The following is a 57,164-nucleotide window of genomic DNA, read 5'->3' as shown; positions in this document are numbered from 1 at the left end:
GGAGTTGAATTGAGTAGAGCGTATATTTCAACAGTTGATACAAAAACTGATAGATGGGAGGTTCCGTATCAATCGAGTTATGGTGATAAATTATCTTTTGAATTTTCATATTTGCCAAATAAATGGTTCAAGAAAATACATAAGCAAATAACAATTGAATGCATGAGTCTAGGGAAGCCGAGCGTTGAAACACTGTATCGATATAATTATTCATTGAAACGGTTCTTTGAATTCGTGAAAGAATACAATTTGAAAATTATGGATTATGCCGATTTATCGCACCAAATCACTCAAATGTATATTTATTATTTACAACAGATTCAATTAGCAAACTCTACAAGATCGGTTGCTATGTCTGCACTAAAATGGGTAGTAGAACATGGGCAGTTTTTTGAGTATGATGGTTTTCCGGAGGGACAGATTTTTGATGGAGATGAGTACCAAGCACTTAAGCAAGATGATGTTTTAAGGACAAGGTATATACCCGATAATGTAATGAAACAGATTGAAATAGCTTTAAAAAAGGAGAAAAACATCCTCTTGAAGTCTATTGTGGAGATCGGCATCGATTCGGGAATCAGGCTTTCAGAGGTTTTGGACCTAACCGAGGGGTGTATAACTGAAGATTTTACAGGAAAACCCGTATTGTATGTTTTCTCTCCGAAAAATAAGGCTGACAGATATATCCCCGTATCAAATCGAGTCAAACGGGCAGTTCAACTACTTGAACAATACTCAGAAGTGGCCAGGAAAGAACTTGCAACAAACTACATTTGTCTTTACTGGCAAAAACGGAATATACGGTATGCCAGACTGCTCCAAAAAATATTTCGAGATAAACTTTATCGGTTTGTCAAAAAGCATGATATCAGAGATAACGATGGCGAATTATACCCATTAACCTTTCACGCATTTAGGCATACGCTTGGAACGGACATGCTAAATAAGGGCATGAGCATGTTTGAAATTCAAGAATATTTAGGTCACGAATCATTGCACTCCACAAGCTTATATGCAAAAGTCAAAAATCCAAAAGTTGAAAGCGAATATAAAAAGCTTGGATTTATCGGCATGATAGTCAAGGAAATCAGTGATAAGGAACTTGGTCAAGGAAAGAATCTCGACACGGAAACGCTATTGTCTGCTTCATTGCCTGATGGGGCTTGTCAGAAGCCGATAAATAATGAGGGCAAGATATGCTCTAAATTTAATATGTGCGTGATCTGTCCTAAGTTTATCACGACTCCCGAACACTTACCAATTCATAAAGACCATTTGGATCGTCTCAGAGCCAACAGAGAGGCATATATGGCTCAGGAGTATATCGGGACGACGAATCATCTTGAGACTGTTGAATACGCCTTAGAAACGATTATAGGGCGTTTGGAGGCGATGCAGAGTGGTTGAAAGTATAAAGCTTCAATTGTTTGATTACAACCCCCTAATACCCCAATTAGATTTCCGCTGCGGTAATAGTAAATTCTCAGACAATGTATGGGATTTTAACGGATTTATTAATGTAGAGCATTTGTCTGGCAAGAGGCTTATGATTGATTTTGAATTTGTTGTTGATAAGCCCAAAATGCTAGAAGTAATAAAATGGTTTATGCATCATGAGTTAACCACGGGCAAGTTTTCAACTGCCAAACGAAATTTAGACGGTGTTGTTCGATTTTCTAAATTTATAAAAGAATATGCGCCGGAAGTGGAGTCGTTTTCAGAAATTGATCAGAGTTTATTGGAGACGTATTTTACGTATTTGCCTGAAGCGAAAAGCGAGACAAGTGGTCAGTTAATAAGCTCTGTTTCAATCAAGAAAAGTGCATTGGCGTTAAAAGAAATCTTATTAAAGGGAAATATTAAAGGCTGGGATGTTCCAAAAGATGTTCGATTTGTTCAGGGCATGTACAATGAGCTCATTATTAATAACAAAGCGTTAAAGAAGGATGCCAAGCAAGCAGAGCAAGTAAACATTGATAAAATATCGGACGAACAGTTGATCGATCGGATATTGCGTAAAGCAGTAAGTGATTTAGATATGGACGAAAATATACTTGTTGCAGCTAGCGTAGTAGTTGGATTGCAGCTTGGACTTCGCATTAGCGAAATCATTACGATGTATAATGCCTCCATTGAGCCAATTGGCGGAGAAACAAAATTAGTATACAACACCGGTAAACTGCAAGCCGAACCTACGAGGGTGTATAAACCAGCGAATGCCCTTGTCGTACAAGCCATTACGAAAGTTGAAAAATACACGGATCCGTTAAGAAAAGAATCGGGCTTACCGTATTTATTTCTTAATCGAATACGTAATGTCAAAGGATATCCCGTGGGTATAGTTTCCCATGCAAATTGGTCAAAGAATTTTCTAAGACCCTGGCTTCAAAAACACAATCTCCGATATAAAAATGGAGATATTGCTGATTTTTCATCTCATACATTCCGCCACGCTTGCGCTACGTATGCTTTAAAAGGCGGGGCCTCTCTGGAAACCATACGGGAATTGTTAAATCACAAGTCCATTAGAGGTACACAGCACTATACACACCTGCTTCAAGAGGATGTAAGGAACAAGTTCGCGAAAGTATTCAATGAAGGCGCAGTTCTTGTTGGTAAGCAGGCTCTTCAAATAAAAGAAAAACTTAAAGTAAATAACCCATTCAAAGGAAAGACCATCGAACAAGTTGATAAATTGCGTAAAGCGCATAAGATTCAAATTTTGTCACATGGACTTTGTCTTCACCATCCAATGCGAAATGAACCTTGTGAAGGCGACGGGGTATGTTTAGGATGCCGCAATTTTTTGACTACTCCGGACTTTCTTGAAGTTCATAAAGGCCGGTTGAAAAAAATTCGTAGCGAATTGGCATCTGCACCTGCTGGGGGTCCTTATGAGAACAAGTTAAAGACAATTGAAAAATACCTCGTAGGAATTATTGATGAGTTGGAAACCCAGGTGAATTATTCCGGAATTGATAATCATTCAGATTACAATATCACACCAAGCGAATGGGAGGGAATGGCATGAGTGACCCTTCTAAAGAAAATAAACTCGTTACACTGGAGCGTATCGAACAAGCAATAACAAACCTCCGAAAAGGAAAGAAAAAACTGTCCATATCAGCGATTGCTAAAAAAGCTGGCATTGAGCGAAAGACGATCTATAATCGTCCTGATCTTAAGGAACGCTGTGATCAAGCCATTTTGCTGCAGATGGAAATTGAAAAAGGGGCAGAAGAAATTGCAGCTACTGCAATCGAAACGTCAACCAGACCAAGCGGCAAAAGATTGCTTCAGAATCGGTATGAAAAAGTTAAGCAGGCGCTTCAGAATGAGAAGGAAAAGAACGAGAAACTTCTGGAAATATGCAGAAAACATGTCATAGAGAAAGCACAACTAAAATCTCGTATCGAATATTTAGAAAATAAAATTCAAGAACTAAGGGATAGGCAATTGAAACCATTCAAATAAAGGCTTGTGCTTGACCGCCACCATGTGACGAGCCGCACGCTGGGAGTCGCGCACGGCTAATAGAAATAAATAAAAGTTTCGTATACATGCCATATAAGCAGCAACCCTTACCCGTAGCACCATCGATCTCCCCCTCTAAGGCAGCTTGATAGGCTTAGGAACGCAACACCTTACAATCCGGCGAGCTTTTGCAGCCGTTGGGCAATCTGCATAAAATCCTCATTCGAGATGCCAGGGGCAAATTCTTCCGGCACTTCTTCAAGATCGGGCACTTCTCCTCCTTGGGGAACTCCTCTGACGACTTCCAATCGCTCTCCGTCGGAAGGATGGGATCCTTTCCAGATTTGAGCGATATCTTCATAGTCTGAATCGCTAAACGTATATAACTTTCGATGAATCCCCTGTTCTTCGTATTTGTGGGTCGCATCAAATACCCGATTCTCAAGATTGGGAATAGGGAGCATTTTTTTTAAGTCGACTCCGGTCATGATTTCGAGCGCCTTCGCGTAAGCAAGCACATGAACTCCCCCGCGGACCAGCAAGTAACCCGTCATTTCGCGGGCGACAGGATGATCTGTCATCTCGTACACGCGCATCTTATGGGTGCGGGCGCCGCATTCGAGAAAAAAGTTATGCAGCAGATCAAGTACCAGATTGCCACTGTTAAAGACATAATCACCGTTCCATGCTTTGCCCATCGAATCGCCGGGCAACGAAGTTTGAGCTGATGCAATAAAATGGTAGGTATTGCGTTTGTCAACCCCGTTGCGCAAAGGGGCCTCATCCGGATCTGCCGGAAATGTGGAACCGGACAGGCATAAATTAATGGAATTCATCACCAATTCCACATGGCCAACCTCCTCCGCCGTAATGCTGGCCACAAGTTCATAAAAGGGCTTCAGCTTTTTTTTGCTGCGAAAATTCGAAGATTGGACCAAATAATTATTCAACGTAGACATCTCCCCGAAACGGCCGCCTAATAGTTCCTGCACGGCCGCGGCGGCGTTAGCGTCCGGATGTTTGGGAACAGGCAATGCAATGGGCAATCGATTGATGCGCTTGAACATGGCGGACATCATCCCCTTACCAATTTGATGGTTCTTATTATTTTTATGACAGGGGACGTTTGTCTCATGCCGCGCCGGAGTGCTAAGAGAGCATAACCCAAATCATTTGCTGCGTACGCAGAAAAAATGAGGAATTGTCTGTTTGCAGCAGGACATGATCTGGTTTCACGTCGGTTATCGTACCCCGAACAGGGCCCCGAAACGTTTCAATAACCACCGGCTTTCCTTGAAGCGAGCGCAAGGTGTGATAAAAATACGGGTCAACCAAGGTTACTGTGGATAATGCGGAATTTGCCGTTTCCCTGTACATTCCATTCGGATATGCATACACGATGAAATCTCCTCCTCATTCTCGTTACCATTTAGCCTATGCCGAAGTAAGGAAGGTTGTGTTTCCGCCTGCGTATAGACAAACAACCCGATAAAAATGACCGGAAACCGGGCGGATGCCGTTGTCGCTTCTACACGTCTGCCATAGACTGATGCTGTAAGTTCAAAATTCACCTACCCAAGGAGGAATGGTTTCGAATGCAGTTTACTAAACAGGCAATGCCCATGTTTACGCATGACCACGCCGCTTATGTCAGGCAAATGTACGACTGGCACATGAAAATGGCTCAATATCACGACCAATTGCGTGCCTTTCATCTGGAAAGAGCAAAACAATTTCAAAAGCTGGCCGAAGAAAGAGCGAAAACGTCAGAAATATCCAGCGATACCAGCGCCGCTTAAAGGCGAACCGACATGGAGCGATGTGATGAATTGGCAGCATTCCGAATCAAAATCTGGGACCGTTATGTAACCCTTCGTTCCCAATATGGAACCCGGATGCCCTTGTCTTTCGATCAGTTCTGGTACGACTTTCTGGCCAGACACATGATATCCGACAGCGGAGTCGAGCAAGTGTATGAGGACTTCTGCAACAACTGGGAGAATCAGTGTTTGCGAAATGTTCACGATTCAAGCCACCGGTGGGAAGGAGGCCACTGAAAAAGACACGTTTTTTCTGTGATGCATCGATTTTTAAGTTTGATGTTGCAGGAAAATAAGGAAAAGTCCGTTTAAAGCCGTCTCACAGGCTAAAAACGGACTTTTTGCATCGCAGAAAGAAGGCGAGGGGACTTTTTTCAGTGGCCTCGCAGGAAGCCCGTGGTTTTTCACGAAATGACTGATAATCTCCGGACTGCCAACAGCCCGGAACTGCGAGGCTGCGAGGCATGTTTTTTTTCATATCGGGAAAAATAATACATGGACTAAACGCGAAAGGGGGGGAGCCGATGCGTTGGATCGGTTGGTTTAAAAAGCAAGACAAAAGCAATACGCCAAAAGAAGCCGATACTCAACCTCCCGCAGGCAACTTGTCTCCGCAGCACGTGCAGCAATTGTTTCACGATATTCACGATGCACAGGTGCATGAGTTGGATGCGGGAGGGCGGAAAGTCAAGCTGTTTTACATCCGTTCCTTTGTGGATCAAAAACAGGTCGAAAGCGACATCGTGCTTCCCCTTTTGCATGCCCCGGACGAACAAGCAGGACAAAAGGTGATTTCCGAAGATCGGGTGGACGTAACGACGTTGCAGCAAGCCGAAGAGCTCATCCTGCAGGGAGGAATTCTTGTTTTTGATGAGATCGGGAACGTTTGCGCGGTCAAAAAGCAGGATCAACTCGGCCGCGCTATCGATTCTTCCGAGCAGGAATCGATTGTGTACGGTCCCAAAGACAGCCTGAACGAACGGCTTGACAAAAACTTGACCTTAATCCGTCGCCGGCTGCCCGTAGCAAGCCTAAAGTCAAAGAAATGGACCGCCGGATCGTTAAGCAAAACTTCTGTTGTGCTGCTGTACATGGAAGGTATTGTCAATCCAGAGCTGGTGCGGATCGCAGAGATGAAGACGAAACAGATTGATTTCGATGTTCTTCTCGATTCTTCCCATATCTCCGCTTTAATGGAGGACCATGTCAACAGCGTTTTTCCGCAATTTCAACAGACGGACCGTCCGGACGTGCTGGCCGCGGCGCTGGCCAGCGGCAAAGTGGTCTGGCTGGTGGACAACACGCCGTTTGCGCTTGTAGCGCCCATTACGTTCTTTGATCTGTTTCAGTCCCCGGAGGACTATATTCACCGATGGATGGTGGGCAGCTTCCTGCGGGGGCTTCGTTTTGTCGCGTTCGTGGCTGCACTGTTTTTGACCCCGGCTTACGTGGCGGTGACGGTTCACCATTATCAGATGGTTCCGCTGGAGATGCTGTTTGTCCTGATGCAATCCCGCAGTGAAATTCCGTATCCTCCGTTCTGGGAAGCGTTGCTCATGCTGCTGACGCTGGAGATATTAAAGGAAGCCAGTTTGCGCATGCCGACCAAATCCGGCCAAACGCTCGGCGTCGTGGGCGGTATTGTCATCGGTCAAGCGGCCGTGGAAGCAGGAATCGCAAGCAATGTGATGGTCATTGTGATCGCCATCTCCGCCATCGCCTCGTTTCTCGTTCCCAACTATTTGATGACGAACGCGAGCAAACTGCTCCAATTTGCCCTGCTCATTCTGGCGGCATGGCTTGGGATGTGGGGCATCGGGTTCGGTTTGCTCTGGCTGTGCATCCACCTGCATGGGCTGACTTCGCTCGGGCAGCCGTATTTGTCCCCGCTAAGCCCGTTTTTTGCAAGCGACTGGAAGGATACGGTGTTTCGTGCGCCGCTGTCCGGGATGCGAACAAGACCGGCTTATTTGAAGCCGCTGCAGCGGATGCGCGTTACCGGGAGGAAACCGTGATGGCTTCTCGTGTAGGTTCGGCCGGTTTGTTTTCGATTTCAGCGCCCTTCGGTTTCTTGTCCCTCGCCTTCTGGGCGAACCGGATGCAAACGTTATATTATCTTTTATATTTGCCCAGTGTGCTTGCGGAGCCGGTTATGATCGGCCTCATCCTGCTGGCGGCGGGATGCTCGCACCTCAACATTTTGATGATTGCCCGCTGTTTTGCATGGAAAGAAACGCCCGGCGGTTATCTCGGCATCGTCCGCACGTTGGGATCGGCGGTGTCTTTCCTGTTTTTGCTTGCGGGGCTGTTCGCTGTTTTGATGAAAGGCATCGTGCTGATGATGGGTTATGTCGATATTGTGCACCATATTTTGTTTCCTGCCTTACATGCTACGTTGTTTGGCATCCTGCTATTGTGTGCTTGCGTATACCTGGCTCGATTGGGCATGGAGAAGACCGTTCGTTTTGCGATCGTTGCGTTTGTCGGCACGATATGGGTTACCTTCCTGTACGTGCCGTTTGCGTTTCCGCCGGCTGCCGAATACCGCCATCTGCTCCCTCTTCTTCCGGAGCACATGCCCAAGGGAGATTGGCAAACCTTTCTTACGATATGGGCGGCGTTCTCCGGTCCCGAATATATGCTGGCATTGCCGAAAGAGGCGGTAGACGCGAAGAAATTGAAAACGGCTCTGATTTCCGCCAATGCATTTACCGCATTCGAATACATATTCTTTTTTGTCATTTGCCTGACGTTTTACGGATCTGATTATTTGCAGCGGCAAGACTTGCCGATCGTCGATCTGATCCGGTATATTCAGCTTCCTTTCGCCGAACGGCTGGAAATGATTCTGATTCCAGCCTACGCCATTTCCGTCGTTTACGTCGTCGCCATCCTTCTATTGTATGCGGCGGGAGCAATCCAATGTCTTGCGCGCAGTCGTCTTTCAGCAGGAAGAGCGCCGTTTTGGTTGGCGTTTTTGATGATGCTTCTGCTGACATGGATGGCCGGTCGCTGGATATGGCCGGATGAATGGAAAGCCAAGGAGTGGATCACCTGGCTTTCATGGCTGGATGCCAGCACCTATACCGTTTTGCCTTTTGGCTTCTTCCTCTTGGGATGGATCATGATTCGCAGGAAATGGAGGGATCGACATGCCGGCGGCTCGTCATAAACCGCTTCTTCTATTACTGTCGTTGCTTGTTCTCGGCGGTTGCTCGTTTGTCGATAAAACCAATACCATTGAGGAAATATCGCCGGTTGTATTGCTTTTTCTGGATGAAGGGAACGACGGATCCGTAAAGCTGTCTACCATCATTCCCCCGCTGAAGAAAGAGAAAAAGAGCGTGATTACCACGTCCTCCAATACGTTAATCGAAGGAAGATACTTACGAAACTTGAAGTATTACCGGGAAACGAAAGGGGGGCAGATCCGAATGATTTTTTTCTCCGAAGCCATGGCTAACCGGGGGCTGACGTCTCTGCTCGATACGTTACTGCGTGATCCCGAAATTTCCAGCCGCGTGTTTCTCTCTGTTGTGCGTGGCGATATGATCGGATATTTGAACAGGCAGCTGCAGAGCGGGCAGGAGGAAATCGACTTGTATCTGTACAAAATGTTTGCGCACTACGAAAAGCAAGGGCAATTGACGACAAGCAACGTGCATGAATTCCTGGCCAGGATGTACAACCCTTATGCCGATCCGGTTCTTCCCTATTACGCCGTCGCGAACAATGAACTTCGTTATTCCGGGACGGCGCTGTTCCGCGGGGATAAGATGGTCGGGACGGTTTCGCTGCCCGATGACGTCTTTTTCCAAATGCTGCATGAAAAGAGAGGCGTTCAAAAGACGGTGCCGCTGCCAGCGGCGGATGTCGTGCTCGGCAGTATCAAAACCGAGCGGCAAATTCGTTTCACCGATTCGTTCCGGAGAGTCTATGTTGATGTGATGCTTAAAGGACGAGTGGAAGAAGTCCCCGCCGGACAGAAGACGGACAGCCCCCTGGAATTGCAGGAGTTCGAGCGTTCGCTTGAACGGAGAATCCAGGAGAAGCTGGAGAAAGTTATCGATCGAACGCAGTCGTTATGTGTCGACCCGTTCGGGCTGGGCATGTACACGGTAGGATGGAAGGAACGGTCATTCACCCGTGAGCAGTGGAACAAACGATGGCCGGATATGGACGTAACGATTCATGCTTCGCTGAAGTTGGAGCATACCGGGATGCTCGATTCGCATGCGGACCGGCGATGAAGACGCAGCTCGCGCGCCCTGTGTCACTCGCCAATGATCGCGACTTCATGACATGGAACGTTTGAAGCCGCGTACAAAAGCGCTCACATTCCCCAAACAGCAAGTCCCCTGCGGATTGTGGATTTCGCATGCGCAGCGGCCAGCCTGTACCTGAGTTTTGATCCGGTCAACGGGCGTTGGAGAGATGTCCAGAGCGCGAATGAGTCGGTCTCTTGTCCAATGGAAACCGAAACAAACCGGCACGTCCATGCGCTGATTTTTCTGGAACACAGGTACCTTCAGATCATGTTCCGCAAAAGTTTGCATGCCATTCTTGTTGAAGTACACGGTAGAACATGAAGAGGTTGCGCAAAATACGTACAAATCCTCCGGTTCGAGCGTTTCGAGTGCCGAGGCATGAAGCAAGGACTTCAGAGTAATACGTTTCACCGCAGCGCCATTTAGACCGCAGGAAGGACATACGATCCCGGCATGATCGGAAGGTGCGCAACAATCCATAGAAATTCCCCCCTGCAGGATGTGAAAGGAATATTGCGCTGTTTTGGAAGACGTTCGACGCCTCTGGAATCGCAAGGTGAAGAAGAAGCTTCCAAATCTTGACGTACATAAGCGGACATGGTACGGTCATTTTGACGGAAACAGAAATGCACTTCAAGTGCAGGGATTGTTGCGAATCCAAGGGGACGAGCCAGCCTGGCGGAACAGACTCCGCCATGCCTCTCTCTGCAAGGAAGACTTTTCCGGCAACGTTCGATCATGTACATACGAAAAGGAGCGCTAACGCAATGAAACGCACGCTTATCCGGTTGAACCGCATTCAAAACAAAATTGCACTTGGATTTTTAATCGTTGTGATCTGCTTTGTTATCGCCATCCTGGGGGTGACGAACCAGATGGCCGCCTTCCAGAAGGAAACCGAGTTTATTACGAATCATGATATGGAAGTACACAGCCTGGCTCAATCCATCGAAAAAGATCTTGTCGATATGGAAACGGGCCAGCGCGGTTTTGTGATTACCGGAGAAGCGAAATATTTGGATCCTTACAATAACGGGAAGAAAAACTGGCAGACGCACTATGACGCTCTGTTCGGACTTGTCGCCGATAACCCGGACCAACAGGAAAAACTGAAAGCGATTCGAAAAAATGTCGAGGATTGGATTCAAGTCGCCGGAGAGAAAGTGATTGCCTTGAGAAAGGCGAACGACAGCAGGGGACTTCAGCAGTTTTTCCAGGAAGATCCGGGAAAAACGCATATGGACGCGCTGCGCGATCAGCTCTCCCGTTTTCGATCGGTTGAAAAACAATTAACTTCGGAACGCGTCGCAGCGCTGGAAAAGAAAAACGGTCAACTTCGAAATCAGTTGTATATGTCGCTCGCTTTCGTCATTGTCGTCTCTGTTGTTTCTTCCTATTTCACAGGCTTTATAACGGCGAGAAACGTGCGTAAGGTCGGGAATGCCATCGCAGAAATTGCGTCATCCGGCGGTGATTTGACGAAGCGAATTTCCGTGAAGACGAAGGATGAAACCAAAGATTTGGCGGATCATACCAACTTGTTGCTCTCGAGTCTGCAAAGGATGATTGCAGACATTCAAGCGAGTACGGAGGAACTGAAACAATCTTCGTCTTTGCTGAGGGGTGGGGCAGAAGAAAGCACCAAGGCATCCGACCAAATCGCCCAGTCTGTTCAGCGCGTTGCCCAAGGGGCGGAACATCAGGTGTCCCAGGCTCAAGAAATTACGGCGATTATCCAGGAAACGGTATCGGGACTGGAGCAAGTCGCTTCCAGCGCAACGGGGGTGTCCGATCTTGCGCAACGAACGCAGTCCATCGCCATACAGAGCGCAGATAATATGAGGCAAAATGCGGTTAAAATCGAACGCATTGAATGTACGTTTACAGAAATCCAGACGTCAGCCGCGGATTTGGCGCGTTTCTCCGAACAAATCCGGGATGTCGTAAGCCATATTCAGGAGATTTCAAACCAGACCCATCTTCTTTCCCTGAACGCGGCAATTGAAGCGGCACGCGCCGGCGAACAGGGCCGCGGTTTTGCTGTGGTTGCGGAAGAAATTCGCAAGCTTGCCGACCAGGCCGCGCGTTCCACTGCTGAAATTCATGGAACCATTGAACTCATGTTATCCGGCATCAACCATCTTGTCAATAAGGTGAGCGATAACAGCGCGGATGTACAGAACGGCGTCGGCGCGATGAAGGAGGCCGGGCAATCCTTCCGCACGATTATGACGGAAGTCAGCAATCTTAGCGCTCAAGTCGTGGAGGTTGCTGCGGCAGTAGAGCAAATGTCTGCCGGCAGCAAAGCCGTGGAAACTTCGATCCGGGAAATTACAAGGATTACGGAAGAAACCGCGTCATTCTCCGAAGAGGTGGCGGCCATGACAGAGGAGCAAACGGCGACGAGCGAGGAAATGCTGCAAACCGCATTCCGGTTAAACGAAATGTCCGACTCGCTTCGTGCGTTAGTTGGAAAATTCAACGTATAATTTTCAAAGACAACTGATCCTGCGAATTCGGACAAAGGCCGGCTGTTGCCCAAAATGGGCAGCTCCGGTCTTTTCTATTTGTATGCGGGAGATAGGGGTAGATGGGATCCAAGCGGAACTTTCACGATGCGGATTGCTGCTTGGCGGAATAGGATGATTCGTTTCTGGGCAATTTAAAGGCTGTTTGCATAAATCTGGAAGGGCGGATCCTGCATGTCACCAACATTCTGTACAAGCGTTGAAAACCGGACTACCTCTGCCCCAAGACAACCGAATCGATGTAAAAATTGCATCTGGGGCAACTGGGATGGGTTGAAACAATTTTGTTCGAAACCGGTCTGCATTAAGAAACAACCAATATAAGAGAAAGACGCCATCAATGGACAAAGTGAAATGAGTATCCATGTAGCCATTGCTTTGTGGACCGTATGGGCGGCGTGGAGATGGGGACGGTGGACACAGTTTCCTCAGTGCTATCCTACGCTGTTGTACCTATCTTGTTTTCAATTGCTTTACGAATTTTTTTCGCACGAAAAATTTTATGTGTGGCGTCTGGAACCGGATCAACTGATCAATTATACCGGCGTTGTGATGCTGCACACCTTTTGCATTTATCCTTTGACTGCTTTTCTCTACCTGACTCGTTTTCCGGAAGTCGAATGGAAGGCTGCGGTTCACATTGCAAAATGGGTGCTGATCTATATCGGTGTAGAATGGGTTGGATATCGCCTCGGTTATATTACCTACTCCCACGGCTGGAATTGCTGGTGGTCGCTTTTCTTTGATGTACACATGTTTCTGATGCTTCGCTTTCATCATACAAAGCCGGTTTGGAGCATCCCGATGACGATACTGTCCATCTTCTTTTACTTGATCCTGTTCGGTTATCTGTAAAGAATCCATGCCCCGTGACTGGCATTTTTGCCGAGGACGCATATAATGACGTGATCCAACTTTGAGGAGTGATGAATCATGTCCGTTGCGGCTCAAACAAGTACAAAGAGTGTACCTCCCTTTTCCATATGGGGGGTTCATGCATCTGTCGCCGGAAGACCGGTTGTGTGGGGCAAACTCGTGATGCGTGTTTTGCCGGATCAACAAATTCAAGGCACCATCCAATTTCGCGGAACACCGATTCCGATTGAAGGAAGCTGGAATGAAAGCGCGCAGCAGATCATGTTTCATTCCCCCTACGCCGCCTACTCCGGCCATTTATCCATCTACGACGATGTCCAGATTCAACTTCGGCATCTGGTTCTCACCGGACGCCTCCAGATGCTCCCCCCCTCTTTACAGGCAGGTGAGTATGGAACCTGGGTAGCGACAACAGATATAAGCTTGCCGGAGTATAGCGGCTATGTCCCGCCCCAACCGTCTTCAACTTCGCTGCCGCCGGTTGGCGTATTTGTAACGTCGAATATACTGTATGGAAACTCGCGGTTATAAAGCAGGCACCTATCCGTCATTGTCCCCAAATATGGCCTTGACGGATAAAAAATGATCGTTGCCGGGTTCTGTGCAGGGTATGGAAATGGAATCGCTGGTGCATCGTCTTGTCAACAGAAGAGCAAATGATGGGGATCCAGATAACGGAAAGGGGTGGCATCGGTGGACGAAAATCAGATTCATCATGCAATCGAACAAGCCTATCAATTGATTGTGGAAGCACACCGCAACATGACTGACATTTGGCGCACTCACGTACTGTTTACGCGGCAATGGTGGCTGGGAGTAGGTTTATCGATATGCCCCTGGCTACTTTGGATCGGATTTCGGGACAAGAGAGCTACGGGACAGTTTCTCCTATCCGGGTTTACGATCATTATCGTGTCATCGTGGCTGGACCAGCTTGGGATTGCCATGGGACTCTGGCATTATCACTGGGAAGTCATACCGTTCATGCCGGCCAATTTTCCATGGAATTTTTCACTTCTTCCCGTCACGGTGATGTTCTTACACCAGTATAAGTCTGGCATACATCCGTTGTTCAAAGCTCTCCTATTTGGGGCATTTTCTGCATTTGTGGCCGAGCCGATCTCACAAATGGCCGATTTATACCACCCCGTTCACTGGAAACACATCTATTCGTTTCCTATCTATGTTGGGCTGTACTTGCTGGCTTCAAGCATTGCCAAGAAGGGCATAGATTGCGGCAAGTCTTCTCAGGAAGACGCTAACCCCTGACAATCGCCGATCATCAAATTTTACCATTCATCAATTTCCTGAAGGATTGACATATTACATACGGATGCCATTTCAGGAGGTGATCAACATGACGGTAGCTTCTCAAATGAAAACAGCTGTAGCTTCATTAAAAAGCGCGCAGGCCAGCTTTGAACAATTTGCGTTAAATACACAAAACCAGCAGGCCAAAACCACGTTCACAAATGCAGCGCAACAGACACAAAACATCATTGACCAGGTCACTCCACGGTTACAACAAATTGAACAGGAAGAACCGCAGTACAAAGGGTTCTAAAAAAGGCCATGCCGATCTCTTCTCGGCATGGCTGCCCCTTTTATTCCCTCGTAGATGACTGGATTGGGAGGCTGATTTTCTTGGCATGGATAGCAGGATTATGGCTAGTAAATACGGCACTGCTCAGCATCATTGCGGTTCGGGAGGTGCGCCGCCCCGCTAAGGCGTTGACTTGGATATCAGTCGGACTTGTATTACCGATTATCGGATTCGTGTGTTACCTGTTCGTCACGAATCCTGTGCAAATCCGGCGGGACAAACTCGTTTCTTCACACAATAACCCGATAGCGTTGCCTCCAGCATGCGGTCACTCCGCTTCAGTTATCGCCCGGGCTTTGCAGCCTTTGTCTGTGAGCGGCCTTCGAACCGGTTCCGTCCAAATCCTTACGAACGGGATGGAAACTTACGGAAACCTCCTTCAGTCGATTCAATCCGCACAAAAGACTATCGATCTTGAATATTACATATACCGGAATGACCATATTGGTAAACGTATCGCAGATGTGCTGATGGACCGGGCTTTATCCGGTGTGAACATTCGTTTTATAAGGGATGGCTGGGGAAGCTGGTCGTTTCCCAAACATGCGGTTCGCCGGATGATGGAGGCAGGCATCGAATGCAGGACTAGCTTTCCCTTGCGATTCCCCTGGGTACTATCCAACTTGACATACCGGGATCATTGCAAGATCGTCATCGTCGACGGAAAGGAAGCTTTTATGGGAGGAATCAACGTTGGGGACGAGTATACAGGAATGAAGCCGGATGTCGGTTTTTGGCGCGACACTCATATGCGGTTAAGCGGCGAAACAGCGGATGATGTGAAAGCCGTTTTTGAGGCTCATTGGAAAATGGCGTCACCGGACATGCCCCACTCAACGAGAAAAGCAAAATTTATCCCTGAATCGGCTCAACATTCAGACGATAAAGCCACTCATCCCTTTCCATCCGGCAAATCAGAACGATCCGGATATGGGTGGGAATGGGGATCGGAGCTGGGAACGACGGAAGGCACACACATGGGAAAAGCTTCCCCATCCAAGGATTCGCATAACGTCTATATACAGATATTCGAAGGCAATCCCGGGCTGCCTACACCGGTCATTCGGGAAATGCATTTCATCTGCCTGACGCAGGCGACCCGAACCATCGACGTAACCAACCCTTATTTTATACCCGATGCGGATATCATGATGGCCATCAAAACAGCCGCGGCGCGTGGCGTTCGAGTGAGATTACTGGTGCCGCGCCAAGTGATTCCTAAAGTTGCAGGAGCTGCAAGCCGTACGTTTTATGGCGAACTCGTGGAAGCAGGGATCGATGTGTATCAGTACAACAAAGGGGTGCTGCACGCGAAAGTCATGATTATCGATGGCGAGATTGCCGAGGTGGGTTCTTCCAACTACGATCTCCGCAGTTACCGTTTAAACTACGAAGTGTGTGCAGTGATGTATCATTCCGATGTGGCCCGGGAGCTTACGGAACAATTCGAACGGGATCTCGCCGAGGCGACTCCTTATCGTTTGGAAGACCATGTGCATCGTTCTTCTTCCGAGCGCATGCTTGATCAAGCGGCGCGTTTGTTATCTCCTTTGTTATAAATCTCAAAAATGACATGGAATTGAATCGAAGTCCAGTTTACACATGTATATAGCGAAAGGGGAGAAGGCTCCCAACGAAGACAAGTAATATCGGATTTGGGCTACCGTCTATGGTGCAAATATCACGCCCGGCATATAGTGTAGAAAAAAAGGAGCTGCATCATAGATGATCATGATGAAACCGATTGAAGTGGAAGGTCATCAGGTTATAAGTATCGAGGTCGCCCTGCCCAAAACAACACTTCTTGCCATCACAACCGATCACGGATATATCATGTGCGGCGCGCTGGATATCCGTTTGTTAAATGAGAAATTAAACGATCGTCGAATTGTCGCAGGACGCGCAACCGGGGTACGAACAATAGAGCAATTGCTGGATGCCCCGCTCGATATGGTTACTACAGAGGCGGAATTACGCGGAATTTGCGCTGGAATGAAAGGAGCAGATGCGCTTTTAAAAATGGTAAACGAGGTCGGTAATAGTTGAGTCCATACTTAAGGAAAGTAGGGGAATTTTTTGTTAACGGGTCTGCATATTGTCTTCCTTGGAGGCGATGCCCGGCATCTTGAAATCATTCGGTCATTCACTGACCTGGATGCAAATGTTGCGGTAATCGGTTTTGAAGATTTGCACGAACAACTTCACGAAGTCCAGCATTCCAAGCTTACGAAGGAAGTTCTTCGCAAAGCTGACGTAGTAATATTGCCGGTTGTCGGTACAGATGACCATGGCAAAGTAGAGTCTTCATTTTCAGCTGAAACGCTACTGCTGGACAAAGAATATATGTCCTGTTTGCCGAAACACGCAAAAGTTTATACAGGCATAGCCAAGCCCTACTTGAGGAACCTTTGCGCGGAACTAGGGATCGATCTGATTGAATTATTCAGCAGGGACGATGTTGCCATCTACAATTCCATTCCCACTGCGGAAGGCGCCTTATTGATGGCCATTCAACATACGGACATTACGATACATGGTTCGCGTTGTATGGTGCTGGGTTTGGGGAGAATCGGTCTTACGTTAGCCGGTATGCTTCTCCGCCTGGGAGCACACGTCAAAGCGGGTGTGCAGAAACCGGAGCAGTTTGCACGTGCATGGGAGATGGGGATTGAGCCGTTTTATACGAAAGATTTGTACGATGAAGGCGTAAATGTGGATATTATTTTTAACACGGTTCCGGCGCAAATCCTTACTTCTCGTGTTTTAACCCGCATTCCGCATCACGCAATCATTATTGATTTGGCTTCCAAACCTGGTGGGACTGATTTTCGTTTTGCCGAAAAACGTGGAATCAAGGCCTTGTTGGCACCAAGTTTACCGGGATTGGTCGCGCCAAGAACGGCTGGGCGTATATTGGCGAGTACGTTATGTCAATTGATCCAGGACGAACGGAGTCGAAATCGAGAGCAAATGGACATACTTGCTTGTCCTTCCGGGATATGAGGTAGCGAACACTGCATAACGTATCATTTGGAGGTGTAATTACTTGTTTATACTTGATCAGAGAGGCCTGCACTTTGCCGGCCTCCGTCTTATTTTCGTAAGAATTCGGATGATGAAGCGCGTGGTGAAGCGGCTCTTTCGCATACATTAGTCGCTTTATGGGGTAGGCCAACGGAACGCGAAAACCGTACGTTAGCAATTGTGATGCATTAAGGCTCCAGAAGGTCCATTGGCTAGGCCTTGCAACACAATTGCTCTTGTACTGCATTCCTTAGCGTACGGAAAATCAGCGATGTTACTGGATTGTTCTCCTTAGCGTACGTTTTCCGCGTTTTGTCGGTGGAAGCCCCCTTTTATATCCTTAAACCCCACAAATCGCTTGCTACTTTCGTCCCACAATCTGTATCGAAGCGCCCGCAGACTTTGGAGCAGTCCAATGGTGGGAACGTGCTGTAGGTCGGCATTGCTCTCGTGTGTTTGCTGTAAGCGATAGTTCGGCACCCGAGGATCCAGATGATGTATATGGTGGAAGCCAATATTCCCCGTCATCCATTGTAAAATTGTGGGCAGCTTATAAAAGGAGCTACCGCGCATCGCCGCGCTGACATAGTCCCACTCAAGTTCCCGCTCGTAATAAGTGTTCTCGAATTGGTGCTGCACGTAGAAGAGCCATATGCCCGCAACGCCAGAAAGGTAGAGGATCGAACCCTGCACGAGGAGCACCTCCTTCCAGCCGAGCGTCCAACAGAGAAGTCCCATCAGGCCAATCAACGCTGCGTTCGTCAGGTAGGTGTTCATGCGCTCCTTATGCCTGGCATTCTTCCGGTTCAACCGGTACTGAACCAAGAAAAGAAATACCGGTCCAAGTCCGAACATGATCAACGGATTGCGGTATAAGCGGTATCCCAGACGTCTCCATGGGGAGAGCGCCATGTATTCCTCCATAGTCAGCGTCCAGATGTCCCCTGTGCCTCTGCGGCATAAATTCCCGCTGGTCGCATGATGAATGGAATGCTCGTTTTTCCATTGGTCGTAAGGGAAAAAGGTGAGGATCCCCGTTAACGTCCCGATGATCGCATTCGCCTTTCTGCCAGCAAAGAACGACTGATGGCAGCAGTCATGGAAAATGATGAAGATCCGGATCATGAATCCAGCAGCCAGAATCGCAAGCGCCAGCGTGATCCAGATGGAGATCGGCAGACTTACGTAAGCGAGACCCCATAACAGGACGAAGGGAACAATGCTATTAACCAACTGTCGGACGCTCTTCCACCTATCCGATTTACTGTGAAGAGACACGCCCTTCTTCCTTCGGGGATATTCTTGAGGTAAATTCAAAGGATTCCTCTTCTCTTGAATTTATTAGCAACTTAGCACGGATGCCATCTCAGATTAGGCACACGCACTCGATACACTTATATTATATATGATCCCAGCACTAAAAGCAACTTCCAACATTTTTATTACATCAGCTTTGCAGGTGATGTCAGCTTCACGGGTATTACCCCGTTTTGTGATCAAATCAGGATGCATTAACGTAAGTTTTTCGCGTTCCGTTGGCCCTCCCCATTTTTCGAAGAGACCAGATTTGCGCTTGGGACTTCGCCATCATCATTCATTCAGATTTAAAACATAACTTAATATGGCTAGCCGCTCGGGGGGGATTCCAAGTTAAGCTAGTCTCGGAATGTGTTCCAACTGTTACAAATTGCCTATATAATGGTGTACATACATAGGTGCTTTGCAGAAGAACGTTACGTATGCAAACACATACGCTTATTGCACAGTCGGAGGTTACTTGCACAATGGATATTTCAGATTTGCTTTCGCATCCTGTCGCCCACCACGCATTTCATTATACACTTGTCGGAAAAGCTTTGGTTCGGCTCGGCGGGGAAGTGGAAATGGTCAATCGCTCGCTATGCAACATGCTGGGCTATACAGAACAAGAACTGCTGCGAATGAGAATACATGATATCATTTATACGGAAGACGTTCCATTATATAACGGATCCATCAATGACTTGTTAGGCGGTAATTCCGATTATGTCGAAATGGAAAATCGTTATATTTGTCTTGACGGCAGACACAAATGGGGAACGACAACCCTATCGATCATCGAAGTGGAGGAATATCCGGAAAGGATATTCTTGATCCAGATTCAGGAGATCACGTATCGCAAAAGGCTTGTTGAATTGAACGAGGAATACGCGGATAAATTCAGAATGCTTGCTGACAATCATTCCGATCTTGTTTACGACGTCATGTTGGATGGAAGTATCAGCTATGTGAACCGCGCCTGCACGAAATTATTGGGCTATGACTTATACGAATTGGAAAGAACACTTGGAGACATCATTTGGAAAAGTCTGGAGCACGTGACGGAAACGTATACCAATGCCCCGTTTGAAATGGAAACTTCAATTGAAGCGAAAGACGGCCAAATATTAAAATTCAGCGTATTGCATATCCCGAATTTCATTCAGAATGAACTCGTAGGGCTGCATTGCATCGCAAGGGATATTACCCTGCAATCCAGTATGGAAAAGGCCCTGAAGCACAGCGAGAAAAAGTATCGTTTGTTAGCGGACCACACGGGGGAAATGATTGCTACACTGAATATCAATGGCATTATCTACTACATATCGCCGGCGTGCAAACCATTGCTGGGTTATGATGCGACGGAATTGATAGGAAGACCTGTCTGGGAACTGTTCTATCCTCCCGATATAGAAAAATTGGACAACTCGCAAGAGTGGATGAATGAAGACGGTTATGTCAACATTTTGCGATTACGTCGAAGAGACGGCTCCTTTGTTTGGGTGGAGGTCGTAAGCAACACGCTACGGTACGATTCGGGCAATGTTCGTGAAATAGTTAAGGTTTTTCGAGATATCACGAGCCGAAAGACGCTGGAAGACGTCCTGGCTACTCAAGAACGTGTCATGAGTGGTATTGTCGAAATGATGGATGTCGGCGTTGTGATTTGTGATGAAAATGGGATATTGACAAGCATGAATAGAGCCGCAAGACAATTGCACGAATTCGTACAGATACCTCTTTCTCCCGAACACTGGAGTTCTACATACGGATTGTATGAATCGGATGGAAAAACGCTGTTGAGCAAGGAACGCGTCCCGCTTTATCGGGCGTATCGGGGCGAAAGTTTCCGCGATCTGGAAATGGTCGTTAAAAAGTCGAATGGCGAGCATCGCCTCGTTCTCTGTCATGGGAAGCCGATCATTGTTCACAATAAAATTGTGGGCGGCATTTGTGTCATGCACGATATTACCGAATTTGATGCAGCCAAGCAATCTGCTCATCAGGCAGACAAATTATCCATAGCGGGTCAAATGGCCGCGGGAATTGCGCATGAAATTCGAAACCCGCTTACCGCGCTGAAAGGATTTCTGCAATTGTTAAGCGCCGGCAACGAAAATGGAAGTAAGTACTACGATATTATGAAGGATGAATTAACTCGTATCGAACTTATTCTAAATGAACTGCTGGCCTTAGCCAAACCGCAAGAGATGAACATGACGCGGCATGATCTTTCCGAGCTGATTCAGGATATCGTCGTGCTGCTTCAGGCGCAGGCCACTTTACATAATGTTGAAATTCACTTTCATCCAACCAAGGAATCCGTGCAGATCCGGTGCGATGGAAATAAAATCAAACAGTTATTTATTAATTTGATTAAGAATGCCATTGAAGCGATGCCTGAAGGGGGAACTGTCTGGATCGAACAAATGCGATGCGATGAATGGGTTAAAGTAAGCATAAGGGATAACGGGGTTGGAATTCCGCAAGAATTGTTGCAAAAGATCGGACAACCCTTTTTTACGCAGAAAGAGACAGGAACGGGTCTCGGGCTATCCATTTGTTATCAGATTGCAGAGTATCACAATGCGAATATTGAGGTTGCAAGCGAGGTTGGTGAAGGTACAACTTTCACCGTATCGTTTCCCGTCGCTCTGTAACAGCGAATTTAATAACTTCTTTGAAAGTGGGTTTAATTTTATTCATAACCCATCCACTTCGTGACGAGAAATTCGCTCGCTTGTTTACTGCAGTTTGCACATGATAAGTGGCCGGGAAGGGAGTTAATGGAGGAAGCAAATGGAGGACGTTAATAGAGATGAAGCAAATCGTAGAGTTCCTTATGAATTCCGATCAAATGGATATTGGACTGGCTGTCGTTGATTCAGAAGCCAGAATTTTATGGTTAAATACAACCATGAACACATGGTACTCAGTAACCCCCGAAGAAGAATTCCCTGCACACTCGGCAATACAAGCGATCGTGGGGCAAGTATTGCAGGATAAAAAGAATTACCCGGGAGTACTCGTACAAGAGAAGTTAGATGGCAAAGTGCGATCCATGATCGCCTATGTATACCCTCAGTTAAAAGGGGAATGTTTTGTTCTAATGGCCGATATCCAAGATTTTCAACAGTACGTGCAAATTCAATGCGAGAAAGAAAGAAGGGAAACGATTGGGCATATGGCGGCGGGCACAGCCAATATCATTTTAAATCCTTTAGCGGTAATCAAAGGGACGCTTCAACTTCTGGAAAAAAGTTCGAAGGATCATGTTTCCGTTTTGCAATTTGCGGCATCTCTGCCTCATCAGAAAATGACAGGATACTTTAAGCTGCTCGATGAGCAAATTCAGACGATCGACAAAGCGTTGCAGCGGTTTTTGCTCTTTGGGAAACCTTTTGAATGGAAATTTGCTCCTGTTTCTGTCCTTTCGTTTATGCAAGAATGGGTCCCCGATATACAGGTTCAAGCGTTGGAGAAAACAGTACGTTTCGCTCTGGAATATCCGGAGCGAAACGGTTTTGTGTTTGGACACCCCAAGTTGCTGCGAGCGGCGCTGCAAGAAATCATTGACAACGCATTAGATGCAAGTCCCCCAGGTTCTGTCTTAACGCTCCGAATAAACATTACGGATAATCATATCCACATCATTGTTCGCGATCAAGGAGCAGGAATTCCAAAAGATCTGCAGTCCCGAATCATCCTACCGTTTGTTACAAGTAAACCGGACGCTATCGGATTTGGGCTTAGTTTCAGTCATGCTATGATCGAAAAAATGGGGGGCTCTTTGAATTTCGAAAGCTCGGAGGTCGGCACAAATGTTATCGTTCAATTACCGACATTTACGGGAACAACTTAAAATTGTCGGTAACATTGCTGTAAATGCCAATGGCTACACAACAAACCCTCAAAAATTTTTTTCGGGGGCTATTGCCGGGAGTTTCCGACCAAAGGCATATTCCAATTCAACTATGCAGGGTAGCAAAGAATAATATTTTCCGAAGAGTACAAAATAAAGCTGAAAAAAAGATAATGTGACAATGGAGGAACTTACATGCCGCTCATTCCTTGGGATTCGTTTCGCAATACCGATCTATGGAGAAGGGATTTGGAAAAAATTTTTAACGAAGGTTTTCCTGAAATAGGCGCGCGTCTGGGATTTGCTACCCCTCGTATTGATGTATTTGAGACTGAACATGAAGTGATTGCTTCTTGTGAAATCCCTGGTTTGGATAAAAAAGAAGACCTTCATATCGATGTGGATGAAAACATGCTTACAATTAGTGGGACCATAAAGCAAGCGAATGAAGTGAAACAGGAACAAATACATCGCAAAGAACGGTTTGTCGGACGGTTCCAACGGTCGGTGTCTTTGCCATCACGCGTTCAAACGGAAGGAACGACAGCAACGTATCGCAACGGTGTCCTTGAAGTTCGCATGCCGAAATTAAAAGCCGATACCCAACGGCAAATTGATGTGCAGTTTCATTAAAATGAATTGTGAGATCACAATATAGGCGTTACATGAAAAATGGGCGCTTGCACATAATAAGCTTTGGGGGATGAAGTCCTACCATATTGAAGGAGGTCAAAAATCGTGTATCAACAAAACCTTTCACAGCAAGCAAGCCAATGCGCGCAGATTATTCAACAGTTGATCCAGCAAACCCAGCAATCGAGCAACATGTATCAGCAAATGTTGCAACAGGAGCAGCAAAACGCCGCCCAACTGGATCAGCTGGCCCAGAAAGAACGTCAAGCGGTTCAAACCATTCAATCTGTTCTGCAAGGACATCAAACTGCCATACAGCAGATGCAGCAGGCGATGCAAATTTGTTCTCAGCTTCAACAAACAGCGCAACAACAAGCCGGCGTGCAGAATGCGGGCTGGCCAATGGCTCAGAGCTGGCAGAATCAGAATTTGCAGCCACGGCAGTATCAATAAAACAGCAAGTGAAAAAACGATCGCTTTCTTTAAAAAGAAGGCGGTCGTTTTTTCACTTGACGATGCGTATACCCCAAAACCATTCCCAAGATAAGGCGCGCTGGTTTGCTCGGGATGCTGAAGGCGCTAGGCGAGGCTGAGGTGCAAGTCTCGTTCGGCATGCTGCTGAACCTCTTGCGTGGCATTTGCGACTATTTGCAAAGAAAATCGGCGACCTGACAAGCAGGCTGCGCGAGATTTGGGAGGATACAGGCATGGCAACTGCAAAATTTCGCGAGGAGCGGAAATCGTGATCAGCGTATGCGAGGTTTGCGGGGCTGAAGAGCGGGAGGATACGGAGGCGGCAGCGGAAGGCAGTGTATCCGACACCATTCTTCATTTTTGCGAGTCGTGCCGTGCGGATCGGCAGCAGTACACCGGCGGTACAGCTGCGGATCATTTGCTGCACTAGCCGGGATCTGCTTCCGGTTTTGTTTAGTGCGCCACGCATGGCGATTAACTAGGCGGTGAAAGTCCGCTGTGGGGGCTTGTAGTGGCCAACCACTAGCCAAGAGCAAGGGTGTCCATCGTGAGGTGGAATCTGAAGGAAGCTGGAGGCAAACTTCCGGCCCGAGGAACACGAACATCATCAGGCACAAGGAATGGGACGAGCTTGCTAAACAAAGCGAAGTCCAATACACTACACGGACATTCCAGTGTAAATGGTGCGGGTAGATGGAAGGAAAGTGAATCGTCTTACCGTGGGAGGTCTCATGGACGTGAGGAGATGGACTTCGAATCACGGTTGAAACAAGATTTATCATGAGAAGTCAGCAGACGCCGTAGTACCTCGAACAGTCGACGGTTCGAGGGAAGGGCCGAACCTTAGGAGGTGTGGGTCAATGAATGATACCAAAACAGGAGCCAAGTGCAGCCAACTTCGAAAAGAAGGCTCGCCGCAGAACGTACATGCGGAACATGGAGAATATGCGAGAGCGCACATTCCTGCGAGGATACCTGAAACCGACAACACCAACGCATACGAGTCGAAGAGTGGTCTGCTTGAGGCAATCGTGAGCAGAGACAACATGAACGAAGCGTTCAAGCGGGTCAAAGCAAACAAAGGATCTCACGGAATCGATGGGATGGGAGTAGATGAACTTCTACAATATCTCAAAGAGAACGGAGAAACCATCAAGCAATCCATTCTGGACGGAACCTACCGTCCGAATCCCGTCCGAAGGGTAGAAATACCGAAAGAGGGCGGAAAGAAGAAGAGGAACCTGGGAATTCCCACGGTGGTGGATCGAGTCATCCAGCAGGCCATATCCCAAGTCCTTACGCCGATCTACGAGAAGCAGTTCTCGGAGAACAGTTACGGATTCCGGCCCAAGAGAAGCGCGCACTATGCCATTCGGAAAAGCCAGACCAACATCAAGGAAGGGTATACATATGTGGTCGATATGGACTTGGAGAAATACTTTGACACCGTGAATCAAAGCAAATTGGTGGAAGTACTATCCCAAACCATTAAAGACGGACGGGTCATCTCGCTCATACATAAGTATCTGAAAGCCGGCGTAGTTGTGAGGCACCGCTTCGAGGATACGGAAATCGGCGTACCGCAGGGCGGAAACCTAAGTCCACTCCTCAGCAACATCATGCTGAACGAACTGGACAAGGAACTAGAGAGCCGCGGCCACAGATTCGTCCGCTATGCAGATGATCTCCTCATTTTCTGCAAAAGCAGAAGGAGCGCCGAACGGACACTGGAGAACATCATTCCCTTTATCGAGAAGAAGCTGTTTCTCAAAGTGAACCGAGAAAAGACGGTGGTGGACGAGGCAAGGAAGGTCAAATTTCTTGGTTTCTCCTTCTACGCAAAAAAGGGAGAAACACGAGTTCGAATCCACCCGAAATCCATTGCAAAGATGAAGGCCAAAGTAAAGGAACTTACATCAAGAAGCAATGGAATGGGGAATGAGGAACGGGCTGAAAAACTTAGACGCTATATCATGGGGTGGATTAACTACTTCAAAATAGCGGATATGAAGAGTCTGCTCCAATCCACGGATGAATGGATGAGAAGGCGGATTCGCATGATCTTCTGGAAACAATGGAAACGAGTGAAAACGAAATATGAAAAGCTCAAGTCGCTCGGAATCCAAGAACAGAAAGCTTGGGAATACGCCAACACAAGAAAGAGCTACTGGAGAACTTCCAATAGCCCCATCCTCTCGAAATCCCTCGGAAACAACACCCTCAAAGGACTCGGTTTCTTATTCTTTTCTGATTATTATCGACAAGTAACTGCGTGAACTAAGGAACCGCCGTATACCGAACGGTACGTACGGTGGTGTGGGAGGTCGGCTACTCAACTAATGGGTAGCCTCCTACCCGATTGGATGGACTAGAAGCCCTTGAATTGCGGTTCTTCGTTTTCGATCTGCTGAACACGGGCGTTTATCTGATCGGCGATTTGCTGGGTTTGCTTCGCGGCTTGCTCGAACATAGTCTTCGCTTCCTGGTTTTGCGTGTTCAGCGCGAATTGTTCCAGACTAGCCTGGGCGCTTTTCAGCGAAGCCAGGCAAGTTTTGACCTGAGTAGCTACAGTCATTGTCGAATCCCTCCTTTCCTGATTAACCTCTCATATAAGATAAGATGTCTTTTTCAGCTGCAAAATATGACTCCGGACAATCATAAATAAATTCCATTTTGCTCATACTATGGAAAAATTGCACAAGAAGAAAGGGAGTCTTCCATGCCGGGTTGGTCGTTTATCGTATTTCGTTCCCTGGGCGCGGTAGTGATGCTGTTTGTCCTCACGCGTATTTTGGGAAAGAAGCAAATTTCACAGCTGACTTTTTTCGAGTACATTACTGGCATTACGCTTGGCGAAGTAGCCGGATTCATGTCCACGGATATCGAGGGGCATTACGTGTATGGTATGATTGCCATTTTCATCTGGTTTTTCGTTCCATTCGTTGCCGAACTCCTTACGTTAAAAAGCAAGACGCTTCGGGAGTGGTTGGAAGGCAAGGGGAGGGTCGTCATTAAAGACGGTAAAGTTCTTGAGGATAACTTGAAAAAGGAACGTTATACCGCCGATGAACTGATGGAGCAATTGCGGACCAAAAACGTATTCCGGGTCGCAGACGTGGAGTTCGCCATGCTGGAAGCGAGCGGTGACTTGAGCGTGCTGCTGAAAAAAGAAAATCAGCCGCTGACGCCCGCTCATCTCGGTGTGAAAACGGCGCCCGAACAAGAGCCGCAAACCGTTGTGATGGATGGCGTTATCATGGACGAGCCGCTGGCTACGATTGGACTGAACCGGGGATGGCTGCAAACGGAATTGGATAAGATGGGCATCCCGCTGGAAAATGTGTTTCTGGGACAGGTGGATTCGTATGGGCAGCTGTTTGTCGATCTGTATGACGATCAACTGAAGGTTCCAGCTCCATCGTCCAAAGCGGCGCTGCTGGCGACGCTAAAAAAGTGCGCCGCAGATCTGGAAATGTTTGCGCTGGAATCGAAACAAAGTCAAGTAAAAACCATGTATGAACAATGCGCAGAGAGCATGGAGAACATCATCTCCGGCATGACGCCGCTGTTAAAACGCTAGGAGGGCAATGAAGATGAGCGTCGCAGGCCAAAGTAAAAGCAAGCTGAAGAAAGTCACGTTAACCCAGCAGGAATACCAGCGGATGGCCAAGTCCAAGGAGCCTCCGCGTCCGGTCGTGCGCAACTGTCTGCGCGCCTTTTTGGTGGGAGGGATCATTTGTTTAATTGGCGAAGGGCTGATGAAGTTGTTTCAGACGGTGTTCGGTTTTTCGGAGAAGACAGCAGGTAATCCAACCGTTGCCGTCTTGATCTTGCTCTCCGTCATCCTGACGTGCTTCGGCGTCTATGACAAAATCGCGCAGTGGGCAGGCGGAGGTACATCTGTTCCGGTGACGGGCTTTGCCAATTCAATGTGTTCGGCGGCGCTCGAGCATCGCAGCGAAGGGCTCGTTCTGGGCGTTGGCGGCAACATGTTCAAGCTGGCCGGATCCGTGATCGTGTTCGGTACGGTGGCCGCCTTCGTGATTGGCATTATACATTGGATTCTGGGACTGAAGGGGTGATCGGACATGCTGCAAGGACATCAAAGCTGGAGCTTTGAACATCAGCCCGTGATTGTGGCTGCCGCATCGGTTGTCGGTCCGGACGAAGCGCAAGGCCCGCTCGGCAACGACTTCGATATCGCGCACGGCGACCTGATGCTGGAGCAGAAAAGCTGGGAGCAGGCGGAGAAAAAAATGCTCGAGGAAGCGACCAAACTGGCCGTGGAAAACGCAGGCATTACCAAGGAGCAGGTGCAATTTTACATCGGCGGCGATCTGATGAACCAGATCATCAGCAACAGTTTTGCTGCGCGAACGCTGGCGATTCCGTATCTCGGTGTATTCGGCGCTTGCTCGACATCTATGGAAAGCTTGGCGCTTTCGGCCCACATCGTTAATTACGGTTCGGCCCGTTACGCCATGGCTGGAACGTGCAGCCACAATTGTTCGTCGGAGAAACAGTACCGTTATCCGACGGAATACGGGGCCCAGAAGCCTCCAACCGCCCAATATACGGTAACCGGAGCGGGAGCGGCCGTGGTGTCGCTGCAAGGCAACGGCCCTATCGTCACCAGGGCCACAATCGGCCGCGTCGTCGACATGGGCATCAAGGATCCGTTCAACATGGGAGCAGCGATGGCGCCGGCAGCCGTCGATACGATCCAGGCGCATTTCCGCGATTTCAACATCGAACCGGGATATTACGATTTGATCGTGACCGGCGACCTGGCGAAGGTAGGTTATGAGCTGGCATGCGAATTGTTCGAGAAGCACAAAGTTCCGATTCATCAGACGAAATATGACGATTGCGGACTGATGATTTACGATCGCGAGAAGCAGCCTTTCGCCATGGCAGGTGGCAGCGGTTGTGGTTGTTCCGCGGCAGTGACCTACGGACATTTGCTCAAAAAGCTGCAGAAAGGCGAGTATAACCGCATGCTCGTGGTGGCAACGGGGGCGCTTCTATCTCCGTTAACCTTTCAGCAGGGGGAGAGCATTCCTTGCATAGCGCATGCGGTAGCCATTGAGAATAGGGGGAACGGATCATGATGGACTTCGTTTGGGCATTCATCATCGGGGGAGCCATTTGCGTACTCGGACAGCTGCTGATCGATGTTGGCAAACTGACTCCGGCCCACACGATGAGTACGCTTGTCGTGCTGGGCGCGATTGTCGACGGCATTCCTTACAAGGGAAAAAGTTTGTACGAACGTCTGATCGAGTTTGCGGGCGCCGGCGCGACCGTCCCGATCACTAGTTTTGGAAACTCTCTGGTTCATGGAGCGCTTCAGGAGCTGCAGCAGGACGGATGGATCGGCATCATCACCGGGATTTTTGAGGTAACGAGCGCCGGCGTTTCAGCAGCGATCATTTTCTCTTTTCTTGCGTCGCTCGTAGCAAAGCCTCGTGGATGAAGCATGTGCCCGGCTTCTAGGATAGGAGCCGTACCTACTACGGAAGCCGGGGTACAGATTTACATGTACGAAAAAGGGATGCTGCACGCAAAGGTGATGGTCGTCGATGGGGAAACGGCTGTGGTATGTTCGGCGAATTATGATTTAAGAAGCAATCGCCTCAATTACAAGGTGTGCGAAGTTTTGTACAGCGCCGGTGTAGCGCGGGAACTCACGGAGCAATTTGATCATGACCTGACGAATTCCGCGCCCTTGCGCATGGAAGAATTACTGCAGCGCTCCCGTTCACATCGCGTACTCGATCAAGCGGCGCACCTGCTTGCCTCGCTGTTATAGCCCGCGGGTTCAACGCCGATATCCCCCACAGTTTTGCCGCGTTTGTCGTTTTCGCAAAAGTGGTTACAAAGACTCCGACGGGGGAATTGATCGGAACCTTTGTAGATAGAGGCAGTGGGGGATTCGTCCAGACTCCTGTCCGTGGTAGCAATCCAAGTCCCCTGCTCACCCGCTTGCAGAGAGGGAGGTTTTATCCTAAGACGTCCCTCCATAGACTGTTGATGTGAGGTAACCTCACCAATAATCAAAACCCCTAGGGAGGAACTATCAAGGATGCAGACCTTTACTCATTATGCAATGCCTATGTATTCACATGACCACACTGTTTATATTCGTCAGATGTACGAGTGGCACATGAAAATGTCGCATTATCAAGACCAATGCAAACTGCATCATTTGGAAAGGGCGAAATATTTTCAAGGTCTCATGGGAGCAACCGTTCATCAAATACCCCCTCGACCGGAAGAGGTTGCTTGAGAGAAGATTATCACTTGGAGCGAGGTGCTGAACTGGAAAAATTCCGTATGAAATTATTGGATCGCTGGATGACCCTTCGTTTCGTTCATGGGGGAAATGTTCCTTTTGACCAGGTATGGTATGAATTTCTTACAAGACATTTCATAGACGAGCATCCTAGAGAACAGATTTATGACGATTTGTGTAAAGAACTAGGAGTAACGCTCACCTGTAATGCCTGGATAACCCGAATAAAAGCCCAACAGGGTAAGCTTTTAGCGGCGGACATTTGTCCGTCGCTTTTCTGGTTGCAAAAAGGAATTGCACTCCCGCATGAAACTTGAATTGTTGAACCATAATATAAAAAACGTCAGCAAAGGAGCTAGATATGTTTTCAAACACAGCTAGAATGAAGAGCGTAGTTTTACTGCTTGTTATGGTGCCGGTTCTTACGACAGGATGCACGAATCAGCGAAACAACCAAAACAATCAAGTGAAAACGCAAGAGGTAAGAACGCAGCAGGCTCCAAATCAAATGCCGCAGAACGTCGATAACCGCATTCGAATTGCGCAACAAGCGGCGGATAAGATAACTCAGATTCCCGGCGTGCGGAAGGCGAATGTTCTCGTTACTCAAAATAACGCCTATGTGGCGGCAACGTTGGATACGAATCAGGGCCAGTTAACCCCGGAAATAGAAAGCCGAATTGCCCAGCAAGTCAAGGCGACGGATCCGACCATTAAAAATGTGTATGTATCCACGAATCCCAATTTTGTGGAACACGTGAACCGATACGTGAGCGATGTTGCGCAAGGAAGACCCGTTAGCGGATTTTTCAAGGAATTTAGCGATATGGTTCAGCGAATTTTTCCAAATGCCCAGAGTTGATTGAATGAAGATCCTGCCTTCATTAGGCGGGATTTTTTTCGCCTTTCTGATTAGGGATTTTGGAGTTGGGGGAGTTGGGGAAAAAGCGGATCCGTTTGTAACCTAATCTGTGATAATATAAAGATTTGATTATCCAACTAGCTCAAGATAGGTATTCGTCTTCGTCGACACACAGCATTTGACAAGCCGATTGAACATTTCGCCCTTCATCTCGTGGCTAATTCGTATTTTTTCGCGAGGTGTTTAAAGCGTTCTTTTTCCAGGGCGCAGTATGTATGATAACCGTCACTTGGCTATCGTCGCTCCTTCTTCAATATATTTCTGGGCGAAGTCAACAAGCGTCATCCCTTTCACGTCAGGGATGACTTGCATTTTGAGGTGTTTTCGGGAAGCCTTTCTTGTCGAGCGACAGTGCTACCAATACGGGGAGTTTGCTCCGTTCCGCGCCCGCGCTTCCCGTCTTGCGAGGGCGCCCCGAATAAAGCTTCATCCAACTCCACGATGCCGGCAACGTATAGGACGCATCAAGGTCGCTCATCGCCTTACGGATTTTGTGTTCGATGCCCCGGAGCAGTCTGATAAGCGACTTCCAATTCTTCGGAAAGTTGAGTGGCCGAAATACCGCGTTTATCGTGGCCGATCAAATAAATGGCCCAGAACCACTTCAGTAAATCGGTTCGCGTTTTTTCAAAGATCGTATCCGCGATTACGGTCGTTTGATGCCCACAACTGGCAGATTCGTAAAGCGGAAGTTTACGTGGTGTAATTTCGTAAGCGCGTGTGCTGGCATTTCGGACAGCAAAGCCGGTGGGCCATTTCATCTGGAACGCTGCAAGCAAGAAGGGATCATCAATGAAAGTCACGTGGTGATCAATAGTGGAGTGATTCATGCCTTTGAGAAAAAGCAGCCAAAAGGCAAAAGCGAACTGATATTACTATGAGTATCGGAACAATGCTGTTGAGAATCCACTCCAACGGTTCTTGTACTGGATCTGCTTGAGTCGGGATTTGTTAACCAATGATCGCTCTACTAGGTTAACAATATGTTTACAGGATTCCTGCGAATTGCTAAAATGGCCATAGCATAATTGTCAACCTTTCTAAAGATGTAAGGTTGACAATCCTCAAAGCGAATGGAGAGTGATTGGCTGTGGCAGCGACGTATGGTCAGCTTGCAGCGATGAACAAGGCCCATCTATGGCATCCTTTTACGCAGATGAAAGACTACGTCAATTCAGACCCGCTCATTATTGAGCGTGGCGAAGGTGTCAAAGTGTACGACGTGCAGGGGCGCTCGTATTACGACGGGTTTTCGTCCGTGTGGTTAAATGTGCACGGGCACAATGTCCCGGAATTGAACCGGGCGATCGAGGAGCAGCTTGGCCGCGTCGCCCATTCCACGCTTCTCGGCATGGCCAATGTGCCGGCCATCGAGCTGGCGGCGAAGCTGGCGGAAATCGCGCCGCCGGGATTGACGAAAGTTTTTTATTCCGATGCCGGAGCGACCGGCGTCGAGATTGCGCTTAAAATGGCTTTCCAATACTGGCATAACCGCGGTGTGCGCGGGAAGCATTCGTTCATAACGATGAAAGAGGCTTACCACGGCGATACGATCGGCGCCGTCAGCGTCGGCGCGATTCCGCTTTATCACGAAGTATTCCGCCCGATGCTGTTCCCTTCGCGTATCATTCCGTACCCTTACGGTTACCGTCATCCCGGTGGTACTGCAGGGGCGATGGAGGAAACGCTTGGCGCGCTACGCGACATGCTGGCGGCGCATGCCGAAGAAACCACCGCAATGATCGTGGAGCCGATCGTGCAGGGGGCCGGCGGCATTATCGTCATGCCGGAAGGCTGCCTACGTGAAATCGCGGCGCTTTGCCGCAAATACGGCGTCCTGCTGATCGCCGACGAAGTCGCGACAGGCTTCGGCCGAACCGGAGCCATGTTCGCCTGCGAGCTGGAGGGCGTGTCGCCGGATTTGCTGGTCGTCGGCAAAGGGCTTACGGGCGGATACTTGCCGGTGGCCGCCACGCTGGCGACGGATGAGATATACGACGCCTTCTACGCGGGTTACGAGGAACGGAAGACGTTCTTCCATGGCCACTCCTACAGCGGCAATCCGCTCGGCTGCGCGGTCGCGCTCGCCAGCCTGCGGCTGATGGAGGAACGCCGCACGGTCGATGGCGTCCGGACCAAAGCCGAGCTGGTGGCGCGCAAGCTCGCGCCGCTCGCGGATTGGCCGCACGTCGGCGACATACGCCAGAAGGGTCTGCTCGTCGGTATTGAGTTGGTCAGGGATAATGCCTCGAAGGAGACTTACGACTGGGCGGAACGGATTGGAGTCCGCACCTCGCTGCGCGCCCGCGAGCTTGGCATGCTGACGAGGCCGCTCGGGAACGTCGTCGTTTTCATCCCGCCTCTCGCAAGCACGGAAGATGAGCTGGATGAGATGACGGACATCCTCGCGACCTCCATCCGCGACGTGACCGAGGGGGGCTGGGACGGATGAACACGAGCGGGCTGCGTGGGTTTTTCGTCACAGGCACCGATACCGGTGTCGGCAAAACGATTGTGACGGCGGCGATCGCCGCCGCGCTGCGCGCGGATGGACTGAACGTCGGCGTCTGGAAGCCGGTGCAGTCCGGCGCTCCGCTCGGAAGCGGTGTTACCGACGCTGAACGGCTGCTGCGCGCCAGCGGCATCGACGATCGGCCTGAGGCCGTGGCGCCGTTCACTTTCGCCGCTCCGCTCACACCGCTGCTCGCCGCCCGGAGCGAAGGCGTCGAGCTGACGCTTGCGGCACTGCGCGAAGCGGGCGAGCCGCTTGTGCGGCGCTATGACGCACTGCTCATCGAAGGGGCCGGCGGCGTCGCTGTGCCCCTTACGGAAGATGCGTTTGTGGCGGACTGGGCCACGCGGCTCGCTTTGCCAGTGCTGATCGTCGCCCGTTCGGGACTGGGAACAGTCAACCATACGCTGCTCACCGCCGCGTACTTGCGGCAGCTCGGTCTGGCCATCGCCGGCGTTGTGCTGAATGACGGCGCGGACAACCCTGCCACAGGCGGAGCGGATGATCCGAGTGTTACCAGCAATGCCGAGCTGATCGAAATGTACGGCGGGCTCAAAGTTCTCGGCCGTTTTCCTCGCCTTGTGCATGAGCCCGGTCCGCAGGAGCTCGCGGATATCGCCCGGCGTATGTTGAATTTGACGACGCTGAGGGAAGGGGTCTCAGCGGTCTCGGCTTTTTCGGCTGCTCGGTACGTACATACTGAAAATGGAGAGGAAGATCTGCAGTGATAACGTTCGCAGCGGAGAAGGATTGGCGGAAGCTGGCACATAAGGCACTGAACGGAGAATGCCTGACGCAGGAGGAAGGCCTTGCGGTGCTGGAATCGGACAACGATGAGGTGCTGCCGATTTTGCAGGCGGCCTTTTTGGTGCGCAAGCACTTTTACGGCAAAAAAGTAAAGCTCAACATGATCATCAACGCCAAAAGCGGTCTCTGTCCGGAGGACTGCGGCTACTGCTCGCAATCGAGCGTCTCGACGGCCCCCATCAAGAAATATACGCTGCTTGACAAGGAGACGCTGCTGGCCGGTGCGCGCGAAGCAATGAGCCGTAAGGCTGGCACCTACTGTATCGTGGCGGCGGGCAAAGGTCCTACCGACAAGGAGCTCGAGCAGGTCGTCGAGGCGGTCAAAGAAATCCGCGAAACGATGCCGCTCAAAATATGCGCGTGCCTCGGCATTTTGAAGGACGGCCAAGCCGAGAAGCTGGCGGAAGCCGGCGTTCACCGGTACAACCACAATCTGAACACTAGCAAAGCTAACTACTCGTCGATCACGACGACACATACCTATAATCAGCGGGTCGAAACGGTCGAAAAAGTGAAAACGCACGGGATGTCGCCCTGCTCGGGCGTCATTATCGGCATGGGCGAAACAAACGAGGAAATTATCGAGATGGCTTGCGCCCTTCGCGAACTGGATGCGGACTCCATACCGATTAACTTTCTGAATGCCATCCCGGGCACGCCGCTCGAAAATGCGGGCCGCACGCCGGCCATGAAGTCACTCAAAGTGCTGGCGCTGTTCCGCTTCATCTGCCCGTCCAAGGAAATCCGCGTCGCGGGCGGCCGGGAAGTGAATCTTCGCTCGCTTCAGCCGCTTTCGCTCTACGCGGCCAATTCGCTTTTTGTCGGCGATTATTTGACGACGGCAGGCCAGGAAGTGACGGCCGACCACCAAATTATCGAAGATTTGGGTTTTGAAATCGAAGAGTGCGCCCTTTGAGGCGGGGAGTGGTGATACGCATGAGATGGATGGAAGAAGAGCTCGGGACGCTGGCGGAGCAGGCGCTGGAAAGAACGCTCCGCTGCTCCTCGCCTGTTCCCGGACGGCCGGGCTGGATAATTCGCGGCGGTCGGACGCTGCTGAACTTGTCTGGCAACGACTACCTTGGTCTGTCGCAACATCCGGCCATTACCGAAGCGATGCGAAATGCGCTGGACACGGGCAGCGGCTCGGGTGCGGGAGCGTCCCGCCTCGTGACCGGAAATCGGCCGCAATTCGGCCGGTTGGAGCAGGCGCTTGCCGAATGGCAGCAGTGCGAGTCGGCCCTTGTATTCTCAAGCGGTTATACGGCAAACTGCGGCGTAATCAGCGCGCTCGCCGGACGGGGGGACATCGTATTCAGCGACCGGATTAACCACGCGAGCATCGTCGACGGCATCATATTGAGCCGCGCCGAGCATGCCCGGTACCGCCACAATGACATGGAGCACTTGCGATGGCTGCTGGAGAAGCACCGCAGCGCACGGCGCAAGCTGATCGTCACCGACGCCGTCTTCTCGATGGATGGCGACGCGGCCCGGCTTTGGGAGCTCGCGGAACTCAAGCGCGAGTACGGGGCGATACTGATGGTCGACGAGGCGCACAGCGGAGGCCTCTACGGCTCTTATGGCGAGGGGCTCTGCCATGCGCTAGGCGTACACCGCGACGTCGATGTGCATATGGGCACCTTCAGCAAAGCGTTCGGCGTCTACGGCGCTTACGTCAGCGGCAGCAAAACGCTGATCCGCTGGCTGACGAACAAAGCGCGGATGCTCATTTACTCCACGGCCTTGCCGACGCATGTGATAGCAGGTATTCTGCGGGCGCTCGAGCTCGTACAGGCGGAGCATGAAGGGCGTAAGCGGCTTGTCGCAGCAAGCGTCAGCTTTCGCTCCGCACTTGCGAATGTCGGCTTCCGCACCGAAAGCGGCGACTCGCCGATCGTCCCGCTCATCGCCGGAGACAACGCCGCGGCCCTCCGTTTCAGCGAAGCGCTCGACGTTGCCGGTATTGCCGCTGTGGCGATTAGGCCGCCAACCGTGCCCGCCGGGACGGCGCGCATCCGCTTTTCGCTGTCAGCCGCTCATACCGACGACGAACTAACCGATGCCGCCGCCCGCATATGCGAAATAGGCCGGACACTGGGGGTGACGGCTGGTGAATAGCTGCGGTACGATATTGTGGCTCACCGGATGGAGTATCGACGATGACGTGTTCAATCCGCTGAGGGATCAACTGCGTAGCCGGCTGCCGGAGTGGCGGCATAGCGTAGCCCATTATTATGATGCCAAAACACCGGAGCAGATGCACGTAATTGCGAAAGTTGCGGCGCACGCTTGTCGTCAGGCGTCCGACGGGTCGCTCCTGATCGCCGGGTGGTCGCTCGGTGGGCTGCTGGCGTTAAGACTGGCCGGAGAGCTTGGAGCGGAAGGTCTCGTGCTGCTAGGCTCAACCGCCCGCTTCATCCGCCCAAGAGGCGAAACGGATCTCGGCTGGCCCGACGCTTATCTCAGGCAGATGAGTTCGGCTCTGAAGCACGACCGCGCTGCGGTCGAGTGGAATTTTCACAAAAACCTCTTTACGCCGCGCGAGCTAGAACGCGGCATCCACGAGATGCTTCCTGCGGCTGGCCGGTGGCCGAACCAAGCGTTGCTGGCCGGGCTGGAACTGCTCAGACACGAGGACTGCAGGCCGCTGCTGCCGGGTATCGCATGTCCCGTGCTTGTCGTTCACGGCCAGGACGACATCGTTTGTCCGTTCGGCGCAGCGAAGGAGCTTCATAAGTCGCTGCCGCGGGCGTCACTGCTTGCGGTGGAAGATGGCGGCCATGCCCCTTTTCTGGGACGGGAGACGGAGGTGGCCGATGCCATAAGGAGCTGGTGGTATGAGCGATAGACTGGATACGATACGGCGCCGCTTTAGCCGAAGCGCCGCAGGAGATTACGATGCGCATGCCCATGTGCAGCGGGCCATGGCCGAATCGCTTGCGGAGTTTGTTATTGGGCGCGACGCATGGAACCACATGGAAAATGCGAAAATATTGGAGATCGGCTGCGGCACCGGGGCGCTAACTCTCATGCTGCGGAACGTTTGGCCGAATGCCGAAATCACGGCGCTTGACGTTGCGCCTGCCATGCTGGAGGCGGCGAAACGCCGGCTTCGTGCAGCGGTCCCCACCCAGAAACGATTGAATCCGGATATACAATTCCTGGTTGCCGATGTAGAAGCCTGGACGCGACAAGCGGCCTGCGGAAGCTTCGAACTCATTGTGTCGAACGCCTGTTTCCAATGGCTTGCCCACCCGCAGGAGACACTATGCGAGCTCAAGCGGCTGCTGCGTCCAGGCGGAATGCTGGCATTCACGACGTTCGGAGCGGAGACGTTTCGAGAGCTGCATACCGCATTCGAGCTTGCTTACCGTGCGCAGGGCCTGAAGCCGCAGCGCCACGGCCTGCCGCTGCATACAGCTAAGGAGTGGAACGCAATGCTGGCCGCAGCCGGGTTTATGAATCCGCAGCGCCGCCAAAACGTCCGCATCGAACGGTACCCGACGGTGCGCGATTTTCTCCATGCGATAAAAGCGATCGGCGCCAGCGCCTCGGTAGCCTCCCCTTCCGGCCGGATCGGCCTACGCCGCCTTTTTCACGACATGTTCCAGCACTACGAGACGCGATACGGCGACTCTAATGGCATCCTTGCGACATATGAGCTGCTGTTGCTGCATGGTTTCGCTCCGAAATAAAGTATCGCCGAAGGAGAGGATGAAGAACAGGAAACCGTCTACGGAACGTTAGCGTATATTATGTTGAAATTGGCAGTAATGGCAAAGCGAATAATCATAAACAGCTAAATTCTTAGAGTATGAAAAATAACAGGGACAACGAGGGCTTAGTACAAAAATTTACATATGCATCTCTCGTCTGGGAAAGTTTAAATTCTGCATGTTTAGTTCTGGAGAGACAAATAGACTACCAGAACTACCAATCGTGGTAGCCTATTTGCTCTAAATGCAAGGAGGGGACTGTACCCCACCATTAGTATATATACCGAGGTGGTTGTATAAGTACAATTACCGAGGCGGAACAAGGTCCGATTTAAACATTTGATTTTTAGACGTATTTGTGGTAATTTAAGAAAAGTGAATTCACGGTTTACACAGGGACGTGTGTGTAATCAATAAAAACTCAATTAGAACAAGGAGTATTGGGGAATTACACAGTGTACGTTCTTCAATATTGCCATTCTAACGCAGAAAGGACTGAATACGATGAGTTTCCAAAAGAGAGACAACGGCGGCGAAGAGCGCGGCGAGCGTAAATTCGGCGGTCGTGGTGGAAAAAAAGGCGGAAAGCGCCGTAAAGTGTGTTACTTTACTGTAAACAAAATCAAACACATTGACTATAAAGACATCGAAACGCTGAAGAAGTTCATCAGCGAACGCGGTAAAATTCTTCCGCGTCGTGTCACTGGTACTTCCGCTAAGTACCAACGTATGTTGACGATTGCGATCAAACGCTCCCGTCAAGTTGCGTTGCTGCCATACACAACGGAGTAATTGTTGTACCGAAGAAGACAGTTGGGAAACCGGCTGTCTTTTTTTATTTGCGTAAGAAATGACATAAAACCCGTTTTTTCCAATATGCTGATCAGGATAAGGGCGGTTTTTTGAGAAAAAGGGCGTCCTCATTCTGGAAACCTTTTATACTATAAAACAGAGACCGTTTATTTCATATGAAGAGGTCTTGTTGCGGGCCTTATTCGCGGGCGGCCGGAGCAGCAGGGAAGGCAGGGATGAAGCGTCCCTATTCTTTTGGTAAAATAGAGAAGGAGCTTCAGAAGGTCGTTGTATATCTTCCTTCCGAATCATAGTGTATGATAAAAGGGATCGCACCAAGGAAGTTTAGATTGGAAAGGGTGGCTTCAAAGTGAATATCGCTTTTTTTCTACTGCCTAAGGAGGATGTCATTTATTTATCCCCTCATTCTACGATGCGCCAGGCATTGGAGCGAATGGAATACCACCGTTATTCTGCAGTTCCGCTGGTGGATGAAAACGGCAAGTATGTAGGGAACATTACCGAGGGCGATTTGCTCTGGAAGCTGAAGCATTCTCCGGAGATTGGATTCGAGAATACGCATAAGGTCCAGCTGAAGGATGTCTCGCAGCATATGAACATTAAACCGGTTCGCATTGACCAGCAGATGCAGGATTTGATCACTCTCGCAACCAACCAGAACTACGTCCCTGTTATAGATGATAACGAGGTTTTTATCGGCATTATCCGCAGAAGAGAGATCATTGATTATTGCTTCAAACTTTGGCTGGCCGAACAAAAGGTTTAGAATTGTGGTATAATTATCTAAAGTGTCAGCCTAAAAGAAAGGCGGTTATCCCTTATGGATCGGGAAATGGATTTGGCAAAGCGGGCCAAGATCATTGAATGGCTCAAAACGGAAATCGTCGATCAGATGGCACATTTGTTAAAAGGCATTTGGGAAGGCAGCCATCATAAAATAGTAGACGGTCTGGCAAGTCTGGTAGCCTGCTGCTATATTCTCGGAAGGCGTCTCGGCATCTCATTGCGCAGTTTAGACGAAGCGGTTTTGGAGAAAATGAAGAAGCATAGGCAAGATGGACATCAGTTAGAGGAATGGTATGGCGATATATCCGCTTTGGAAGAACATTTGCGTAAGAGGTGAAGGTGTTGGGGAAAGGTTCCGTACGAATGCTCGGCTGGAGCGTAGCGACGATCTTATTGCTCCTTTCGGTGATTACACCGCTTAGTATCGTTACATTTTGTTTATTGATGATCCCGGTAATTGTACAGTTCGTAAAGCTGGATACGAAGCGGTTTCTGCTGCATTACGGCGTGAGCCTGGCCATTGTCTATGTGCTTACCTCCTCGGTTCTCGGGGGATGGGCAGGCATCCTGTTGGTATCCATGTCACTGTTCTTTTTGCCGCCCGTGATTCAAATGGGGAATTTGTATAAAAAGAGGGCTCCTGCCCGCACGGTATTGACTGCAGGAACGGTGACCTTGTTGGCTGAGCTTCTGTTAAGCTTGGTCGTCAGCTATTTGTTCGGCTTCAATTTGATTGATAAAATCAAGCAATTCATGCAGGAAAGCATCAACACGCTGCCGGATCAGCTCAAGGGTATGATCGCACTGGATCAGGATATGCTGATTCAGCTGATGAGCCAGATGCTGCCGCTCTATATGATCTGCATCTCGTTAGTGCTTGTCGTGATAGCGCATTGGCTGTCCAGAAAAATATTGAACCGCTCCGGCGAGTCTATTCCGGCGTTTAAGCCGATGCGGGAGTGGATGCTGCCGCGTTCCTTTGTCTGGTACTATATGATTGCCTTGTTTATGGAGTTTTTCGTCAAAGACACGAACTCGATCTTTTTCACCATATTGATCAATCTGCTTCCTTTGCTGACGGCAGCTTTTGCAATTCAAGCTCTGGCGTTTTTGTTTTTCGTGGCCCATATGAATCGCTGGAATCGGACCTTGCCTATTGCCGGCATTGTACTGCTGCTAATTTTTCCGCCAGCTTATTTTATTTTCAGCATGCTCGGGGTTTTTGACGTAGCGTTTCCGATCCGTGAACGTATGACGCGAAAATAATGATGGATTAGGGGCGAGTGGAATGCCAAAGTTCCTGTTAAAGCGATGGCACGGCTTGCATATCGTATGGATATTTGCTCTTTTGACCGTTTTGATATTTATTTTGATGATTTACCAATGGGTGATCAGTGTGATCGCCTTGTTTCTATGCGGGGTATTGGCCTATTTCACGCTGAAGGCGGAGCAGGCCTTTCGTAATGATTTCAATCACTATGTAACCACGTTGTCCCACCGGATCAAGAAGGCGGGCAACGAGGTGATTCATGAGCTGCCCATCGGCATTCTCCTCTATAACGAAGAGAAGGTCGTGGAGTGGCACAACCCGTTCGTGGCGAAAATGCTGGGAAAAGAGACATTGATCGGCGAGTCCGTCCATGAACTGTTCCCGGCACTAAAGACGCGCAAGGACAAGGATCTGAAGGTTGAGATAACGGTCGGGAAATGCATCTATCTTGTACAAGTCAAGCCGGATGAAAGGCTGTATTATTTCACCGATATTACCGATTACAAGACGTTATCCGCGAGATACGAGGAAGAGCGGCTCGCTATGGGGATTGTCATGATGGACAATCTGGAGGAAGCGACGCAAGGCATGGATGACCAGACGCGCAGCATTATGATGGCGAGAGTCACCGGCGAAATTACGGAGTGGGCGCAGAAAAACAACGTTCATTTGCGCCGTACCGCATCGGACCGCTATTTGATTCTGATGAATCAAAAAGGCTTGAAATCGTTGGAGCAGTCCCGGTTCGAAATTCTTGACGAGGTTCGGGACCTGACGATTGAAAACAAGCTGCCGCTCACGTTAAGCATCGGGATCGCTTCGGGCGTTGATTCGCTTACGGAGCTCGGACAGCTTGCTCAGACGAGCTTGGATATGGCTCTGGGGCGCGGCGGCGACCAGGTAGCCGTCAAGGTAGGGGAGAGGCTGTCCTTCTATGGAGGCCGCTCCAACGCCATTGAGAAGCGCACGCGCGTAAGAGCCCGGGTTATCTCCCATGCGCTGCGGGATCTGATCAAGGAATGCGACAAGGTTATTATTATGGGCCACCGCTATCCGGATATGGATTCCATCGGCGCCGCGATCGGTGTGCTTAAAGCGGTTCATGTCAGCAACAAGGAAGGCTATATCGTTCTCGAGGGCGTCAATCCTTCGATTCAGAAGCTGATGGACACGATCTATGAGGACGAGAAGCTGAACCGCTGGTTTATCACGCCGGAGCAGGCTATGCAGATCACGAACGGACGTACGCTGGCTGTCGTCGTAGACACGCACAAGTCGTCCATGGTAGCTGAGCCCAAGCTTCTGCAGCTGACGCAGCGCAAGTTCGTTGTCGACCATCACCGCCGCGGCGAGGAATTCATTCAAGATGCGACGCTGGTCTATATGGAGCCATATGCGTCATCTACCTGCGAGCTGGTGACGGAGCTGCTGCAATATTTCAACGACCGGCTGACGATGGGCGTGCTGGAGGCGACGGCGCTGCTTGCAGGCATCGTCGTGGATACCAAAAGCTTCAGCCTGCGTACGGGAGCCAGGACGTTCGAGGCCGCGTCCTTCTTAAGACGGAACGGGGCGGATTCCTCGCTCATCCAGCGCCTTCTCAAGGAGGATCTGGACGCCTATATTCAGCGCTCGGAGGTCATTAAGAATGCGACCATCCTGTATGATCATATCGCTTTGGCGGTCACGGAGCCGAATCGCAAATATTCTCAGTTGCTCATTGCGCAGGCAGCTGATACATTGTTAACTATGACGGGTGTCATGGCGTCTTTTGTTATCAGCGAACGTCCGGACGGCTTGATCGGCATCAGCGCGAGATCTCTCGGCCAAATGAACGTTCAGGTCGTTATGGAGCGGATGGGCGGAGGCGGCCATTTGACCAATGCGGCGACCCAGCTGGAAGGCACGATTGAGGAAGCAGTACAAAGATTAAAGCAAATTTTAAGTGAGATAGAGGCAGAGGAGGGGCTTTTCGAATGAAAGTGATTTTGCTGAAGGATGTCAAAGGCCAAGGAAAAAAAGGGGAAGTTAAAAACGTATCCGAAGGCTATGCAAACAACTTTTTATTTCCGCAGCAGCTGGCTGCACCTGCGAACGAATCTTCTATGAAAGTGTTGGAGACGCAGAAAAAAGCGGAGCAGCGCAAGAAGGATCAGGAGAAAGCCGAGGCTGTTGAGCTTGGCAAAAAGCTGGAGTCGCTTACGGTTGAGCTGAAAGCAAAATCCGGTAAAGACGGCCGATTGTTCGGTGCCATTACGAGCAAGCAGGTAGCCGAAGAGATGGAGAAACAGCACAAGATCAAGCTGGACAAGCGCAAAATTATCATGGATGAGCCGATTCGTACGCTGGGCGTAACGGAAGTGGCCGTGAAGCTTCACCCTGAAGTGACCTCGAAGCTGAAGGTTCATGCTACGGAAGAATAATATCGGTATCATGCCATTTCATTGAAGCGCCGTTCCATTCTAGGTTCGGCGCTTCGACGGTAAGTTGTCCCCAAGAACACTTGAGGAGGAGACGAGCTTGAACGAAGGCATGTTTATGGATCGCATCCCTCCGCAAAATTTGGAAGCCGAGCAGGCAGTGCTCGGTGCTATTTTGCTTGACAGCGATTCGCTTGTCACCGCGATGGAGCGTATTACGAGCGATGACTTCTATCGCACCTCGCATCAACGCATCTTCGAATCGATGATCGAGCTGGCGGAGGAGAATGAGCCGATCGACTTGATTACGCTGACGGCGCGGCTGCAGAACAAGCAGCAGCTGGAGGAAATCGGCGGAATCAAGTATTTGTCGGAGCTCGCGAATGCGGTGCCGACTGCGGCGAACATCGACTACTATGCGCAGATCGTCGAAGAGAAGTCGATGCTGCGGCGGTTGATTCGCGCCGCAACGAACATTGTAACCGAAGGCTACGCAGCCGCGGATGACGTAGGGGACCTGCTGAGCGACGCGGAGAAGCGGATTCTCGAGATTTCGCAGCGCCGCTCGGGTACAGGCTTCATCGCCATACGCGATGTGCTGATGGAGGTATTTGATAAGGTCGAATTCCTTTATAACAATAAAGGGGGAGCGACTGGAGTCAAATCGGGCTTTCAGGATTTGGACAAGATGACGTCCGGCTTTCAACGTTCGGACTTGATTATTGTTGCGGCCCGTCCTTCCGTAGGGAAGACGGCGTTCGCGTTGAACATCGCGCAGAACGTAGGGGTGCGCGAGAAGGAGACCGTCGCCATCTTCAGTCTGGAGATGGGCGCGGCCCAGCTCGTACAGCGTATGATCTGTGCGGAGGCCAACGTGGACGCGGGCCGCATGCGGACAGGCTTCCTCGAATCGGATGACTGGGAGAAGCTGACGATGGCGATCGGCGCCTTGTCCGAGGCCAATATCTATATCGACGATTCTCCGTCGGTTACTGTGGCGGATATTCGCGCCAAATGCCGCAGGCTGAAGCAGGAGAAAGGACTCGGGATGATCCTGATCGATTATCTCCAGCTGATCCATGGACGGGGAAAAGGAGATAACCGGCAGCAGGAGGTATCCGAGATCTCTCGTACGCTCAAGCAGATCGCCCGTGAGCTGGATGTTCCTGTCATCGCCTTGTCGCAGCTCAGCCGGGGCGTGGAGCAGCGTCAGGACAAGCGGCCGATGATGTCCGACTTGCGGGAGTCCGGTTCGATCGAGCAGGACGCCGATATCGTTGCTTTCTTGTACCGCGACGACTACTATGACAAAGAGTCCGAGAAGAAAAACATTATCGAGATTATTATCGCCAAGCAGCGGAATGGCCCGGTGGGCACCGTCGAATTGGCATTCCTGAAAAACTTCAATAAGTTCGTCGGACTGGATCGGACTCATCAAGAGCCGGCCAGTTAAAGCGCACATTGTTGCACGGGGAACATATGTGAGGGCATATAAGAATGATTTCCGAACAATGCTACAGCCCCTTGTGGCATTGTTCGTTTTTTATTGACTTTGCCGCGGTAGACTGATAAAATATTGTTGGTGCTTAAGGCCTTTTGGCCAATTAAAGGTGAAGGTGAAACTCACCTGATGGGGGTTATGCGCATGTCTACGGTAGTGGTAGTAGGAACCCAATGGGGCGACGAAGGAAAAGGGAAAATTACCGATTTCCTCGCTGAATCTGCAGAAGTGGTAGCACGTTATCAGGGCGGTAACAACGCTGGCCATACGATTTTAATCAATGAAAAGAAATATAAATTAACGATGATTCCATCGGGCATTTTCTACAACGATAAAGTATGCGTCATCGGCAACGGCATGGTTATTAATCCAGGTGCTTTGCTGGAAGAAATCGCATATATCCATGAGAATGGCTTCTCGACGGATAACTTGAAAATCAGTGATCGCGCTCATGTGATTATGCCATATCATCTTCTCTTGGACGGATTGGAAGAGGAGCGCAAGGGCGATAACAAAATCGGCACGACCCGCAAAGGGATCGGCCCTTGCTACATGGATAAAGCAGCAAGGAACGGGATCCGTATTGCCGACCTGATGGACGCCAAGGAATTCGAACGCAAGGTTCGTCTTTTGGTCGCCGAGAAGAATGTTCTGATCAAGCAAGTATACAATGGCGAAGGCCTGGATGCTGAAGCTATTATTGCCGAGTACCTCGGGTACGCTGAACGCATTCGTCCTTATGTTACCGATACTTCGGTCGTATTGAACGATCTGATCGACGAAGGCAAGAAGGTATTGTTCGAAGGCGCTCAAGGCGTCATGCTGGACATTGACCAAGGGACTTACCCTTACGTTACATCGTCCAACCCTTCGGCCGGCGGCGTGTGCATCGGTTCCGGCGTAGGTCCGACGAAGATCAAGCAAATCATCGGCGTAGCCAAATCGTACACGACCCGCGTAGGCGACGGTCCTTTCCCTACAGAGCTGCATAACGAAACAGGCAACTGGATTCGTGAGAAAGGCCATGAGTACGGTACGGTAACAGGCAGACCGCGCCGTGTCGGCTGGTTTGACAGCGTCGTTGTGCGCCATGCCCGCCGCGTAAGCGGAATTACCGGCTTGTCCCTGAACTCCCTGGACGTTCTGGCAGGTCTGGAAACCGTCAAAATTTGTACGGCTTATAAATATCGCGGAGAAGTGATTGAGCATTATCCTGCAAGCTTGAATATGCTGGCTGAATGTGAAGCGGTGTATGAAGAGCTTCCGGGCTGGTCCGAGGATATTTCCGGCGTTCGTAAGCTGGAGGATCTCCCTGCTAATGCAAGACGCTATGTAGAGCGTGTATCCGAGCTTACAGGCATTCCGATCGCGATTTTCTCAGTAGGCCGTAACCGTGAGCAGACGAATTTGGTAAGACCTATTTACTAATCTGTGTTAGATATCAGGAACCTCTCAAGTTTATTGGGGGGTTCTTTTTTTGACTTTCCAGAGTTTTGTAAATTGGGTGTTCCGACCCGCTAGATTGCCAGAAACGATGAGACAGGGACCAGCAAAGTTTGCGCAAATATAGGGTTGTTTTTGGCTAATGTCGTCAATACTGATGAAGGGAGATGCATAACAGACTGACGGGAGTAGTGGGATATGAAAGGGTTACAATGGTTGGTGAAGCTGGTTCTTAGCGCTGTAATAACATCTGCGGTTTGTATAGCCTCTACTTTTTGGGCGGTAAGCACTTATGCGGATATGCTGTTAGAGCAATATAATTTGAAGTCTGCGGTGAGCGCGACACCTAATTGGTCTCAATTCACCTCTCAAATGGGTAAGCAGGTAGCGGGATGGTTCTCGTCCTCTCCTTCACAACGCAAAGTGGCGTCTAACACGCCCAAAAGCGATTCAGCAGCCGATATCCCTGCAACGGGAACGATAGATTCAGGCACCTCGACCACCAATCCGTCTGCACCAAACGGTTCCGGAACGACGGACGGGAACGGCAGTTCCTCCGACCCTTCATCTTCAACGCCGAAGGACGGAGGCTCGACCACCAAGAAGCCGCCTGAGGATGCGATTGCCGTCTTCGGCCATCAAAGCGGGCAGGCCCAGTCGGACAAAACGGGAAGCGGGATCATTAGCGGAGAGGACAGCAAGAAGATCGTCGTATCCGGCGAGGAGTTTACGAAGAAGAAAGAACAATTGTCCAATGACGAGAAAAATAAAATTTTCAATATGCTCGTAACACGCGTGCCTCAAAAAGAGATTCAAACCATCTCTTCTTTAATGGAGGATGGAATAACAGCAGCAGAATTGAAGCAAATAGAAACCATATTGCAGCAATATTTGAAGCCTGACGAATATGCGCAGCTGCTTGCGATGATTAAAGTCGATCCGTAATACATAGCAAGAAGCAAAAGCCCTGCACGGCTGTGTGCGGGGCTTGTTTGCGTGAAGCTGTGCTAAATCCGGGCTCCATAACGGGCTAACGTATCTTCCGCTTGACGGAAGCGGGAGGATTCGACGACAACCTGCAGGACGTAACGAAACTCATCGTCATGCGCTTCCTCGGCTAGACTGGACTGGAGGAGCGGCGTTATGCCCAACGAAGTGGGCGCATGATCCATGGAATACTGTTGAATATCAATGACACCTTGCTCTCGAAGTGCCGCAGCCGCTTGGTTCATCTCCGAGTTATTTTTGAAAAATGCCGTTAGGTTTTCCATAGTTTGACTTCACACCCCTGCCACGAAACTGCGTTAACGGCTCTGCAGCCCCGTGAATAATGTTGAAAAAAGAAGACGAATTGTGGTAAATTGATAAAAGAAATCATCTTACATGGTTATTGTCCCTATTTTAGGTGTTTTTATGTATATTTCGTAGAAAATCGCTTAAAAGGAGTAGAACATGACAGTTTTCAGGGGAATGAGTTGGATCAAGGAGAAGCTGGACAAGTCCAGGCAGAAGCTCTCTTCCATCCAATTACGCAACTTGACTGCTACAACGAGGGTCGAGCCAACAACAGAACAACAAATAGAGCTATCTGATAATCATACAGTGAATCAAAATCCTTTTTTACATAAATGGACGCTGGTAAAAACCATCTCGGTATTGGGTGTAGTTTCTGCAATGGTTTGGGGCGGGAATGCTTATGTACAAGCAGGGTTGAAGAATGTTTATCACGTATCGATTGACGGCCAAGACGTCGGAGTCGTTGAAAATACGACCGAGGTAGAGGAAGTTAAGCAAACCAAAGCCAAGGAATTGACAAATAATTCGTTTGTTCGGATGAAGGTAAAAGAGCCAGAGGTCACATTCCAGGTTGAAAAGGCTTTCATGCCGAGCACGAACGATCAGGAAGTGTTAGAGAAAGTCTCTGAAGCTATTACCGCCTATCCGGTAGGAACCGAGATTGTTGTCGACGGGAACCCGATGGGCGTCCTGAAGGATGAACAGACAGCGGATCAGATGCTGGAGGATATCAAGAACTCGGCGCTGGAGAAGAAGAAGGAATCCGGCAAGGTCAGGGTGTTATCGGCATCGCCTTCTACACCTGCCGCCGAAGTAGAATTGCAGAAGGTAGAGTTCGTTCAAAAGGTAGAGCTGAAGGAAATCCAGATTCAGCCGCAGGATGTCATGAGTCCCGATGAGCTTAAGAAGAAGCTGGAGACCGGTGATGTTCAACCGACCAAATACACGGTAGAGAAGGGCGACTGCGTATCCTGCATAGCCAAGAAGCTGGATATCCCAAAGCAGGTTATCTATCAGAACAATCCTACCATCAGCGACGATATGATCAAAGTAGGGCAGCAGCTGGATTTGACTGTGCTGCAGCCGAAGCTTGCCGTTCGTACGGTAGAGAAAATAGTAGAATCCCAAGAGATTCAATATGATACGGAATACCAGACGGATGACAGCATGCGTGCCGGTACTTCCGAGGTGATCAAGCAGGGTAAGAACGGAATGAAGAAAGTCATGATCCAGGTGACCAAAGTGAACGGATTGATGACGGACGAAACGGTGCTGAGCGAGGAAGTCGTTCAGGAGCCGGTCAAGGCTGTCGTTCGTAAAGGAACGAAGGTTATTAAAGGAGAGGGCACAGGCAAATTCGCTTGGCCGGTCGTATCCTCCACCATCACGAGTACCTTCGGTACCCGCTGGGGAGTGTTCCACAAAGGCGTCGACTTGACGTCTCCTAACAAAAACATCCTGGCTTCCGATAACGGGAAGGTTATCTTTGCCGGGGTCAAGAGCGGTTACGGCAATTGCGTCATCATTGACCATATGAACGGTTATAAGACGCTGTACGGGCATTTAAGCCAGATCTATACGAGCACCGGCAAAATCGTCGAGAAGGGCGAAAAAATCGGTTATATGGGCAGTACGGGCGACTCCACCGGGGTACATTTGCACTTCGAGGTACAGCAAAGCGATTCGCCGCAAAATCCATTGAAATACTTGAGCCGTTAAGCACTCATTTATCTTTTATAGAGAGAATCGTTTACAGAAAAAGGGGCATGGAAAAAGCAGGGAAACCTGCTTGACCATGTCTCTTTTTGCATCAAGGTGTGGTAAGATAGGAATACGGTTTATTTGGGTAAAGCAGGTCAAATAGGTTAAGTTTGCTCATAGGCGGTGATCGAACAGATGGCGAAAATACTCGTTGTCGATGATGAACAACCGATTGCGGATATATTGAAATTTAATTTGGAGAAGGAAGGGCACGAGGTGATTTGTGCTTATGACGGAGGAATGGCCGTCGAGCTTGCCTTCAAGGAAGAGCCGGATTTGATACTGCTCGACCTCATGCTTCCGGTGAAAGACGGGATGGATGTGTGCCGGGAGGTACGCGTACGGCTCAATACGCCCATCATTATGCTGACGGCTAAGGATAACGAAATCGATAAGGTGCTCGGGCTGGAGCTCGGGGCAGACGATTATGTGACCAAGCCCTTCGGAACCCGGGAGCTGCTGGCGCGGGTGAAAGCGCATTTGCGCCGTCAAGCGAAGGCGCAGAGCCCCTCGCAATCGGATGCGGAGGTGCGCCAGGGCTTGCGAATTCAGAGCCTGTTTATCGACACGGATATGTATGTCGTATATAAGGATGAAGTCCCGTTGGACCTGACCCATCGGGAATTCGAGCTGGTGCAGTATTTGGCCAAAAACAGCGGCAAGGTGATGACACGGGAGCATTTGCTGCAGGCGGTCTGGGGATTTGAATATTACGGCGATGTCAGAACCGTGGATGTGACGATCCGCCGGCTGAGGGAAAAAATCGAGGATGATCCGAGCCACCCCGAATATATTCTGACCCGCAGAGGGCTGGGATATATGATGCGCAATCCGAAAAGCGGAGGCTTCTAAGCCATGAAGGGGATTCGCTTCTTTCAATCGATTCAAGCGAAGATCATCATCATCTACGTGCTTCTGATCCTGATTGCGATGCAGCTGATCGGGGTTTACTTCGTTCGGACGCTGGAAAGCTATTTTAAGAACGATTTCATCGAATCGCATAATATTCAAGCGGCTCTGCTAACCCAATGGGTGGAAAAGTACTTGAATGACGAGACCCGGCAGGGAGACCCGAAGAAGAATGCCGAAATGAATGATGTGGTGAACAAGCTGTTTGCGAACAGCGGTTCGGAAATTCAGATTATCGACCAGAACGGGTTCGTCTTGACGACATCTATGGTAACTCATCAGGGCATTATCGGGCAGAAGAACACGCAGCCGGAGGTAAGCCGGGCGCTTCAGGGGATCAAGGATAATCAGCGGATGTTCACCGATTTTGACGGGGTCCGCAAGATGATTATTACAAAGCCGGTTGCGTCAGGAGTGAAAGTGAACGGAGCGGTATACATTATCGCTTCCATGGAAGAGCTGTACAATACGATCAACCGGATTAATCAATTTCTTATCACAGGTACGATCATTGCGCTGGGGTTGACGGCAGTGCTGGGCATTATGCTATCCGCTACAATTACCAGCCCGATCAAAGCGATTACCCGGCAGGCGACGGCAGTGGCGGAGGGCCGGTTTAACGATAAGGTCCCTGTACTGGGTAAGGACGAGATCGGTCAGCTCGGCCAAACGTTCAACTACATGATGGAGCGCTTGAAGGATGCCTTGTCGTTGAACGAGGAGGAGAAGGAGAAGCTGGCCTCGATCTTGACGAATATGAACGACGGGCTGATCGCAACCGATGATGACGGAAGGGTCATGGTCATCAACCGAAGGGCCAAGCAAATTCTGCAGCTTAGTGAGGATGCGGCGATTGGAAGGCCTCTTCCCGAGGTGCTCGGCATCACGATAGAGACCATGAAGGAGCACCAGAAAGCGGAAGATTCAACGATGATGCTGCAGTTCTACCACGAAGTCGAAGAAGAGCACTTATCCGTCAGAGTAAGCTTCACGACGGTATACAGCAAGGAAAAAGGCTCGGCAAGCACCATTGCCATGCTTCAGGACGTGACCGATCAGGAGAAGCTGGAAGAATCGAGGAGAGAGTTCGTAGCCAACGTATCGCATGAGCTTAGAACCCCTCTCACAACGATCAAGAGCTATTTAGAAGCTCTGGAGGATGGAGCGCTCGAAGAGCCTAAGCTGGCAGGGAAATTCGTCAGCGTCACGCGCAATGAAACGGAGCGGATGATTCGACTCGTTACTGATCTGCTGCAGCTGTCCCGGCTCGATTCGAAGCAGGCGATTATTAGCAGGGAAATTACGGACGTGGCCGAGATGCTGGAGGAAGTGGTCGACCGCTTCTCCTTCCAGCTCGAGCACCGGGGCATTGAGATCGAAATGGATGTCGAGCCTTCCGTCGGCGAAATTATGCTGGACAGGGACCGTATTGACCAGGTGCTCGATAACCTTGTTTCCAACGCGATAAAATATACGCCCGATGGAGGACATATATCGATTCGGGCCCATCGTCCCGATCCGAAGCTGCTGGAAATCAATGTGCAGGATAACGGAATTGGCATTCCCAAGAAGGATTTGAACCGAATTTTCGAACGGTTTTACAGGGTCGATAAAGCAAGATCGCGCAGTATGGGAGGCACAGGACTGGGCCTATCGATTGCCCGGGAAATAGTAAGGGCGCATGGCGGAACGATTTTGCTTGAGTCTGATTTGGAGCAGGGAACGAAGGTCACCTTCACGATACCATACACGATGGAGGAGGCTGCGATATGATCGATAAGCTGAAAACATGGCTGTTGGTGCTGCTGGTCGGGCTTAGCCTGGTTCAGACCTATTACTTATCCTACAGCTCTCCGAAGTTCGATCCTCTTGTTCAGCAAGACTATGTAAAGACCGATCCTATAGGTACGCAGGCGAAGCTGGAGGATCTCCTGTTCGCTGACCAAATTGTCCTTCATATGGGCAATCAGGCACATACGGTGCTCTACCCGAATACAGCTGCATACAATCAGGTGCTGGACAGCGTAAAGCAGCGGACACTTTCCGGCTTTCGCAAGACGACGGTTTCTGCGCTGAATATGAATATGGATGAGGTCCGAGGCAAGCAGCAGGGGATCGAGCTGTCATTCCGCGATGGAGTCCCGATTACCATCTTACAGCGCATTATGCAGCTGAAAGGCGATCTGCCGTCGGATAACGATATCATTACACGGATATGGATTATTGCCAGGGAAGCGAAGGATGAGGTCCGCACGATCTTATTCACGGACACGGCCAGCACGGTGTATGAGGTGCAGAAGGCGGATATTTCCGCCAAGGACATTGAGCGTTTGATGGCAGTGGAAAATCCGGTACCGTACAAGTATGACGGTGAATTTTATTTGCCGACCAAGCCGTTATCGTTCCCAAGCTATAGATTGGCCTATACCCAATTCACAGGGGATCAATTGAAACGGACCTTTTTCGTCGATCCGGCGATTACAAGGAACTTGTCGGAATGGGACGGAACGGAGATTTATACGGACGCGAAGCGGGGACTGCAGCTGAAGAACGATCAGCATTGGCTTATTTACTCAGACCCTGTAGCGCCGGCTGACAGCAAAATCGATGTGCAGGATAATCTAATATCCGCGGTGCAATTCGTTAACCAGCATGGGGGCTGGAATGGCCTGTACGGGGTGCAAAAGGTCCCGCAGCGCCTTCTTCCTGTGAATCAGGCTTTCTTATTCAGGCAGTATTACGGGTCGCTTCCGGTGATCAACCAGCATAGCGACAATATCGGCTTTATCAAGATGGTGCTGCAAAAAGGGATCGTCTCCACCTACGAGCGGTCGACGATCATTCCGGATTCGCAGGGCGTTACAAGCCGTGAGGTTGCGCTCAAATACGGCGAGGAGCTCGATGCGAAGCTGAACCAGTATTCGAAGAAAAATGCGGTGATTTCCATATTCCCGGGGTATCGGCCTGTCATAGGGGATCAGAAGATGGAATTGGTACCTGCGTGGACCGTGGAATTGCGGGATGGCACGTATGAATTTTTGGAGTAAGCATAGTTCGGAACGATGGAGCAAAGTGATGTCAGGAGGGAGCCCATGGACTGGAGTCGAGCGAAAACCATATTGATCCTATCGTTCTTTTTGCTGAATTTGGTGCTCGGCTACCAGCTGTGGACGACCCGTTCTGACCTGCTGGAATTCGACCCGAGTACGGCAAGCGCTACGGAAGAGATCCAGCGGCTGATGAAGAGCAAAAACATTCAAATTACCGCGGAGATGCCCAAAGAAGTGCCTCGAATGAAGGAGATTGTCGTTCAGTATGATGAGAAGCTGACGATGGAAAATCCGGTTCCCTTGGAGACACCGTTTAAATACAGTCCCCTGTTAAGCAAAGGAAGCTCCAGGGATGCTGCGGCACGGGCGGCTATTCCGAACATGGATAAATATTTGTACGATCCGGTGCTCAGCACCAACGGCACGTATGTATTCCATGAGCTGTATGGCGCGTACCCGATGTTCGAGGTCAAGCTGGAGCTTACTGAGCAAAACGGGATGGTCGTGGCGTACCGCCAAGAGTATGCGAATGTGAAGCAGGAAGGGGAACAGAAGGAGCAAAAGGTGATTTCCCCCTACACGGTGCTTAGCAGTCTGATTGAGAATTATTTCCCGAGCGGGACGGTCGTCAGCAGCATTATGCTTGGGTACCACAACGGGCAGACGTTTAATTCCCAAACGATGTTCCTAGTACCTTACTGGCGGGTGGTCGGCAACGGGGATATCTATTATGTTCATGCCTTAAACGGGGCGGTTGATCCGCCGCAAAAAAACAAAAAGTAGCATAAGCAAGTTGTCAGGATGGGAGAAAGAGTCATGGGAATGCGTTTTACAGTGTTATCGAGCGGTTCTACAGGGAACGCGATGGTTGTTGCAACGGATGAGGGCAAAGTATTAATCGATGCGGGGCTTAGCGCCAAAAAGATCGATCAGCTGCTGAAGGAGAAGGATATGTCCGCCTCCGAGCTGGATGCGATACTGGTGACGCATGAGCATGCGGACCATATTAAGGGGCTTGGTGCGGTAGCGCGAAAATATGATTTGCCCGTCTATGCAAACGAGAAGACCTGGGAAGAGCTGAACAAGCATATCGGTGAAATAGCCGAGGATAAGCGATGCGTGATGGAGACTGGCGAGGTGCGCAATTTCGGCTCCCTTCAGGTAGAATCATATGGCATCTCGCATGATGCGGCGGAGCCTGTAGGGTACTGCTTCTATCATGAAGACAAGAAGCTGAGTCTGGCAACCGATTTGGGATATATGAGCTCCAAGGTAAAGGAGAAGATACAGGACAGCGACGTGCTGATTCTAGAATCGAATCATGATATCGAGATGCTACGAATGGGAAGATATCCATGGAACATCAAACGGCGCATTCTGAGCGATCTGGGCCATCTGTCCAATGAAGCCGCGGGAACCGGACTCGTCGATATCATGACCTCCCGAACGAAGCGGGTCTATCTGGCTCACTTGAGCCGGGATCATAACATGATGGATTTGGCCAGGCTTACGGTGAATAATGTAGTAGAAGAGCGTCTCGCTCCCGATGATCACCGCGCCCGGCTTATGGATACATATTATGACCGGGCTACGGAGTGGGATCACCTGGATGAGGACTAAGCTCCGATTCGGGAGTGTAAGCGGCGTCTAGCTGGGAGGACATGACGGCAATATCTTGAGCGGTAATGATTCCTTTTTCTACGAGCAGTTCGATAAGAGCGCTGACCAGCAATGCATTCTGGTAATGGGCTTGCTTCAAGTCGGCTACCTTGGCAATCATGTCTACTTGCTCCAAATGGTTGAAAATACGATTCATAGGGTTTAAGCATCCTTTCCGTACAACGAGTTATTGGGCGCTCCCCTTGAAGCAACAGAGTTTACTGTCGGGTGTGCTTCTCTTGGAATGCTACCGGGTTCATACTCTTATTCTAGTCTTACGATGGGTAAAACATTCCTTTTTTTTCGTAAAAGTTTGAAAGATTACTAGAATGGCAGCTCTGCTTGCAGGCAGAGAAGGGAGCGGGTAGCGATGAGTTTGTTCGATGACGATTTTTATTCTACCAAGGTTTCGCGATGGAATGGATGGACGCCTCCGGGGAAACCAAGCGGCAGCTGGCTGAAAGGGACGAAGCCCCCATGGCTGCTGCCGGGGCTTGGCGGAGCGGCCGTGATGCTGGTTCTTGTACTTCTGTTCAGCGGAGGCGGTGAATCAGCCGAACATGCGCTGCCAGTCTCTTCTGCTGCGGAAGGTGGCAAGGCTCCCAGCTCCACAGGTGCTGTTGATGAACAGCAGCAATCCAGTGATTCCGTGGTTCGCGCGGCGGCAAAGGTAAGCCCTACCGTCATTAGCATTGTGGCCTACAACAAGGAAGGCGACAAAAGTGGGATGCCAGGGGCTATGGGGCTCGGTTCCGGTATCCTTTTTCAGAAGGCGGGAGATAAGGTTCGGATTGTGACGAATAATCACGTCGTGGAAGGCTTCAATCAATTGGAGGCTGTGACCTCGACCGGGGACCGGAGAAAGGCGACGCTGGTAGGCCGCGATCAGATGAGCGATTTGGCGGTTCTGGAGATGGATGGGGACGGGATTAAGCAGGTGGCCGAGTTCGGCGATTCGGACGCGCTGAAGGCCGGCGAGACGGCTATAGCGGTAGGGAATCCGCTAGGTCTTGGCTACGATCCTACCGTGACGAAGGGCATTATCAGCTGGCCCAAACGGACCATCCCGGTGTCTCTGGGACAGCAGGGCGAGTACGATTGGGAAATGGATGTCATCCAGACGGATGCAGCCATTAATCAGGGGAATAGCGGCGGCGCCTTGGTGAATCTGGAAGGCAAGGTCGTAGGCATCAATACGCTGAAGGTAGCGGATATGGGAGTGGAAGGACTGGGATTCGCCATTCCTATCAATTCGGTGAAGCCGATTCTGGACACCTTAATCAAGGATCACAAGATTAAAAGGCCATATATCGGCGTCGTGACGCAAAATTTGCAATCTTTTAAAGGGACGGAAGTATTAAAGCTGCCTGCAAGTGTGAAAACTGGTATTATTGTTATTGAAGCGACCGGACCGGCGAAGGATGCCGGTTTGAAAACCAACGATGTCATCGTTGAGCTGGACGGTAAGACGGTAGACAGCACGCTTGCGCTGCGCAAGTACATTTATAGCCAGAAAGCAATCGGCGATAAGCTAAGCATCACGTACTATCGCGCCGGCAAGAAAGCGACGGCCACGGTGACGCTGGCGGAGCTGACGGACCGGTAGCAGGGAATTATACAGAACAGAATGGGGTCTTATTATGTATGTAGTGTGCAAGGATCATTTGGAGATCGCTATAGACCAATTCGTCGACGAATATGAGGATGCTCCGGATATTGTAGATTTGGATGAAACCCGTTTTCCCGCGTGGGAGCCGCCCGCTCATTGTGAACGGTGCTTGGAGCGTCCGAAGTTCTTGGTTGTGTAGCGGAAGAACGGCAAGCAAGTGTGTGGAGGCCCTGCGTCCGGATGAAGACGGGGCCTTTTTTTTATTTCGACTCTCATAAAAAAGCAGAGAAAAGGATGTTGCAAAGCGTATGCAAATACAGATTGTTGCCGTAGGCAAGCTGAAGGAGTCTTATCTGGTCCAGGGCATAGCGGAGTATGTCAAGCGCCTGGGGCCCTATGCCAAGGTGCAGATCAGCGAGGTGCCTGACGAGAAGGCACCGGAGAACATGAGCGCCGCCGAGGAGGCGCTCGTGCGCCAACGCGAGGGCGAACGCATCCTCGCGCAGATCAAGAGCGACGCCTACGTCGTGG

General features: G+C 50.0%; 63 protein-coding genes (2 of these 63 cut by a window edge). 55 read left to right on the top strand and 8 right to left on the bottom strand.

The annotated features are described in order from the left end of the window. The 4 genes in view from B1728_RS16990 to B1728_RS16975 are tightly spaced (each overlapping or abutting the next) and all read left to right on the top strand, a layout consistent with a single transcriptional unit that may run on beyond the window. Window positions 1-13: the end of a tyrosine-type recombinase/integrase gene (locus B1728_RS16990; protein WP_256865382.1), read on the top strand. Its footprint begins 1,136 nt before the window's first position; only the last 13 of its 1,149 coding nucleotides appear in the window; the start codon falls outside the window, past its left edge; the stop codon is at window positions 11-13. Continuing rightward, window positions 10-1,407: a tyrosine-type recombinase/integrase gene (locus B1728_RS16985; RefSeq protein WP_079911417.1), complete on the top strand. Its 1,398-nt coding sequence runs from the start codon at window positions 10-12 to the stop codon at window positions 1,405-1,407. The genes B1728_RS16990 and B1728_RS16985 overlap by 4 nt, the downstream gene beginning before the upstream one ends. Then, the gene (locus B1728_RS16980) at window positions 1,400-3,031 is read left to right on the top strand and encodes a tyrosine-type recombinase/integrase (RefSeq protein ID WP_079911416.1); all 1,632 of its coding nucleotides are present in this window, start codon (window positions 1,400-1,402) and stop codon (window positions 3,029-3,031) included. Before B1728_RS16985 ends, B1728_RS16980 begins: the two co-directional genes overlap by 8 nt. After that, complete coding sequence (locus B1728_RS16975; RefSeq protein ID WP_079911415.1) at window positions 3,028-3,474, top strand: DUF6262 family protein; 447 nt, start codon at window positions 3,028-3,030, stop codon at window positions 3,472-3,474. The genes B1728_RS16980 and B1728_RS16975 overlap by 4 nt, the downstream gene beginning before the upstream one ends. 170 nt (window positions 3,475-3,644) lie before the next feature. Here the strand turns inward: B1728_RS16975 and B1728_RS16970 are convergent, their stop codons facing one another. Both B1728_RS16970 and B1728_RS16965 read right to left on the bottom strand, forming a co-directional pair. Further along, complete coding sequence (locus B1728_RS16970; protein ID WP_079911414.1) at window positions 3,645-4,541, bottom strand: manganese catalase family protein; 897 nt, start codon at window positions 4,539-4,541, stop codon at window positions 3,645-3,647. An 82-nt stretch (window positions 4,542-4,623) separates the two neighbouring features. Further along, window positions 4,624-4,872: a YuzF family protein gene (locus B1728_RS16965; RefSeq protein ID WP_079911413.1), complete on the bottom strand. Its 249-nt coding sequence runs from the start codon at window positions 4,870-4,872 to the stop codon at window positions 4,624-4,626. A 197-nt stretch (window positions 4,873-5,069) separates the two neighbouring features. Here B1728_RS16965 and B1728_RS16960 point away from each other — a divergent pair, with 197 nt between their 5' ends. From B1728_RS16960 to B1728_RS16945, 5 genes are all read left to right on the top strand, one after another. Further along, window positions 5,070-5,273: a hypothetical protein gene (locus tag B1728_RS16960; RefSeq protein WP_079911412.1), complete on the top strand. Its 204-nt coding sequence runs from the start codon at window positions 5,070-5,072 to the stop codon at window positions 5,271-5,273. A 12-nt stretch (window positions 5,274-5,285) separates the two neighbouring features. Beyond that, on the top strand, window positions 5,286-5,531 hold the full coding sequence (locus B1728_RS35810) for a hypothetical protein (protein ID WP_144027899.1): 246 nt from the start codon (window positions 5,286-5,288) through the stop codon (window positions 5,529-5,531). A 287-nt stretch (window positions 5,532-5,818) separates the two neighbouring features. Beyond that, window positions 5,819-7,309 carry a spore germination protein gene (locus B1728_RS16955; protein ID WP_079911411.1) on the top strand — a complete coding sequence of 497 codons (1,491 nt, stop codon included), beginning with the start codon at window positions 5,819-5,821 and terminating at the stop codon, window positions 7,307-7,309. Further along, window positions 7,309-8,466 (top strand): GerAB/ArcD/ProY family transporter, encoded by a 1,158-nt coding sequence (locus B1728_RS16950; RefSeq protein ID WP_079911410.1) that lies wholly within the window; start codon window positions 7,309-7,311, stop codon window positions 8,464-8,466. The genes B1728_RS16955 and B1728_RS16950 overlap by 1 nt, the downstream gene beginning before the upstream one ends. After that, window positions 8,447-9,544: a Ger(x)C family spore germination protein gene (locus B1728_RS16945; RefSeq protein ID WP_079911409.1), complete on the top strand. Its 1,098-nt coding sequence runs from the start codon at window positions 8,447-8,449 to the stop codon at window positions 9,542-9,544. The genes B1728_RS16950 and B1728_RS16945 overlap by 20 nt, the downstream gene beginning before the upstream one ends. 45 nt (window positions 9,545-9,589) lie before the next feature. Here the strand turns inward: B1728_RS16945 and B1728_RS16940 are convergent, their stop codons facing one another. Further along, window positions 9,590-10,042, bottom strand: coding sequence for a putative iron-sulfur cluster-binding metallochaperone (locus tag B1728_RS16940; RefSeq protein ID WP_079911408.1), 453 nt, complete (start codon window positions 10,040-10,042; stop codon window positions 9,590-9,592). A gap of 287 nt (window positions 10,043-10,329) precedes the next feature. Between B1728_RS16940 and B1728_RS16935 the strand changes: the two genes are divergently transcribed. From B1728_RS16935 to dpsA, 8 genes are all read left to right on the top strand, one after another. Then, window positions 10,330-12,051: a methyl-accepting chemotaxis protein gene (locus tag B1728_RS16935; protein WP_179136054.1), complete on the top strand. Its 1,722-nt coding sequence runs from the start codon at window positions 10,330-10,332 to the stop codon at window positions 12,049-12,051. 543 nt (window positions 12,052-12,594) lie between these two features. Beyond that, window positions 12,595-12,945, top strand: a complete 351-nt coding sequence (locus B1728_RS16930) for a hypothetical protein (protein ID WP_054943620.1) — start codon at window positions 12,595-12,597, stop codon at window positions 12,943-12,945. Window positions 12,946-13,023: 78 nt separating this feature from the next. Next, window positions 13,024-13,497 carry a hypothetical protein gene (locus B1728_RS16925; protein ID WP_079911405.1) on the top strand — a complete coding sequence of 158 codons (474 nt, stop codon included), beginning with the start codon at window positions 13,024-13,026 and terminating at the stop codon, window positions 13,495-13,497. A 162-nt stretch (window positions 13,498-13,659) separates the two neighbouring features. After that, window positions 13,660-14,235, top strand: coding sequence for a CBO0543 family protein (locus B1728_RS16920; RefSeq protein ID WP_079911404.1), 576 nt, complete (start codon window positions 13,660-13,662; stop codon window positions 14,233-14,235). 88 nt (window positions 14,236-14,323) lie between these two features. Next, window positions 14,324-14,530 carry a DUF1657 domain-containing protein gene (locus B1728_RS16915; protein ID WP_079911403.1) on the top strand — a complete coding sequence of 69 codons (207 nt, stop codon included), beginning with the start codon at window positions 14,324-14,326 and terminating at the stop codon, window positions 14,528-14,530. An 80-nt stretch (window positions 14,531-14,610) separates the two neighbouring features. Further along, window positions 14,611-16,128 carry a phospholipase D-like domain-containing protein gene (locus tag B1728_RS16910; protein WP_079911402.1) on the top strand — a complete coding sequence of 506 codons (1,518 nt, stop codon included), beginning with the start codon at window positions 14,611-14,613 and terminating at the stop codon, window positions 16,126-16,128. 166 nt (window positions 16,129-16,294) lie between these two features. Beyond that, window positions 16,295-16,615 carry a YunC family protein gene (locus B1728_RS16905; RefSeq protein ID WP_079911401.1) on the top strand — a complete coding sequence of 107 codons (321 nt, stop codon included), beginning with the start codon at window positions 16,295-16,297 and terminating at the stop codon, window positions 16,613-16,615. Window positions 16,616-16,645: 30 nt separating this feature from the next. Further along, window positions 16,646-17,572, top strand: coding sequence for a dipicolinate synthase subunit DpsA (dpsA, locus tag B1728_RS16900; RefSeq protein WP_079911400.1), 927 nt, complete (start codon window positions 16,646-16,648; stop codon window positions 17,570-17,572). Between the two features lie 312 nt (window positions 17,573-17,884). Here dpsA and desA read toward each other — a convergent pair whose 3' ends face one another. Then, complete coding sequence (desA, locus tag B1728_RS16895; RefSeq protein WP_079911399.1) at window positions 17,885-18,910, bottom strand: Delta(5) desaturase DesA; 1,026 nt, start codon at window positions 18,908-18,910, stop codon at window positions 17,885-17,887. A 467-nt stretch (window positions 18,911-19,377) separates the two neighbouring features. On the opposite strand from desA, the gene B1728_RS16890 reads away from it, so the two are divergent. The 7 genes from B1728_RS16890 (at window position 19,378) to ltrA (ending at window position 26,137) form a co-directional block, all read left to right on the top strand. Continuing rightward, window positions 19,378-21,552, top strand: coding sequence for a PAS domain-containing protein (locus B1728_RS16890; RefSeq protein ID WP_079911398.1), 2,175 nt, complete (start codon window positions 19,378-19,380; stop codon window positions 21,550-21,552). A gap of 158 nt (window positions 21,553-21,710) precedes the next feature. Continuing rightward, on the top strand, window positions 21,711-22,754 hold the full coding sequence (locus B1728_RS16885) for an ATP-binding protein (RefSeq protein ID WP_079911397.1): 1,044 nt from the start codon (window positions 21,711-21,713) through the stop codon (window positions 22,752-22,754). Window positions 22,755-22,949: 195 nt separating this feature from the next. Then, the gene (locus B1728_RS16880; protein WP_054943631.1) at window positions 22,950-23,387 is read left to right on the top strand and encodes an Hsp20/alpha crystallin family protein; all 438 of its coding nucleotides are present in this window, start codon (window positions 22,950-22,952) and stop codon (window positions 23,385-23,387) included. 105 nt (window positions 23,388-23,492) lie between these two features. Next, complete coding sequence (locus B1728_RS16875) at window positions 23,493-23,840, top strand: hypothetical protein (RefSeq protein WP_023559073.1); 348 nt, start codon at window positions 23,493-23,495, stop codon at window positions 23,838-23,840. 81 nt (window positions 23,841-23,921) lie between these two features. After that, a complete protein-coding gene (locus B1728_RS37345; protein WP_368665237.1) occupies window positions 23,922-24,059 on the top strand; it encodes a DUF1641 domain-containing protein in 138 nt (45 codons plus the stop codon). 70 nt (window positions 24,060-24,129) lie between these two features. After that, on the top strand, window positions 24,130-24,291 hold the full coding sequence (locus B1728_RS36315; RefSeq protein WP_179136053.1) for a hypothetical protein: 162 nt from the start codon (window positions 24,130-24,132) through the stop codon (window positions 24,289-24,291). 430 nt (window positions 24,292-24,721) lie between these two features. Next, window positions 24,722-26,137: a group II intron reverse transcriptase/maturase gene (gene ltrA / locus B1728_RS16860; RefSeq protein ID WP_041052834.1), complete on the top strand. Its 1,416-nt coding sequence runs from the start codon at window positions 24,722-24,724 to the stop codon at window positions 26,135-26,137. Between the two features lie 92 nt (window positions 26,138-26,229). Here ltrA and B1728_RS16855 read toward each other — a convergent pair whose 3' ends face one another. After that, a complete protein-coding gene (locus B1728_RS16855) occupies window positions 26,230-26,436 on the bottom strand; it encodes a DUF1657 domain-containing protein (protein WP_079911395.1) in 207 nt (68 codons plus the stop codon). 144 nt (window positions 26,437-26,580) lie between these two features. On the opposite strand from B1728_RS16855, the gene B1728_RS16850 reads away from it, so the two are divergent. From B1728_RS16850 to B1728_RS16810, 7 genes are all read left to right on the top strand, one after another. Then, the gene (locus B1728_RS16850; RefSeq protein ID WP_079911394.1) at window positions 26,581-27,441 is read left to right on the top strand and encodes a DUF421 domain-containing protein; all 861 of its coding nucleotides are present in this window, start codon (window positions 26,581-26,583) and stop codon (window positions 27,439-27,441) included. A 13-nt stretch (window positions 27,442-27,454) separates the two neighbouring features. After that, a complete protein-coding gene (spoVAC, locus tag B1728_RS16845; RefSeq protein ID WP_483310982.1) occupies window positions 27,455-27,943 on the top strand; it encodes a stage V sporulation protein AC in 489 nt (162 codons plus the stop codon). Window positions 27,944-27,949: 6 nt separating this feature from the next. Beyond that, complete coding sequence (gene spoVAD, locus B1728_RS16840; protein ID WP_079911392.1) at window positions 27,950-28,972, top strand: stage V sporulation protein AD; 1,023 nt, start codon at window positions 27,950-27,952, stop codon at window positions 28,970-28,972. Next, complete coding sequence (spoVAE, locus tag B1728_RS16835; protein WP_079911487.1) at window positions 28,972-29,337, top strand: stage V sporulation protein AE; 366 nt, start codon at window positions 28,972-28,974, stop codon at window positions 29,335-29,337. Before spoVAD ends, spoVAE begins: the two co-directional genes overlap by 1 nt. Window positions 29,338-29,340: 3 nt before the next feature. Then, window positions 29,341-29,673, top strand: coding sequence for a phospholipase D-like domain-containing protein (locus B1728_RS16830; RefSeq protein ID WP_079911391.1), 333 nt, complete (start codon window positions 29,341-29,343; stop codon window positions 29,671-29,673). 473 nt (window positions 29,674-30,146) lie between these two features. Further along, window positions 30,147-30,473, top strand: a complete 327-nt coding sequence (locus B1728_RS16815; protein WP_079911388.1) for a hypothetical protein — start codon at window positions 30,147-30,149, stop codon at window positions 30,471-30,473. Between the two features lie 44 nt (window positions 30,474-30,517). After that, window positions 30,518-31,018, top strand: coding sequence for a YhcN/YlaJ family sporulation lipoprotein (locus tag B1728_RS16810; RefSeq protein WP_079911387.1), 501 nt, complete (start codon window positions 30,518-30,520; stop codon window positions 31,016-31,018). A gap of 542 nt (window positions 31,019-31,560) precedes the next feature. Here B1728_RS16810 and B1728_RS36310 read toward each other — a convergent pair. Then, complete coding sequence (locus tag B1728_RS36310) at window positions 31,561-31,839, bottom strand: hypothetical protein (RefSeq protein ID WP_179136052.1); 279 nt, start codon at window positions 31,837-31,839, stop codon at window positions 31,561-31,563. Window positions 31,840-32,198: 359 nt separating this feature from the next. Between B1728_RS36310 and bioA the strand changes: the two genes are divergently transcribed. From bioA to B1728_RS16730, 15 genes are all read left to right on the top strand, one after another. Continuing rightward, entirely contained in the window at window positions 32,199-33,530 is a 1,332-nt protein-coding gene (bioA, locus tag B1728_RS16800; RefSeq protein WP_218672306.1) for an adenosylmethionine--8-amino-7-oxononanoate transaminase, read from the top strand. Further along, window positions 33,527-34,318 carry a dethiobiotin synthase gene (gene bioD, locus B1728_RS16795; protein WP_079911384.1) on the top strand — a complete coding sequence of 264 codons (792 nt, stop codon included), beginning with the start codon at window positions 33,527-33,529 and terminating at the stop codon, window positions 34,316-34,318. Before bioA ends, bioD begins: the two co-directional genes overlap by 4 nt. Beyond that, complete coding sequence (gene bioB / locus B1728_RS16790) at window positions 34,315-35,313, top strand: biotin synthase BioB (protein ID WP_481752835.1); 999 nt, start codon at window positions 34,315-34,317, stop codon at window positions 35,311-35,313. The genes bioD and bioB overlap by 4 nt, the downstream gene beginning before the upstream one ends. Window positions 35,314-35,333: 20 nt before the next feature. After that, the gene (gene bioF, locus B1728_RS16785) at window positions 35,334-36,518 is read left to right on the top strand and encodes an 8-amino-7-oxononanoate synthase (protein ID WP_079911383.1); all 1,185 of its coding nucleotides are present in this window, start codon (window positions 35,334-35,336) and stop codon (window positions 36,516-36,518) included. Then, on the top strand, window positions 36,511-37,248 hold the full coding sequence (locus B1728_RS16780; RefSeq protein WP_079911382.1) for an alpha/beta fold hydrolase: 738 nt from the start codon (window positions 36,511-36,513) through the stop codon (window positions 37,246-37,248). Before bioF ends, B1728_RS16780 begins: the two co-directional genes overlap by 8 nt. Beyond that, complete coding sequence (gene bioC / locus B1728_RS16775; protein ID WP_079911381.1) at window positions 37,238-38,095, top strand: malonyl-ACP O-methyltransferase BioC; 858 nt, start codon at window positions 37,238-37,240, stop codon at window positions 38,093-38,095. Before B1728_RS16780 ends, bioC begins: the two co-directional genes overlap by 11 nt. Before the next feature lie 525 nt (window positions 38,096-38,620). Beyond that, window positions 38,621-38,908 (top strand): 30S ribosomal protein S18, encoded by a 288-nt coding sequence (gene rpsR, locus B1728_RS16770; protein ID WP_079911380.1) that lies wholly within the window; start codon window positions 38,621-38,623, stop codon window positions 38,906-38,908. A gap of 370 nt (window positions 38,909-39,278) precedes the next feature. After that, a complete protein-coding gene (locus tag B1728_RS16765; RefSeq protein ID WP_079911379.1) occupies window positions 39,279-39,695 on the top strand; it encodes a CBS domain-containing protein in 417 nt (138 codons plus the stop codon). A gap of 54 nt (window positions 39,696-39,749) precedes the next feature. Then, window positions 39,750-40,052 carry a MazG-like family protein gene (locus B1728_RS16760; protein ID WP_079911378.1) on the top strand — a complete coding sequence of 101 codons (303 nt, stop codon included), beginning with the start codon at window positions 39,750-39,752 and terminating at the stop codon, window positions 40,050-40,052. Between the two features lie 5 nt (window positions 40,053-40,057). Then, complete coding sequence (locus tag B1728_RS16755) at window positions 40,058-40,981, top strand: DUF2232 domain-containing protein (RefSeq protein ID WP_256865381.1); 924 nt, start codon at window positions 40,058-40,060, stop codon at window positions 40,979-40,981. A 22-nt stretch (window positions 40,982-41,003) separates the two neighbouring features. Next, window positions 41,004-42,965: a DHH family phosphoesterase gene (locus tag B1728_RS16750; protein WP_079911376.1), complete on the top strand. Its 1,962-nt coding sequence runs from the start codon at window positions 41,004-41,006 to the stop codon at window positions 42,963-42,965. Beyond that, window positions 42,962-43,408 carry a 50S ribosomal protein L9 gene (gene rplI, locus B1728_RS16745; protein ID WP_079911375.1) on the top strand — a complete coding sequence of 149 codons (447 nt, stop codon included), beginning with the start codon at window positions 42,962-42,964 and terminating at the stop codon, window positions 43,406-43,408. The genes B1728_RS16750 and rplI overlap by 4 nt, the downstream gene beginning before the upstream one ends. Window positions 43,409-43,517: 109 nt before the next feature. Further along, a complete protein-coding gene (dnaB, locus tag B1728_RS16740; RefSeq protein ID WP_179136058.1) occupies window positions 43,518-44,858 on the top strand; it encodes a replicative DNA helicase in 1,341 nt (446 codons plus the stop codon). A 192-nt stretch (window positions 44,859-45,050) separates the two neighbouring features. Next, on the top strand, window positions 45,051-46,334 hold the full coding sequence (locus B1728_RS16735) for an adenylosuccinate synthase (RefSeq protein ID WP_079911373.1): 1,284 nt from the start codon (window positions 45,051-45,053) through the stop codon (window positions 46,332-46,334). A gap of 213 nt (window positions 46,335-46,547) precedes the next feature. Beyond that, window positions 46,548-47,294, top strand: a complete 747-nt coding sequence (locus tag B1728_RS16730) for a hypothetical protein (RefSeq protein ID WP_079911372.1) — start codon at window positions 46,548-46,550, stop codon at window positions 47,292-47,294. 62 nt (window positions 47,295-47,356) lie between these two features. On the opposite strand, the gene B1728_RS16725 is transcribed toward B1728_RS16730, so the two are convergent. After that, window positions 47,357-47,620: a hypothetical protein gene (locus tag B1728_RS16725; protein WP_079911371.1), complete on the bottom strand. Its 264-nt coding sequence runs from the start codon at window positions 47,618-47,620 to the stop codon at window positions 47,357-47,359. 181 nt (window positions 47,621-47,801) lie between these two features. On the opposite strand from B1728_RS16725, the gene B1728_RS16720 reads away from it, so the two are divergent. From B1728_RS16720 to B1728_RS16695, 6 genes are all read left to right on the top strand, one after another. Next, window positions 47,802-49,364: a peptidoglycan DD-metalloendopeptidase family protein gene (locus B1728_RS16720; protein WP_079911370.1), complete on the top strand. Its 1,563-nt coding sequence runs from the start codon at window positions 47,802-47,804 to the stop codon at window positions 49,362-49,364. Between the two features lie 177 nt (window positions 49,365-49,541). After that, window positions 49,542-50,258 carry a response regulator YycF gene (yycF, locus tag B1728_RS16715; protein WP_079911369.1) on the top strand — a complete coding sequence of 239 codons (717 nt, stop codon included), beginning with the start codon at window positions 49,542-49,544 and terminating at the stop codon, window positions 50,256-50,258. Window positions 50,259-50,261: 3 nt separating this feature from the next. Continuing rightward, the gene (gene walK, locus B1728_RS16710; RefSeq protein ID WP_079911368.1) at window positions 50,262-52,088 is read left to right on the top strand and encodes a cell wall metabolism sensor histidine kinase WalK; all 1,827 of its coding nucleotides are present in this window, start codon (window positions 50,262-50,264) and stop codon (window positions 52,086-52,088) included. Further along, the gene (locus B1728_RS16705; RefSeq protein ID WP_079911367.1) at window positions 52,085-53,362 is read left to right on the top strand and encodes a YycH family regulatory protein; all 1,278 of its coding nucleotides are present in this window, start codon (window positions 52,085-52,087) and stop codon (window positions 53,360-53,362) included. The genes walK and B1728_RS16705 overlap by 4 nt, the downstream gene beginning before the upstream one ends. A 45-nt stretch (window positions 53,363-53,407) precedes the next feature. Further along, on the top strand, window positions 53,408-54,148 hold the full coding sequence (gene yycI / locus B1728_RS16700; RefSeq protein ID WP_079911366.1) for a two-component system regulatory protein YycI: 741 nt from the start codon (window positions 53,408-53,410) through the stop codon (window positions 54,146-54,148). Window positions 54,149-54,181: 33 nt separating this feature from the next. Then, window positions 54,182-54,985, top strand: a complete 804-nt coding sequence (locus B1728_RS16695) for an MBL fold metallo-hydrolase (protein WP_079911365.1) — start codon at window positions 54,182-54,184, stop codon at window positions 54,983-54,985. On the opposite strand, the gene B1728_RS16690 is transcribed toward B1728_RS16695, so the two are convergent. Next, window positions 54,954-55,181 carry a hypothetical protein gene (locus tag B1728_RS16690; RefSeq protein ID WP_079911364.1) on the bottom strand — a complete coding sequence of 76 codons (228 nt, stop codon included), beginning with the start codon at window positions 55,179-55,181 and terminating at the stop codon, window positions 54,954-54,956. The genes B1728_RS16695 and B1728_RS16690 overlap by 32 nt on opposite strands. Before the next feature lie 213 nt (window positions 55,182-55,394). Between B1728_RS16690 and B1728_RS16685 the strand changes: the two genes are divergently transcribed. From B1728_RS16685 to rlmH, 3 genes are all read left to right on the top strand, one after another. Then, window positions 55,395-56,630, top strand: a complete 1,236-nt coding sequence (locus B1728_RS16685) for a S1C family serine protease (protein WP_079911363.1) — start codon at window positions 55,395-55,397, stop codon at window positions 56,628-56,630. Window positions 56,631-56,664: 34 nt separating this feature from the next. Further along, entirely contained in the window at window positions 56,665-56,832 is a 168-nt protein-coding gene (locus B1728_RS16680; RefSeq protein WP_079911362.1) for a CxxH/CxxC protein, read from the top strand. A 109-nt stretch (window positions 56,833-56,941) separates the two neighbouring features. Further along, window positions 56,942-57,164: the beginning of a 23S rRNA (pseudouridine(1915)-N(3))-methyltransferase RlmH gene (gene rlmH / locus B1728_RS16675; RefSeq protein ID WP_079911361.1), read on the top strand. The gene runs 257 nt beyond the window's last position; 223 of the gene's 480 nt are visible here — the first part of the coding sequence; its start codon is at window positions 56,942-56,944; the stop codon falls past the right edge of the window.

The sequence above is a fragment of the Paenibacillus sp. 32352 genome, from assembly GCF_002042965.1.
GTDB lineage: Bacteria > Bacillota > Bacilli > Paenibacillales > NBRC-103111 > Paenibacillus_S > Paenibacillus_S vulneris.
Note: the sequence above shows the minus strand (reverse complement) of the source record. Positions and strands in the feature narration are given on the sequence as shown.

Excerpts from the sequence above, each read along its gene's own strand:
- B1728_RS16975 (WP_079911415.1), top strand. The coding sequence starts at position 3,028 with ATGAGTGACCCTTCTAAAGAAAATAAACTCGTTACACTGGAGCGTATC.
- B1728_RS16970 (WP_079911414.1), bottom strand. The coding sequence starts at position 4,541 with ATGTTCAAGCGCATCAATCGATTGCCCATTGCATTGCCTGTTCCCAAA.
- B1728_RS16960 (WP_079911412.1), top strand. The coding sequence starts at position 5,070 with ATGCAGTTTACTAAACAGGCAATGCCCATGTTTACGCATGACCACGCC.
- B1728_RS35810 (WP_144027899.1), top strand. The coding sequence starts at position 5,286 with ATGGAGCGATGTGATGAATTGGCAGCATTCCGAATCAAAATCTGGGAC.
- B1728_RS16955 (WP_079911411.1), top strand. The coding sequence starts at position 5,819 with ATGCGTTGGATCGGTTGGTTTAAAAAGCAAGACAAAAGCAATACGCCA.
- B1728_RS16950 (WP_079911410.1), top strand. The coding sequence starts at position 7,309 with ATGGCTTCTCGTGTAGGTTCGGCCGGTTTGTTTTCGATTTCAGCGCCC.
- B1728_RS16945 (WP_079911409.1), top strand. The coding sequence starts at position 8,447 with ATGCCGGCGGCTCGTCATAAACCGCTTCTTCTATTACTGTCGTTGCTT.
- B1728_RS16940 (WP_079911408.1), bottom strand. The coding sequence starts at position 10,042 with ATGGATTGTTGCGCACCTTCCGATCATGCCGGGATCGTATGTCCTTCC.
- B1728_RS16935 (WP_179136054.1), top strand. The coding sequence starts at position 10,330 with ATGAAACGCACGCTTATCCGGTTGAACCGCATTCAAAACAAAATTGCA.
- B1728_RS16925 (WP_079911405.1), top strand. The coding sequence starts at position 13,024 with ATGTCCGTTGCGGCTCAAACAAGTACAAAGAGTGTACCTCCCTTTTCC.
- B1728_RS16915 (WP_079911403.1), top strand. The coding sequence starts at position 14,324 with ATGACGGTAGCTTCTCAAATGAAAACAGCTGTAGCTTCATTAAAAAGC.
- B1728_RS16905 (WP_079911401.1), top strand. The coding sequence starts at position 16,295 with ATGATCATGATGAAACCGATTGAAGTGGAAGGTCATCAGGTTATAAGT.
- B1728_RS16890 (WP_079911398.1), top strand. The coding sequence starts at position 19,378 with ATGGATATTTCAGATTTGCTTTCGCATCCTGTCGCCCACCACGCATTT.
- B1728_RS16885 (WP_079911397.1), top strand. The coding sequence starts at position 21,711 with ATGAAGCAAATCGTAGAGTTCCTTATGAATTCCGATCAAATGGATATT.
- B1728_RS16880 (WP_054943631.1), top strand. The coding sequence starts at position 22,950 with ATGCCGCTCATTCCTTGGGATTCGTTTCGCAATACCGATCTATGGAGA.
- ltrA (WP_041052834.1), top strand. The coding sequence starts at position 24,722 with ATGAATGATACCAAAACAGGAGCCAAGTGCAGCCAACTTCGAAAAGAA.
- B1728_RS16855 (WP_079911395.1), bottom strand. The coding sequence starts at position 26,436 with ATGACTGTAGCTACTCAGGTCAAAACTTGCCTGGCTTCGCTGAAAAGC.
- B1728_RS16850 (WP_079911394.1), top strand. The coding sequence starts at position 26,581 with ATGCCGGGTTGGTCGTTTATCGTATTTCGTTCCCTGGGCGCGGTAGTG.
- spoVAC (WP_483310982.1), top strand. The coding sequence starts at position 27,455 with ATGAGCGTCGCAGGCCAAAGTAAAAGCAAGCTGAAGAAAGTCACGTTA.
- spoVAD (WP_079911392.1), top strand. The coding sequence starts at position 27,950 with ATGCTGCAAGGACATCAAAGCTGGAGCTTTGAACATCAGCCCGTGATT.
- spoVAE (WP_079911487.1), top strand. The coding sequence starts at position 28,972 with ATGGACTTCGTTTGGGCATTCATCATCGGGGGAGCCATTTGCGTACTC.
- B1728_RS16830 (WP_079911391.1), top strand. The coding sequence starts at position 29,341 with ATGTGCCCGGCTTCTAGGATAGGAGCCGTACCTACTACGGAAGCCGGG.
- B1728_RS16810 (WP_079911387.1), top strand. The coding sequence starts at position 30,518 with ATGTTTTCAAACACAGCTAGAATGAAGAGCGTAGTTTTACTGCTTGTT.
- B1728_RS36310 (WP_179136052.1), bottom strand. The coding sequence starts at position 31,839 with ATGAAATGGCCCACCGGCTTTGCTGTCCGAAATGCCAGCACACGCGCT.
- bioA (WP_218672306.1), top strand. The coding sequence starts at position 32,199 with ATGAACAAGGCCCATCTATGGCATCCTTTTACGCAGATGAAAGACTAC.
- bioD (WP_079911384.1), top strand. The coding sequence starts at position 33,527 with ATGAACACGAGCGGGCTGCGTGGGTTTTTCGTCACAGGCACCGATACC.
- bioF (WP_079911383.1), top strand. The coding sequence starts at position 35,334 with ATGAGATGGATGGAAGAAGAGCTCGGGACGCTGGCGGAGCAGGCGCTG.
- bioC (WP_079911381.1), top strand. The coding sequence starts at position 37,238 with ATGAGCGATAGACTGGATACGATACGGCGCCGCTTTAGCCGAAGCGCC.
- rpsR (WP_079911380.1), top strand. The coding sequence starts at position 38,621 with ATGAGTTTCCAAAAGAGAGACAACGGCGGCGAAGAGCGCGGCGAGCGT.
- B1728_RS16760 (WP_079911378.1), top strand. The coding sequence starts at position 39,750 with ATGGATCGGGAAATGGATTTGGCAAAGCGGGCCAAGATCATTGAATGG.
- B1728_RS16750 (WP_079911376.1), top strand. The coding sequence starts at position 41,004 with ATGCCAAAGTTCCTGTTAAAGCGATGGCACGGCTTGCATATCGTATGG.
- rplI (WP_079911375.1), top strand. The coding sequence starts at position 42,962 with ATGAAAGTGATTTTGCTGAAGGATGTCAAAGGCCAAGGAAAAAAAGGG.
- dnaB (WP_179136058.1), top strand. The coding sequence starts at position 43,518 with ATGTTTATGGATCGCATCCCTCCGCAAAATTTGGAAGCCGAGCAGGCA.
- B1728_RS16735 (WP_079911373.1), top strand. The coding sequence starts at position 45,051 with ATGTCTACGGTAGTGGTAGTAGGAACCCAATGGGGCGACGAAGGAAAA.
- B1728_RS16730 (WP_079911372.1), top strand. The coding sequence starts at position 46,548 with ATGAAAGGGTTACAATGGTTGGTGAAGCTGGTTCTTAGCGCTGTAATA.
- B1728_RS16725 (WP_079911371.1), bottom strand. The coding sequence starts at position 47,620 with ATGGAAAACCTAACGGCATTTTTCAAAAATAACTCGGAGATGAACCAA.
- B1728_RS16720 (WP_079911370.1), top strand. The coding sequence starts at position 47,802 with ATGACAGTTTTCAGGGGAATGAGTTGGATCAAGGAGAAGCTGGACAAG.
- yycF (WP_079911369.1), top strand. The coding sequence starts at position 49,542 with ATGGCGAAAATACTCGTTGTCGATGATGAACAACCGATTGCGGATATA.
- walK (WP_079911368.1), top strand. The coding sequence starts at position 50,262 with ATGAAGGGGATTCGCTTCTTTCAATCGATTCAAGCGAAGATCATCATC.
- B1728_RS16705 (WP_079911367.1), top strand. The coding sequence starts at position 52,085 with ATGATCGATAAGCTGAAAACATGGCTGTTGGTGCTGCTGGTCGGGCTT.
- yycI (WP_079911366.1), top strand. The coding sequence starts at position 53,408 with ATGGACTGGAGTCGAGCGAAAACCATATTGATCCTATCGTTCTTTTTG.
- B1728_RS16695 (WP_079911365.1), top strand. The coding sequence starts at position 54,182 with ATGGGAATGCGTTTTACAGTGTTATCGAGCGGTTCTACAGGGAACGCG.
- B1728_RS16690 (WP_079911364.1), bottom strand. The coding sequence starts at position 55,181 with ATGAATCGTATTTTCAACCATTTGGAGCAAGTAGACATGATTGCCAAG.
- B1728_RS16685 (WP_079911363.1), top strand. The coding sequence starts at position 55,395 with ATGAGTTTGTTCGATGACGATTTTTATTCTACCAAGGTTTCGCGATGG.
- B1728_RS16680 (WP_079911362.1), top strand. The coding sequence starts at position 56,665 with ATGTATGTAGTGTGCAAGGATCATTTGGAGATCGCTATAGACCAATTC.